Genomic DNA, 57,671 nt, shown 5'->3' with positions numbered 1-57,671 from the left:
TCAAACATCTTTTCGTTGCGGGTATGTCGCGATCATCGGAAAGCCAAACGTTGGCAAGTCGACGTTGCTGAACAGCATCCTACATTTTAAATTGTCGATCGTATCGCCGAAGCCGCAAACGACGCGCCAGCGCGTACTCGGAATTCATAATCAAAACAACGTTCAAATTATTTTTCTCGATACGCCGGGGTTGATTACTCCAAAGTATGAATTGCAGTCGGCTATGATGCGTATTGCCGACGATGCTATCGGATCCGCCGATGCATTACTGGTGATGATCGATGTTACTGAAAATGACGGCGAGGAATTCATCCAAAAACTTTTTTCTGAAACGTTGAAAGATAATAAACTGCCGGTTATACTGGTGCTTAACAAGATCGATCGCATTGCCAAAGATCAATTGCTTCCATTGATTGCCAAGTTTCACTCTACCGGTTTATTTACCGAGATTATTCCGGTTTCAGCTTTGCATTCGGATGGAACCGATCGAGTCGTGCATGCCTTGGTACCGCAATTACCTGAAGGCCCGGCGTTCTATCCTGAAGATGTTTTGACTGAACAGCCGGAAAAATTTTTTGTTGCTGAGATTATCCGTGAAAAGATATTTTATCACTATTCGCAGGAAATTCCTTACTCAACTGATGTAATAATAGAAGAATTTAAAGAACGCGACCGGAAAAAAGATTTTATTCGCGCAACCATTTACGTTGAGCGTTCTTCGCAGAAAGCCATTTTAATAGGTTCCAAAGGAGCGGCGCTTAAAAAAATTGGTGAAGAAGCGCGCACAGCGATTGAGGAATTTCTGGGCCGTAAGGTTTTCCTTGAATTGTGGGTTAAAGTAAAAGAAAAATGGCGCGAAGACCGGCGGACACTCAAAGACCTTGGTTATATGTAATGCGGTTATTTTTTCTCCCTGTTTTCATGCTGCAAGTTGGCTGTTCCTTGTCGGCCGATGCCGAATCCACGGCCAGGAAGTTTGTCGAATTCTATTACTCAGCCGATCACTATGATGATCTCAAGGTAATGACTACCGGCCATGCGATCGATAAAATCGATCAAGAGCGAGACTTCCGAAACCATTCACGAGATTTTAATTCACACATCTTCTTTCAATTATATGATCACGCCATGATCGGCGAGGCGGAATATTTTTATTTCAAAATTCGTTTTTTGGAAACCGAATATGAACGTCAGTTATGCGTAACGGTTGAGCCCGTAGCTTCAAAATTTATGATTACAGATTTTTATTACATGAAAGAGTAAGATGATTTCCGTCGACGAAGCCCGATCCATCATTCTTCAATCGGCTGCAGTTTTAAGCCTGGTTAAACATGCTTCGGCAGAAGCAGCCGGATTCGTACTGGCTGAAGACATCGTATCCACTGAAGCGATTCCACCATTTGATAATTCGGCTATGGATGGTTATGCCGTACGTTCGGAAGATGTGCAAAATGCATCGCATGATCAGCCCGTCATTTTGAAAGTGATCGATGAGGTCCAGGCTGGGACAACATCTCACCATACGGTCGGTTCTAATGAGGCCGTCCAAATCATGACGGGTGCGCCGTTACCGCCAGGCGCCGATGCCGTTGTCATGGTTGAACATACTGAAAAACTTGATAGTGGTTCTGTCAAAGTTTTTTTGTCGGTAGCCAAACATGAACATTGCCGTTTTGCCGGTGACGATATTCAGAAAGGCCAATTAGTTTTTGAAAAAGGACGACGGCTTAAATCGTACGATACCGGAGTATTGGCGTCGATTGGACGGAAGGAAGTAATGGTTTGGCGTAAGCCGCGTGTGGCGATTGTATCAACCGGTAATGAATTGATTGGCGTCGATGAACCTTTAACTTCTGGAAAAATCCGCTCCAGCAATAACGTTGCTTTGCAATCGTTGTTGTTGCACCATGGCGTTATTCCGTTCGATCTTGGAATTGCTCGTGACACGCCGGAAGATACGGAGAGGCAATTGACCCGAGCTATAGAATACGATGTTATTCTCACGTCCGGCGGCGTGTCCATGGGCGAATATGATTTTGTTCGCGAAACGTTTCAACGTCTTGGTATCGAAATCAAATTTTGGAAAGTCAGACAAAAGCCGGGTAAACCGCTTGTTTTTGGAACCAAAGGCAGTCAATTATTTTTTGGTTTACCGGGTAATCCAGTAAGTTCAATAGTTTGTTTTGAATTGTATGTCGTTCCGGCATTGTATAAGATGATGGGGCTGAATTATTCGCCGCTGATCATTCACGCTCGATGCAAGCACGGCATTAACAAAAAACCGGGATTACGCCATTTTTTAAGAGCAAAAATTTCAAAGAGCGAAAAAGGCTTTGAAGTCGAATTGACAGGCAATCAAAGTTCCGGCGTTTTATCATCACTATCCTATGCTGACGGTTTGATTGATTTGGCAGAAAGCCGGGATAATGTCAACGAGGGTGAAACAGTAGAAGTTGTGGTACTGGATAAAGAAAAGTTATTGAAGTTGATGTCGTTGTCAACGGATTGACAAACAGTCCCAATAGATCTCCAATGGAAAAACAATTTAGCATTACTACGCTCGAATTTGAAAAAATCAAAGAGCATCTATCACGATTTGTTCTGACAGCAATGTCGGAGGAAAAAGTAAACAGTCTTTTTCCCAATCCGAAACTTGATTTGATAGAATCTTTGCTTGATACACTTGTCGAGATGCATGATATTTTAAAATACGATGATACTTTCCCGATTGATGAACTCAAAGATGCTCGTCCGTTACTTAAAAAAATTTCTGTTGAAGGCCGATTCTTAAATCCTGCAGAACTGCTGCAGCTCTTACTGACCATTACGTCATCCCGGCGCATAAAAAGTTATATCAAAAACCGGATTGAAAAATATCCGCTTTTATTCAAAATAACGGACGTACTCCACAGTTATCCCGCCGTTGAAGAGCGCATTCAGCGAACAATTGATGAGCAGGGCGCTATCCGCGACACGGCGAGTCCGAAGTTACGGCAAATCCGCCGCGATCTGGATCAAAAAACTTTGCAACTCCGAAAGAAATTAGAAAGCCTTGCGCGCACGTATACCAAAGAAGGTTATGCTCAGGATGAGATCGTCACTGTGCGGGACGGAAGAATGGTGATTCCAGTCAAAGATGAATACAAAAATACTGTGCGAGGTTTTATTCACGATGCTTCAGCCAGCGGTCAGACGGTGTTTATCGAACCTGCGGAAGCGTTAGAATTGAACAACGAATTACGCAAGCTTGGATTGGAAGAGACGCATGAAATCGAGAGGATTCTGACGGAGATCACCAATGAAATCCGAATGTCGCTTTCAGAATTGCAAGCGGACAGTTCGGTATTAGCGGAGATAGAATTTCTGTACGTCAAAGCACGGTTCACCAACCAAATTAACGGTGTCAAACCGCATTTAAATGTCGATGGGAAAATTGTTTTTAAAAATGCTTTGCACCCGCTTTTGTTACTCAAAGAACAATATAAATTGCCTGGCGAACGCCATCCCATCATTCCATTGAATCTTAGTATCGGAGATGATTACCGAACATTGATCATATCGGGACCGAACGCAGGAGGAAAGACGGTCGCGCTCAAAACCGTCGGACTTCTGGTTTTAATGGTACAGGCAGGTCTTTTGATTCCGGTGGAACCGGGAACGCACGTGAGCGTTTTCGATCAAGTGTTTGCCGATATCGGTGATGAACAATCCATTGAAAATGATCTTTCGACTTTCTCGTCGCACGTTCGCAATCTTTCCAATATGGTCGATCGCGTCAACGAACGGACATTGATTTTGATTGACGAAATGGGCAGTGGAACGGATCCCAAGGAAGGCGCGTCGCTGGCCATCGCTATACTTGGACGTTTTAACAGTTGCAAAGCTATTTCAATCATCACGACTCATCATGGCGCCCTTAAAGCGTTTGCGCACAATACGGAAGGCATTCATAACGGATCGATGGAATTTGACCAGGCGACACTGCAGCCGACGTATGTTTTTCGCGCCGGTATTCCGGGAAGCAGTTATGCGTTTGAAATTTCCACACGTATGGGACTTGATAGCAAAGTCATTGAACAAGCCAAAGTAATTTCCGGCAGTGAATCACAGCGTCTTGAAAACCTTATTCAAGATCTGCAACACCAAACCCGTATCTACGATCAAAAACTGTCGGATATTGAGCGTGAAAAAACCCGATTAGAAGGGCTGACAAAATTTTATGACCAACGCGCCGGTGAACTGAAAAAACGTGAAAAAGAACTTAAACAAAAGGCGCTTTTGGAGAAACGCGAACTTATTGATAATCTGAATAAAAAGATTGAAGCTGCAATTCAGTCAATCAAAGCTTCGCAAGCCGGTAAAGAAGAAATCCAAACCGCAAAAAAACTCATTGGAGATGAAAATCAAAAAACATCGGATGAATTGGAAAGATTGAAGGATCTTCCTGACGAATCTGAAGTACCGGCCGAAGGAAAAATGAATGAGCGGGTGTTTCTTAAATCGATGGGTTTGGACGGAACAATCATCGCGGAAGCTGATGAATCGGGACATGTATTGGTTGCTATCGGTAATTTAAAAATTAAAGCGACAGTGAATCAGCTTGTTAAGTCCAAAGAGCAAAAACAGAAAAAAGAGTTATTGAGAGAGCATGTTCGCTGGGATACCGAAGATATTGGCAATGAAATTGATCTGAGAGGAATGACAACAGAAGAAGCTATTTATCAGGCGGATAAATATATTTCCGACGCACATGTAATGGGATTTCGTCAGATTGCGTTGATTCATGGCAAGGGTGGCGGCGTTTTGCGAAAAAAAATAGCCGAATATCTGAAGAAAAACCACCGGGTGCGTAGTTACCGTTTAGGACAATGGGGGGAAGGGGATACAGGGGTCACAATCGTAGAGCTAACGGAAGATTAATCATCCCACAGGCCTTTGTAATAATTTTCATAAAACGATGAGATCGATTCTATAACGGCTTCTATTTTTTTGGAAGCAGAAGCCGCCGATTGCCGCGTCTGATTATGAATGGTTTCAATAAAAAATTTTATTTCAGGTTCCGTGTTGACCTGATCATGAAAATCAACGGCTAGATCAAATAACATTGACAAAAAATATTCATTATCGATTTCATCAAACAACAAACGCTCAATGAGTTTCCTCAATGAGCGTCTGAGAAGAAGTTTACGGTTCTTTGGCGAGACGATTTGTTCTCCGGCAATATTTTCGCGAATACCAAAAATATAATTCCGGGTTAATTCTGCATCGGGCTTTCCCGCTATATCCATCAAATATTTTTCAATATAATTTTTCCGTCCTTTTTTATTGGCAGAAACCATTAGCATTGGAACCGCCGATTTCTTGAGTTCTTGAGCTGAAATGTATCCGCGTAAGAATTGATCGAGTATACGGATCATTTCTTTTTTGAAGCTTTTACTTTTGCTTTCCGTAAGACTTGGCATAAATGCTAAGGCTTCATTCGCCATACGGGATAATACGCCCGTCTATCACTGATCAGACGGGTTTCGCCGCTACCATCAGTATTGATAATATAAATGTAACTTTTTGATAAAGAAGTTCGTTTGGCATAAATAAGTTTCGTGCCGTCCGGCGACCACGCGGGATCGTAATTATTACCGAACGATGTAATGGTATCTAAATTTCCCCCATTAGCATCCATCGTAAAAACTTGTAAACTATCAATACCATTTTTCCACAATGTTGAATAGAACGAAATATGATTGCCGTCCGGCGAAAAGCGGGGACGCCTGTTCAAAGATGAATTATTAAATGTAAGCTGAGTTTTATTGGAACCATCGGCATCCATTTTCCATATTTCTTCGCTGCCATCTTTTCTTGAACTATAAACTATTTTTGAGCCATCAGGGGAATAAGAGGGAAAACAATAAATATCTATTTTATCGTCTTCTATTGTTAATGGAGCAATAGAGCCTGTATCCCCAGTGAGTGAATCCGTGATGTTAATGCTGAAGATATTAAATTTATTGTTAATTCGATCTGAAATGAAAACGATTTTTTGAATTGAGGAATTCCAATCCGGTCTCAAGTTTAAAGTACCATAGGCAATTCCATTGCTATCTATTATGTAGGGATCAGTCGTTACCCGGCGTAAATTTAATGAATCGTAACGCGATGAATCCATATCCAAATTACGGATATAAATATTAGTATGGAAGGGTGTATACGAACTTGTAACAACAACTAGATCGGTGTATGCAAATTTCCGTCCGTCTGTGGACCAAGAGGGATCAAGAATTCCCCATTGACCATAAGCTCTACTGATATTGTAGATAGCATCTAACGCGGTGTCCTGAACGGCATAAATCTGTTGCTTTCCTTCTGATTCGGAAACAAACAGAATGTCCAATTGACTATTTGTCAGATCAATATATTTGATAGTGACTGTATCGCCATCGCAAGCTGAATAAAACATTGCGGCGACAACCAATAATATGACTATCCTGGCTTCAAACCATTTCATCAAGTAACTCCTGTCAATTTGTTAAGGTTTCAATCTATGAATCATCCGCGGGAATGCGATCGCTTCGCGTAAATGCTGAATGCCGCAGATCCAAGTAATAGTTCGTTCAACGCCGAGCCCAAAGCCGGCATGCGGTACTGAACCGTACCGACGAAGGTCTAAATACCAATCAAAAGCTTCAGGTGGGAGATGATGTTCTTTAATACGCTTAAGCAGGGTATCGTAATCATCTTCACGCTGGCTGCCGCCGACAATTTCTCCATAACCTTCCGGAGCCAGAATGTCCATAGCCAAAGCTTTATCGGGCTGGTTCGGATCACGTTTCATATAGAATGCTTTGACGGCTGCGGGATAATGGTGAACAATAACAGGACGGTCAAATTTTGCCGAAATCGCAGCCTCATCCGGTGCGCCAAAATCATTACCTGATTCAAACGTCAGGCCGGAATCATGAATGATCTTGACTGCTTCCTCATAATGCACGCGGGGAAATGGCGCTTTGACATTTACAAGCTTAGACGTATCGCGTTCCAGAATGTTTAACTCTTGCGCACGTTCTCGTAAAACCGTTTGTACGATATATTCAAGAAAGTCTTCAGCCAGTTCCATATTATCATACAAATCATTAAACGCCACTTCCGGTTCAACCATCCAGAATTCCGTCAAATGGCGGCGGGTTTTGGATTTTTCAGCACGAAATGTCGGGCCGAAACAGTAAACTTTCCCTAATGCCATTGCGCCGGCTTCAGCATACAATTGACCGCTTTGAGCCAGATAGGCTTTGCTCTCAAAATACTCGGTCTCAAATAAAGTTGTCGTGCCTTCGCATGCGGCCGGTGTAAAAATCGGCGTATCAATCAACGTAAATCCACGGCCGTCAAAAAAATCACGGATCGCTTTGATGACCGTATGGCGAATGCGCATAATCGCATGTTGATTTTTAGACCGCAGCCACAAATGGCGATTATCCATCAGAAATTCGGGTCCGTGTTCCTTAGGCGTGATGGGATAATCCACAGCCTGATGAATCAATTCGACACGACTGACCTGAATTTCATAACCGCCGGGTGCGCGCTCATCTTTATGGATATTACCTGTAATTGATACAGACGATTCCTGAGCAATTTTATCAGCCGAGCTGAACATATCGTCACCGACGGTAGGTTTGTAAACGGTGCATTGAATAGTGCCCGTACCGTCGCGTAATAACAGGAATACTAATTTGCCACTGGAACGTTTATTGTACAGCCATCCTTTGAGTGTAACTTCCGTCCCATCCGCTATTTCATGATGAAAAATATTTTCAATATAAATCCGGTTACGCATTCCATCCTCTTTTAATATAAAGTTGAATTAAAAATCTTTTCGAATATCTTGCTGCCAATTAGGATTATTATATTCACCGCGCGCATTGGAATGGATCAAATAATTCTGCCCTGTTCCATCACGATCGGCAAAAATAAATATTGTCTGAGTAGGTTGATCTTTGAGTTGTAAATAATACCATACCTGATAAGGCACGCTGTTGGATTCGAATTCGTGTTTTTCGATCTGCGCCGGTACGCCGTACGTAACGTACACCCTTCCCATGTCTGACTTCCAGCCGGGGCGGTTGGGGGAACCAAATCGCTGATTGGCTTCTTCATAACGTTTATAATAATCCATGAGCGTTTCGTTAGTGCGCGTTCCCGGTGACGGATCGCGTTCTTTCCAGAAACGGTCGAGGAAGTTTTTCTTGCCTTCCAGATCCAATTGTTTAAAGGCCTTTACTTCATCTTTGTTGGCGATATACGAAATGATATGTTCTGCTTTTTGGGCTCCTTGCTCATCCAGGTCGCTAAAAAATGAAACTTCACCTGAAAGTTCTGCAAGGGATTCACCTTCGCGGAATACTACGAAGAATTCTTTACTCTGCGTGATCTTCTTCGTTGCGTTATCGGTTGCCCGCACCATCAGATAATACCGGCCTGTTGCAAGCGAAATAATATTCAGCGAATGTAAAATGACCGCCGAACGATCGACCTTATTGTAAGTCTTTGCAGGAAATTCTTTGACGACGCTGCCGGCCTCATCCGTGATAATATATTCGACCGTATACGAATTATTCGGTTCATTCGGTTTATTTTCCAGATTATACAATTCAGCATAAATAAAAAGTCTTGGGAGATTGGTTCCGAAAAATTTTGAAGGATTGGGAAAAATCGTCATGCCGTTTTTGACGAACATTTCCTCGGGATTGCCGCCCTTAATAATCTGGCTGGCCAATTCAATATGACTCAACGTCAGCTCTTTATCATCATAATCCGGAACGCCAATGATATCTGAATAAGTGCCGATTGACGACGTGTCGTTGATGTCGCGGATTTGTATCTGCATGGTATAATTGCCGGGTTTGAGCGTCATATAATATTCAAAAATCAACGGTACTTCTTTCGCCGTATCTTGTACTGTGATTTTATCGTCAATAACGGTATTCCAATTGCGGTCGACGCGGTTGCTGTTATTTTTAATATCCGTAAATAAAACAGTGACGACATAACCGGCTTTTAAAGTACTGTCGTTATCTTTTGGAACAAAGGTCAGGGTATTTCTGTTCATAAAAAAATGAAGCTGGACATACGTCTGATCGCTCTGATTCAATAATTTGAAACAGGAATAATCCACGTAATAGGCTAGCCGGCCTTCACTTTGATTTTTATTGCCGGCGACGACCGTAGCCGTTAATAGTGTGAAAAATAGAATGAATCCTTTGAACATAGAACCTCCCGGTTCAATTAGAGGAATGGTAGTTTTCATAAACAATTGTATATAACCATTGAAGTAATTCTTTTTTTCCGGATTCCGTTTTAGCTGAAAAAGGATAAACGGTCGTGCTGAAAACTTTCTCAAACTTTTGTATCGTTGCCGTCAAATTCTGACGCTTTATCTGATCGATTTTATTGGCAATTACAATAAATGACAGGCGATGGTGATGAAGCCATTCAGCCAATTGTAAATCAGCCGTTTGGGCTTCATGGCGTGCGTCGACGATTTGAATGACCGCCGGGATTTTCTCGCTGTGGGTTAACCAAGCTTCAATGACTCGCCTCCACGATTCACGCAGATTCTGTTTTACTTTCGCATAGCCGAATCCGGGTACGTCGACAAGATAAAAGCGCTCATTGATTTTGTAATAATTCAGACTCTGCGTTTTCCCGGGCGTTTTACTTACTAGCGCAATCTTTCTGGAAGTCAGGCAATTGATCACCGACGATTTTCCAACATTGGATCGCCCGAAAACCGGCAATTCCGGAAAATCGTCAACCGGAATCTGTTCTATTTTGTAGAAACTTCCAATGAACTCAACCGCATCAATCCTCACGTTCGAACCGTTTCATTAGTTTTAAATGTGTACGGCTTCGCCGTAAGCGTCTAGAGCCGCTTCCATCATGGCTTCGGACAATGTCGGGTGCGCATGAATCGTATGGCCGATTTCTTTGTAAGTTGCTTCCATGGATTTGGCCACGCCGAATTCCGCGATCATTTCGGTTGCTTCCGAGCCGAGAATGTGCGCCCCGAGTAATTCGCCGTATTTAGCATCGAAAATCACTTTGACAAATCCGTCGCGTTCCTGGATCGCGCGTGCTTTACCGCTGGCCGTAAATGGAAAACGACCGACTTTAACTTGGTGGCCCATTTCTTTGGCTTTTTTCTCTGTGAGCCCGATACTGGCAACCTGCGGCTGGCAATACGTACAGCCCGGAATGCTGTTGTAATCCATGGGATGAACATCTTTGCCGGCAATTTTTTCGACGCACAAAATTCCTTCGTGCGAAGCCACGTGTGCCAGCCATGGCGGACCGATAATATCTCCAATGGCATAGATGCCATCCACATTGGTCTTATAAAATTTGTCTACTTTGATCCAGCCTTTTTCGGCGGTCACACCGACTTTTTCGAGGCCAATATTTTCGATGTTACCCTGAACGCCAATGGCGACCAGACATTGATCGGCTTCGATGGTTTTCTGTCCATCCTTACCGGAAACGGTTACCTTGACGTTATTGGCTGCGACGTCAACTTTTTCAACCTTGGTTTCGGTGAAAATCTGCATACCTTTTTTGACAAAAATCTTTGATAATGCTTGTGAAACTTCCTCATCTTCGACAGGCAAAATATTGGGCAACATTTCAATAATGGTGACTTTGGAGCCGAAAGCATTAAAGAAGTAGGCGAATTCAATACCGATCGCGCCTGCTCCGATAATAACGATGGATTTCGGGACTTCCTGAGCAACCATGGCTTCGGTGCTGGTTAAAATACGTTTTCCATCGGCTTTTAAATTGGGCAACATGCGCGCCCGAGCACCGGTCGCGATAATAATGTGCTTCGCTTTAGCATGGGTGGTCTCTTTTCCGGAAGCATCGCTTATACTGAGCGTATTTTTATCCAAAAATTTTCCCGCACCTTTGATCACTTCGATTTTATTTTTTTTCATCAGATAATCGCCGCCTTTGGAATTCGCATCGGCAACGTCGCGGCTACGTTTGATGATTTGCTTGAAATCGAATTTCAGATTATCAAACGAATATCCCCAATCTTTAGCGTGATGAAGTGTTTCATAGATTTCGGCGTTTTTGAGAAGCGCTTTGGTAGGAATACATCCCCAGTTGACGCAGATACCTCCGATTTTGTCACGTTCGATGACAGCCGTCTTAAAACCCAATTGCGCTGCCCGAATCGCTGCAACATATCCTCCGGGTCCGCCGCCCAACACAATAACATCAAACTGTTTCGTTTCCATCGATGAATACCTCTTGATTAGGTGATATTTTTATAATAATTTCTCGTGTTCCAATTGAACATAACCGCCATGTCGCTGATGATTGGACAGGTGGTGAAACTATTAAAATAAGCCGTAATAATCAATTGCTTTTTCCTATTGATTGGTAAGGCTTTATCGAGAGGTTGTATGCCCATTTATGAATTTCGTTGCCAGCAATGTGAGGCAGTTTTTCAGGAATTATTTTCGACTTCCCACATTTCGATTACCGATGTTGAATGTCCGCATTGTCATGCCAAAAAGGCTGAAAAATTATTATCTGTTTTTGCGGCTGAAACTAAATCTGGAAACGCATTACCGGTAATGTCAGGCGGCGGATGCGGTCCTTCTTGCGGTTGTCATCACTGATGTTCAATCCGTATAACCCAGTTCTCCGCAATTAGGGATTTTTTATAAAGGATACAATCACCCAATTGTGTATTTGTGGTTTTTTTGAAAAATTTATAATAAATATGCTTGATTTTGCCTGGCACCTTATGTACGTTAGCCTAACATGAAAATCCGATTCAAACATTTTAGCGGCCTGTTTTTAGGTTTTTTTCTTTGGGTTGGCGTGAACCAGGTCTACGCTGCTTCCGAAGCATCGCTGAAACCGACCTCTCCTCTCGCGGACATTAACTATATCAGCTTTGATCATACCTACGATCACTTTTTCATCAGTTCCCAAAAAGAAGATCTGACTACCCAATGGTCGAACCAGAAATTTAAGTTCAATGCTCCTCCGAATTGGCATTGCGGCCAACTATCGTATAAAACTTTCAGGTTCATTTATAAATCCCTCATTATACACACTTTTATTCTTGGCGATACCCCATCCTTACGTGCGCCTCCCTCTTTTCTTCTTTCTTAATCATTTTCTTACATCATTCTAGCTGACATTTTGCACTTATTGTGCAGAGTGATTGTTGCTTTCCATTAATTTTTAATCTGTGGAGGCAATATGTTTTGTCATCGATGTGGAAACATGATCTCGATGGATACCGATGCGTGTAGTTCGTGCGGTATTGCCATCAGTCATCGTTCCAATGTGGATATGTTTGAAAGTCATGATTATGACAGGCCGGTTTTGACGCATCACCTTCGGTATTCTGGAGCCCGTTGGCCTGTTTGGCTGGCTTTGTTGCTTCCGGTAATGGGAATTCCATACGTGCTATTTAAAGCAACGGAACATTATCGTTTGCTGGATTCGGTTATCATAGGAAGCGTTATCGGATGTATCATGTTTTTTGTGATCGTGCTTGTTAAAAAATATTTTAAATGATTTTTTTAAACCCAAAAGAGGTTCTATGGCGAAGTCAACAGATTGGCTGACCTTATTTGTGGTCATTGGTTTAATTGTAGCCGTAGTCGCTACTTTTGTTCAATTGATCATTAAATCATACAAAACTGAAAAACAAAACCCTAAATCATAAACCTTAAGGAGGTATTGGTATGTCCATTATGCAAAATGAAATCAAAAAAAATCTGATTTCTACCAAAGAGCTTTTTGAATCCGATCCGGATTGGTCTGAAAAACGTGATCGGGCTATTAAAAAACTTTTTGGCGGTAATACGAATGAATTCAACCAATTTCTGGCCAAAATCGATCCGATGCCGGAGTGGAAGGATGCGATGGAAGTTATCGATAATGAATTCAACAAACGCAAGATTAAGCCTGACAGCAAAGAAGCGACCGGTCTTACCGATGTACTTTTTAAACGCTATTTTCCTTCTTATTGACCGTTACCTTGGCACTGAATTCCGGCGGAAATGAACCTTTCCGCCGGTTTTTTATAACCCTAATCCTTGTGGAGGAGTATGTTTAAAGTAATAATTGGGGTGATAATGATCGTCCAGATTTGTGGATGTCTATTGGGTCACTCGGAGTCGTTTTCTGAGCATTCCTTAATGGCCGTTTCAGCAGCGAAATCGTACGAAGATCGGTTAGCGCAGATGCATTCTCTGCGGGAACAAGAATACGATCGTTTATTGGAAGAACTTGATTCCAAGCCTTAACCGTTGATTCTTATATGCAAAAGTCGAATATTTATCCGGCACGATCCAGTTTGGTGCTGCGGGGCTAAATTGCTTTGGTTCCGTTCCACTTTTATTCCTTCATTCAAACTTACGGTAAAATTATGGTAACTAAATCGATTCAGGACCTGATGAAACAGGCATCGGATAGCGAACACGGATTGAAACGTACACTGGGCCCGACCAATCTGGCGGCTTTAGGTATTGGCGCTATCATTGGCGCCGGGATTTTTGTTTTAACGGGGCAAGCGGCGGCACAATATGCCGGTCCGGCAATTGTTTTGTCCTTCATCGTTTCGGGTTTGGCCTGCGCTTTTGCAGGTCTTTGTTATGCGGAATTTGCGTCGATGATTCCAGTCGCAGGAAGCGCGTATACGTATGCCTATGCGACGATGGGCGAATTCCTGGCATGGGTGATCGGCTGGGATTTGATTCTTGAATATCTTTTCAGCGCTTCGACAGTGGCTGTAGGATGGTCAGGATATGTCGTGAGCTTTATGAGAGATTTCGGGATTGTGATTCCTGGTTATCTTTCCAACGCTCCTTTCATTCATGATCCGAATACAGGGTGGCAAACGACCGGGGCGTTCATGAATTTACCCGCAATGTTCGTGGTCGCTTTGATGACAACGCTCTTGGTAATAGGCATCCGGGAAACTGCCGGATTTAATAATCTTGTGGTGGCCTTAAAGATCATTGTCATTTTACTGTTTATCATTTTCGGATTTGGATTTGTCGTCGCAGCCAATTGGGATCCCTTCATTCCACCTAATACCGGTGAATTTGGGCAATTTGGATGGAGTGGAATTTTACGAGGAGCCGGGGTAATCTTTTTTGCATACATTGGATTCGACGCGGTATCGACTGCGGCGCAGGAGGCCAAAAACCCCCAAAAAGATATGCCTATTGGAATCTTAGGTTCATTAGGGGTTTCGACAGTACTATACATTTTAGTCGCGTTGGTGTTAACGGGCATCGTCAGTTATAAACAACTGTTAGTGCCGGATCCGATTGCCGTTGGTGTCGATGCGACGGGCGATGGGCTTTTTTGGCTGCGTCCCTTCATCAAACTGGGCGCCATTGCCGGATTAAGTTCGGTCGTACTCGTCATGCTTATGGGACAACCGAGAATTTTCTTTTCGATGTCGCAAGACGGACTTTTGCCTAAGGCTTTTTCGAATGTTCATCCCACATTTCGTACGCCCTATGTCGCAACGATTTTGACCGGCACGGTTGCTATGTTTGTAGCCGGACTTTTTCCTATCGGCATTTTGGGTGAACTCGTATCGATCGGGACTTTGTTGGCTTTTACGATCGTTTGCGTTGGCATTTTAGTATTGAGAAAGACACGTCCGGATCTTGAGCGGCCATTCAGAACGCCTTGGGTTCCATTGGTACCGATTTTAGGTGCACTCATTTCTCTTGCTCAGATGATTGCTTTGCCGGTCGATACATGGCTCCGGCTTATCATCTGGATGCTTATCGGTTTTGCAATTTATTTTTTTTACAGTCGTCATCATAGCCGGATCCGTGCTCAAATGAACTCCGGCGCACAGTAAATGTTGGACAGTTTGGCTCAAATTCTGCTTGACTATTGGAGTGAGATTCAGTAAGTTTTTTTCGATTTGAATGGCTTAGGAATTGGGAAAACACATAGTCCATCATTACTAAAAATTAGGAGCACGTCATGGCCTACGTTATCTGTGAACCTTGTATCGGCGTCAAGGATACGGCTTGTGTTAAAGTCTGCCCGGTCGATTGCATTTATGATTCTGAGGGATGGGATCAATTATATATACACCCGGATGAGTGTATTGATTGCGGCGCCTGCGAACCGGAATGCCCGGTCGAAGCGATTTTTGCGGCTGAAAATGTTCCGGACAAATGGAAACATTTTACTCAGAAAAACGCTGACATGTTCAAGCAATAAATGTCATATCACGTATAAAAAAGGCTCCGATGCTTATCAGAGCCTTTTTTTGTTTATACCCTTTCTGAAATATTTTCATCACATTGTTCTAATCTTTGAAGGTTACAATTATGACCATTGCAGTCGGATGCGATCACGGCGGATTCCCGTTGAAGCAAACGATCATTGAAACGGTGAAAAAAGCCGGTCACCAAGTGGTAGATCTTGGCACGCACAGCACCGAGGCGGCGGATTATCCGGATTATGCCGCTGCGGTAGCACAAGAAGTTTTAAAGGGCAGCGCGCAACGCGGCATAATTATTTGCGGCAGCGGCGTTGGTGCGACGGTGGCGGCCAATAAATTCAAGGGTATTCGGGCAGGATTATGCCACGATACTTTTTCTGCGCATCAAGGCGTGGAGGACGACGATATGAATGTATTGACTTTAGGTGCGCGTATTATCGGGCCGAATATTGCCGTGGAAATTACTGAATCGTTTTTGAGAGCGAAGTTTTCCAATGCCGAGCGCCACGTTCGTCGGCTTAATAAAGTAAAATCATTCGAGGAACATTTTGGAAAATAAGATGCAGAAGCCTTTTCCGCCCGTTTATTATTCCGATTATTTAAAACTCGATCAGTTGCTTTCCGCACAATTGCCGAAAAGCGATGAATACGATATGCACGCGCACGATGAAATGTTATTTATCATTGTCCATCAGGCATATGAGTTGTGGTTTAAACAAATTTTGCACGAGCTTAATTCCGTAGTGGAATGTTTTGAAAAGAAAACGGTTGATGAAAAAAATATCGGTATTGCCGTGGCGCGCCTGCAGCGTGTTACTGAAATTCAAAAATTACTGATCGATCAATTACGTATTCTCGAAACGATGACGCCGCTGGATTTCCTCGATTTCCGCGACATTCTGATGCCGGCGTCGGGATTTCAGAGCGTACAGTTCCGTCTGATTGAAAATTTGTTGGGTTTAAAACCGGCTCAGCGGAAAATGTACAATCAATTTGCTTATCATACTCGTTTATCGAAAGAACACCAGACATTGATCCGGAAATCGGAGGAAGCAGTGTCGTTGTTTGATTTGGTTGAAAAATGGCTTGAACGGACGCCTTTTTTGGAATTTAAAAATTTCAATTTTTGGAATTCGTATAGGGCCGCTGTAGATTCCATGTTGGACAATGATCGTAAAACCATCGAAAATCATCCCGGGCTTTCTGAAAATGAAAAAACCGAACAGATCAAACAACTTGAAAAAACTCGCGAAAATTTCGAAGCCGTGTTCGATGCGACCAAACACGAACAGTTAGTAAAGGATGGATTTCGACGACTGTCTCATCGGGCGACACAGGCTGCATTGCTCATTTGCCTTTACCGTGACCAGCCGATTTTGCATTTGCCGTTCAAATTTTTGACGGCGCTTATCGACATCGACGAATTATTTACCACCTGGCGTTACAGACATACGTTAATGGTTCATCGTATGATCGGAACTAAAATCGGAACGGGCGGTTCGTCCGGGCATGACTATTTGCGCATTACGACGGAACAACATAAAGTATTTACCGACTTATTCAATCTTTCGACATTTTTAATTCCAAGGTCGGCTTTGCCGCAATTACCGGCAGACATTGAAAAAAATCTGGGCTTTTATTACGGACAGAAGTGATTGGCAGGTGTGAATGGAAATTAAACTGGATAATAAAAACGCGTTAGTGGGTGGGAGTACGCAGGGAATCGGTAAAGCGATTGCGGTTCAAATGGCGAAATCAGGAGCCAATGTCACGCTCGTTGCCCGTAACGAAGATTCGCTACGAACGGTTTGCAATGAACTCGATACGAGCCGCGGACAACGTCATGCTTATATTATCGCCGACTTCAGTAAGCCGACTGAGCTCAAAACTTCCATTAGTGGTTTTTTAAAGCAGGCGTCACCGATTCATATTTTAGTAAATAACACAGGAGGCCCGTCAGGCGGAGCGCTTACTGAAGCATCAACGGAAGCCTTTCTTAAGACTTTTGAACAACATTTAATTTGCAATCAAATTTTAGTTCAAGCCGTTCTGACGGGAATGAAAAATGAACGTTACGGACGCATTATCAATATTATTTCGACTTCGGTTAAACAACCTATTCGCGGTTTGGGCGTTTCCAACACGATCCGCGGCGCAGTGGCCAATTGGTCCAAAACCTTATCTGTTGAAGTAGCTCCATTCGGTATTACAGTCAACAATCTCTTACCGGGCGCGACAAAAACACAACGTTTAACCAGTCTTGTTGCAAATAAAGCGAAACAGTCGGGACGCAGTGAAGAAGATATTTTGAAAGAAATGATTGAAGAAATTCCCGCGGCGCGATTAGGTTTAGCCGAAGACCTGGCATACGCCGCCGTATTTCTGGCGTCGCCATTTGCATCCTATATTAACGGAATTAATATCCCCGTCGACGGCGGACGCACCGGATGTTTGTAAGAAAGAATTTTGATTAACAACTTATGATTATAGAACCATCCGAACTGATGCGATTTGTTTTTGATGAACACGTCGCTCATTACGGAGAACCTGACATCCATTTTCGATTTGATTCACACTCAGCTATTAATAAACCTGTTTTGGATTATCTTGATATTTTTGTTTGGCGCCCGACAATAGAAATTCCTATGACGACGTTCTCAACGATGGGTATGGCTGAGAAAGCGATGAACGGGTGTCCGCATCGATGCGAAATTCATTGGACCATTCGCGGGAGTTTGAGTGAACAATCAGAGTCCGATGTGGCGACTTTTTTGGCGAATATTGCCACATGGCCTTTTTTGAAAAACAATTATTTTGATTATTGGCATTTGTTGCCTGACGTTGGTTTAATTCCTCAATTTTCTAATTGCGAGTCCGTTATTTTTCATCCGGCCTTTAAAAAAGGCGGGTGGGACCAGTTGATGTATAATGATTTGACTGTAAAATTGCTAAATCTTATTCCTATTACGACTGCAGAAAAAAAATTATCAATTGAAGCAGGAATTGGAGTTCTGTTGGATCGCATGTATGATCAAGGCGTGGATATATTTAAGGATAGACAAAATTAAATGCTTCCTTCCGATACACATTCAGCGGCTGAACAGATTCAAGTTGAACTCATCAGGAAAGCTTCGATTTCCAGGCGATGTGAAATGGCATGTTCCTTATCAAGTTTAGTCATCCGATTGTCTAAAAGAGCCATTGCGCGTCAACATCCTGAACTAAATGAAGTCGAGCAAAAATTGTTATTTGCCGAATATCATTATGGAAAACACTTAGCGGATAAACTTCGGTCGTATTTTACTAACGAATGAATCAATCTGAAATTGAAATTGCACTCACACCGGTTGTAACAGCCTTAGATGAACTCGGAATTGCATATTATATTGGCGGTTCAATCGCAAGCTCGATCTATGGAATCGCGCGCGCAACTTTAGATGTCGACATCATAGCCGATTTTTCAGAATCGGCTGCAAGTCAGTTTGCAGAACGTTTGCATCAGAAATATTATTTTGACTTAGAGACCATGCTGCAGGCTATCAATACATGTTCTTCTTTCAATTTAGTTCATCTCGAAACTATGGTCAAAATTGATATTTTTATTCCAAAAAATACTTATGATCGATCTGCATTTGAACGAAAAAAAAAGGACACTTTATTTAGTGACTCCAATGCTATTTTTTTTGTAGGATCAGTTGAAGATATCTTGTTGAATAAATTACTTTGGTATAAAATGGGCGGCGAAATTTCGGAAAGGCAATGGAATGATATCATTGGAATTTTAAAAGTCCAACAGAACTCAATGGATGTTGCCTACCTTAAAAAATGGTCCGAAAGTTTAGATGTGAAATCTCTGCTGGACAAAGCTTTTGCAGAGTATGAAAGATAATTATGATTAAAATTCTTAATTACATCGACGGCCAATTCGTTGAACCTGCCAGCAGGCGCTATCTGGATAATTACAATCCGGCTACAGGCGAGGTGTATTCACTAATTCCCGACTCAGATGAACATGATGTAGCTGCGGCTGTATCGTCGGCTGAAAAAGCTTTTTCGGTTTGGTCGGTTATGCCCATAGAACAGCGTTCACGAATTCTTATGCGTATCAGCGAGATGATTGATAAGAATATAGAAAAGCTTGCACAAGCTGAAAGCGTCGATCAGGGAAAACCGGTGAACCTTGCCCGAACGGTAGATATCCCTCGTGCTTCAAGCAATTTTCATTTTTTTGCAACGGGCATCATGCATTTCGCCAGCGAGTCTCACGTCATGGAAAACCGCGCTGTCAATTACACGGTTCGCGCGCCAATTGGAGTGGTAGGATGCATTTCTCCCTGGAATCTTCCGCTCTATTTATTTACCTGGAAAATTGCTCCTGCTTTGGCCGCGGGGAATTGCGTGGTAGCAAAACCTTCCGAAATTACTCCGATGACGGCGTATATGTTGTCTGATATTTGTGGAGAAGCGAGATTGCCTGCCGGTGTATTGAATATCGTGCATGGACTCGGGCCAAAAGTGGGTGACGCAATTTCCAAACATCCGAAAATTACCGCCATTTCGTTTACCGGTGGAACAAAAACCGGAGCTGAAATCGCCAGAATTGCGGCGCCAATGTTCAAGAAGCTGTCGCTTGAACTAGGCGGAAAAAATCCAAACATCATTTTTGCCGATTGTAACTATAATGAGATGTTGGAAACAACTGTACGGTCTTCGTTTTCCAATCAAGGTGAAATTTGTCTCTGCGGATCGCGTATTTTGGTTGAACGTTCCATTTATGACCGATTCCTGCATGATTTTACCGAACGTGCTCGTTCGCTGAAAGTCGGCGATCCGTTATCGGAGGATACACAACAAGGAGCGATCGTTTCAAAACAGCACATGGATAAAATTTTATTTTACATTGATCTCGCAAAAAAAGAAGGTGGAAAAATTCGATGTGGTGGAGAAATGGTCAAATTGAGCGGGCGTTGTCAAAACGGATGGTTTATCGCACCGACTGTGATCGATGGATTATCGTACGAATGCCGAACTAATCAGGAAGAAATATTCGGTCCGGTTGCGACCATCATGCCATTTGATTCGGAAGAACAAGCGGTGACGATGGCTAATGGAACTTCGTACGGGCTGGCTTCAATTATTTGGACAGAAAATCTTACCCGTGCGCATAGGGTGGCCAATTTAGTGAAGACGGGAATTGTTTGGATTAATTGTTGGATGTTACGCGATTTACGCACGCCGTTTGGCGGGATGAAAAATTCCGGTGTTGGCCGCGAAGGCGGCTGGGAAGCCCTGCGATTTTTTACAGAACCTAAAAATATTTGTGTGAAATTATGAAATGGCTGATTGGTAGTCTTATTGCCGGAATGTGTCTATTAGACCAATGCCGGGATTCAGATAATACAGATCTTGTCACCGACGTTACTGAAAATGTGATTGTCGTGATCATTGATGGTCCGAGGTTTTCAGAGACATGGGGCGATTCGGCCGGAAACTTAATGCCATTTATTAAAGACAGTATGTTATCGGCCGGCGTTCTTTTGACAAATTTTTATAACGATGGTGCTACGGAAACGACGGCCGGCCATACGGCAATGTTGACGGGGTTTTATCAAGAGATCAACAATTTTGGTGAAGAACTTCCGGATCATCCGTCGGTATTTCAATATTTTCGTAAATCTAAGAGCGTCGATTCGACAGCGACGTGGGTTATTGCAAGCAAACATAAATTGGAAGTGCTGACTGATTGCAAAGATTCCACGTGGCAACATCAATTTCGTCCGGCACATGATTGCGGTGTTTCAGGACTTGGTTCAAGTAATCGTGCAGATTCGTTGACGTTGGCGCGAGCTTTAGATGTTCTCAATACATATCATCCGAAATTGACTTTAATTCATTTCAAAGAGCCGGACGTCAGCGCTCATGACGGAAATTGGGATGCTTATATTAAAGGGATTCGCGACGGCGATCGTGCAGCATTTACGGTATGGAAGTTTATCAATAATGATCCGATATATGCCAATCATACGGCGCTTTTTGTCACCCACGATCATGGACGGCATTTGGACAGCCTTTCGGATGGGTTTGTATCGCACGGTGATTCCTGTCCTGGTTGCCGTCATATAGCATTGTATGCGTACGGACCTGAATTCGATCAGGATCGCATTGTCATTGATCGTTATTCGCAAATTGATTTAGCAGTAACGATCGCGTCTTTACTCAGATTTACGCTTGAAGGAGCAAATGGAAATAGAATTGATGCATTATTTAAATAATTATTTTAGATTTTAAATTACAGATTGTTCATGCATGAGTTCTAAAATTATTGAATCTTCCAGGGCACCTGAACCTGTCGGTTTGTATCCTCATGCGCGCCGCGTTGGTAATTTATTATTTCTATCAGGTGTGGGACCACGTGAGCGGGGAACGAAAAAAATTCCCGGCATTGAGTTGGACGATCAAGGTAACATCCTTTCGTACGATATTGAAGCGCAGTGTCATTCCGTCTTCAAAAATATTCGTGTAATTCTTGAAGATGCCGGATCAAGTTGGAATCAAATCGTAGATGTGACAGTTTTTTTGACAAATATGAAAAAAGATTTTCAGACTTATAATCGCGTTTATGCCGAATACTTCAAAGACAACCGGCCATGCCGTACGACCGTCGAAGTCAATGCGCTTCCGACGCCCATTGCTATTGAACTCAAAGTAATCGCAACGATTGAGTAAGCCATGTTTGGATTGTTTAACAAAAAGAAATCAGCTAAGATTCAAGATACCAAAGTCTGGCGGACGCAGGACGAAAAAATTTCAGGCATTGTATCGGATGTAATAGTCGATCAAAATTCACAAATACCGATTTTGATCGTAACGCATTTCAAAACGACTTTTGAGGTAATAAAAAAACACCTTGATGCAAAATCCATCACTTATACACCGCTACGTTCTTCCATAGATTTACAACGTTGGATGGAGGGGCATTATCATTTGGCGTTAGCCATGAGCGATGTGTTTGCTTCGATGACCAGCGGTAATGCGGTCCGATCAGCGAAAGTAATTGTTGCGGAATATTATCCTGTTCCTTCAAAAGATCAGATGATCAGCGAGGCGATGGGCAACTGGCCTTCGCCGGTATTGATTTATCATGAAGCTTTGGATTCGGCTTTGATGAAGCGTTTTGGCGCCGAACGCATTTTGGCTTTGGCTGAGAAACTTGGATGGGAACATGGAACGTGCCTAAATCATTCGATGATATCGCGCTCTCTTGAGAATATTCAGGAAAAAATTCAGGCTAAGTCGCGCGGCGACCTTCCGGCCGATTCACCGGAGCAATGGTTTGATTATAATTTTTCAAATATATAAAAATTCTGAAAACCGATTAACATAACGTATGAGGTAAGTTATGGCAAAATTGCAGGCTTTTAATTTTAAGAAATGGATTGACGAGCATCGCGATTTGCTCAAGCCGCCGGTAGGCAACCAGGTTGTTTGGAAAGACACGGAATTTATCATCATGGTGGTGGGCGGACCGAATGCCCGCAAAGATTATCATTATAATGAGGGCGAAGAGTTTTACTATCAGCTTGAAGGTAACATGGTTCTGAAAATCATTGAGGACGGCAAGCAAGTAGATATTCCGATCAATCAGGGTGACATATTTCTTTTGCCGCCGCGTACGCCTCATTCGCCTCAACGTCCGGCCAATACGGTCGGTCTCGTGATCGAACGTAAACGCGACGAAAAAGAACTGGATGGGTTGCAATGGTATTGTGAAAAATGCAGTACCAAAATGTATGATGAATATTTTCATCTGACCGATATTGTCACACAATTGCCGCCGGTTTTCGAACGATTTTATAACAATGAAGCTAACAGCACTTGCAAAAAATGCGGCACACGCATGGAACGACCGATTTTGAAGTCATAGGATCTTTTTTTTGAAAATCGACATACACACACACATTCTTCCCGAACATTGGCCCGATCTCAAAGAACGATACGGCTACGGCGGTTTCGTACAACTCGATCATTACAAACCGTGTTGCGCGCGTATGATGATCGACGGCAAGACGTTCCGTGAAATACAATCCAACAGCTGGGATCCGCAAGAACGAATCCGCGAATGCGATTCGCATCAAGTACACGTGCAGGTTCTATCGACGGTACCGGTGATGTTCAGTTACTGGGCCAGGCCGGAACATGCTTTGGACTTGTCAAAACTGTTGAACGATCATCTTGCAGGTATCGTCGCGCAATTCCCGAAACGTTTCATTGGGCTGGGAACCGTTCCCATGCAAGATGCTGCATTGGCCGTAAAGGAATTGGAAAGATGCGTTACTGAATTAAAATTGGCAGGAATTCAAATTGGCTCTCACGTCAATGACTGGAATTTGAATGACGAACATCTCTTTCCGGTTTTTGAAGCGGCCGTTGAATTAGGTGCAGCGGTATTCGTGCATCCGTGGGACATGATGGGTAAAGAAAAAATGCCCAAATATTGGTTACCGTGGCTTGTGGGCATGCCGGCTGAAACATCACTGGCGATTTGTTCAATGATTTTTGGAGGCATTTTTGAAAAATTGCCAAAGCTTCGAGTAGCTTTTGCCCACGGAGGCGGGTCATTTCCTGCGACATTCGGGCGCATTGAACATGGATTCAAAGTACGTCCCGATTTATGTGCGATTGATAACTCGGTCAATCCGCGACACTATCTTGGAAAATTTTATCTTGATTCGTTAGTTCATGATCCAATGATGCTGCAATACCTGATCGATTTGGTTGGCGCCAACCGTATCGCCTTAGGTTCGGATTATCCTTTCCCGCTGGGCGAACAAACCCCGGGCAAGTTGATCGAATCCATGCATACATTAGAGATATCCGTTAAAGAACAGCTTTTATATAAAACGGCGTTAGAATGGCTTGGCCTGAAAAAAGAACGCTTCATTTAATCAGAAAATTTCTATGGTAATTCGTTCGCTGCTAGGATCGCTTTCGTATGAAATTAATCTGCTCAACCCGATTGATATTTCCATTCCTGTAGAGTTTAATGGTGAGCAACCGAATACTTACAACGTTCCGCCGGCATCTGCAAATGCTTATGAAGACGGACAATTTATCGGTGACGTTCGTCGCGGCGGCAGCTGCAATTTTGAAGAATATAGGATCATTCCACATTGCAATGGGACGCATACGGAATGTATCGGACATATCGCTTACGAACGTATTTCCATTCACAAAATATTGCGGGATGTTTTCTTTCCCGGTACCTTGGTGACCGTTACGCCTGAAAAAGCCAGCGACTCACTCGAAACGTATTCGCCGGAAAAGTCTTCGGATGACCGATTGATCACTTCAAAGTCTCTTTTTTACGTTTTAGAAAATGCAGCGCCGGATTTTCTAAAAGCATTGATCATCCGTACGTTACCTAACGATCTTTCCAAACGATCTCGCCAATATCTTGAGATGCCTCCACCGTTTTTTTCCCTCGAAGCTATGGAATATCTGGTTTCGTTAGGTGTGGAACATTTATTGGTGGATATTCCTTCGGTTGACAGAACTTTTGATGAAGGTCGATTGAGTGTCCACCATATTTTTTGGGCAACGCCTCAAGGCTCACACGACGTCGATCCCAAAGGGCCTTCAGTCAAAACGATTACTGAAATGATTTTTGTTCCGGATGAAATTCCTGACGGGCCATATTTAGCGCACATTCAGATCCCCAATTTTGTCGCTGATGCCGCACCGAGCAGGGTATTCTTGTATGAAGTGAAATCTTAAATTCAAGAGACGGGGATTGTTGCTCTTAGAATTTCAATTCCAAAAAAATAAATTTTATGATCAAATTCGATCTAAGCCGCTCGTTTGCCGAAGATATGGATTCGAAAGATCCTTTAAAAAAATTCAGAGAACGGTTTTATATACCAAAATTGAAAAATGGCGATGATTGTATTTATTTATGCGGGAACTCGCTTGGACTGCAGCCCAAAAATGTTCGGATGCATCTTGAACAGGAGCTTAAAGATTGGGAGAATCTTGCGGTCGAAGGGCATTTTCATGCAAAACGGCCGTGGCTGCCTTATCATGAGTTTTTGGCTGAAAAAACCGCCCGCCTGGTCGGTGCGAAACCGATCGAAGTTGTTAATATGAATTCACTCACGGTTAATCTGCATTTAATGATGGTTTCGTTTTATCGCCCGACAGCTACGCGGTACAAAATATTGATGGAGCACACGGCTTTTCCATCCGATCAATATGCCGTGCAATCGCAGATTGCGTTTCATCATTTTGATCCTAAGGATGCGATTATTGAAATCGCCCCGCGATCCGGAGAAGATATTATCCGAACCGATGATATCGAGGCGCTTATCGAAAAAAAAGGCAAAGATATTGCGCTCATTCTTATCGGCGGTATTAATTACTATTCAGGCCAGGCTTATGACATCGAGCGAATTACAAAAGCTGCACACGCGCAAGGATGCATGGTTGGATTTGATCTTGCTCATGCAGCCGGCAATTTAGTTTTGAAATTACACGATTGGGACGTGGATTTTGCCGTGTGGTGTTCGTACAAATATCTTAATTCAGGGCCTGGGAGTATCGCCGGGTGTTTCGTGCACGAACGGTATGCGCGTAAATCGAGCTTACCGCGTTTTGCTGGGTGGTGGGGTCACGATAAAAAAACCAGATTTATCATGGGTCCCGATTTCGTGCCGATCGAGGGAGCTGAAGGCTGGCAGTTGAGTAATCCGCCGATTCTTTCGATGGCGGCCGTCAATGCATCGCTGGAAATTTTTGATGAAGCAGGCATAGAAAATATTCGAGCTAAAGGCGATTTACTGACCGGTTATCTCGAGTCGATCATTCGCGAGATAGCCGGTAAATTTATCACGATCATCACGCCAACCGATCGTAAACAGAGAGGTAATCAATTGTCGTTGAGAATACATGGCAATGGAAAGAAATTTCATCAAAAGCTGACCGATGGAGGCGTATTCTGTGACTGGAGAGAACCGGATGTTGTTCGCGTTGCCCCAGCGCCTTTATATAATTCATTTATGGATGTCTATCGCTTTTCTGAAATTCTGAGAGAAGCGATTTAATTTCCAGCGCAGAATTTTATTACCGTTAGAGAAAAACACATGAAAGAAAAACACATCATTCTGATCGGAGCCGGGTTGGCGGGATCACTGCTGGCGGTTTATTTGGCTAAGCGTGGTTTTTATGTTGATATCTACGAGCGCAGACCGGACATGCGTACCACGCACATCAGCGCCGGGCGTTCCATTAATCTTGCTCTCTCGTTGCGAGGTTTACATGCCTTGAAAGGCGTCGGGCTCGATCGTGAGATTTTGAAAATCGCAATTCCGATGAAAGGAAGGCTGATCCATGCTCCGGAAGGCGCGTTAAATTTCATTCCATATGGAAAAGATGACACAGAAGTCATTTACTCTGTATCCCGAGGTCAGTTAAACATGGCGATGATGGATCTGGCTGAACGATACGATCGCGTGAAGATTCATTTCAATAAACGATGCACAGGGATGAATTTTGCTACGGGAGAGGCAGAAATTTTTGATGAAATAGCTCAACAAACAGTCTGTGTCAAAGCTGACACGGTTATCGGAACGGATGGTTCTGCTTCGGCGATTCGTTATGATATGATGAAAATCGGGCGCTTCAATTATTCTCAAAGTTATCTTGAACACGGATATAAAGAGTTGTCGATTCCTGCCGGAGGTGACGGTAATTTTTTAATCGAAAAAAATGCGCTTCATATCTGGCCGCGAAAAACATACATGCTGATCGCGCTTCCGAATATGGACGGCAGTTTTACGTGCACGTTATTTTTTCCGATGGAAGGTCACGTCAGTTTCGCCAGTCTTGATACGAAAGAAAAGGTAAACCGATTTTTTAAGGAGCAGTTTTCGGATGCCGTTCCGCTCATGCCGACATTGCTCGAAGATTTTTTTGACAATCCGACTAGTTCACTGATGACAGTCAAATGTTTTCCTTGGCATGCCGGCAATACGGCGTCTTTATTGGGCGACGCAGCGCATGCGATCGTTCCGTTTTTCGGGCAAGGTATGAACTGTTCATTTGAAGATTGCGTTGTGCTGGATGAATGTGTCGGCCGGCATGGGGATGATTGGGAAAAGGTATTTTCAGAATATGAGCAATCGCGGAAGATCAATACGGATGCGATCGCTGATCTGGCCGTAGAAAATTTTTATGAAATGCGCGATCTTGTAGCCGATCCGGTATTTGTTTTGAAGAAGAAAATCGAGCACGTTCTTGAGGAGAAATTTCCCGAACAATTTATTCCAAAATACTCGATGGTCACTTTTCGCCGAATGCCGTATTCTGTAGCGCTTTCAAGAGGGAAGATTCAGGATACGATTTTGAACGAGTTAGCGTTGGGAAAAATAAATGTGGATGAGGTCGATTGGAATAAAGCCCAAAAACTGGTGAATGAAAAGCTTGAGAAATTGCTATAGCACTTATTGGAAGTAAGCTACGAGATAATAAAAAGCCGCCCCGACTAACGCCGATGCCGGAATCGTCAGAATCCATGCGATGACAATATTGCCGGCGAGCCCCCACCGAACAGCCGAGACACGTTTGGTTGCACCGACGCCCATGATGGCGCCAGTAATGGTGTGCGTTGTACTGACTGAAATTCCGCCAAATGCCGTGACGAGTAGCGTGATGGCGCCCGCTGTTTCCGCACAAAATCCACCGGATGGTTTTAACTTTGTAATTTTTTGTCCCATTGTCTTCACAATGCGCCATCCTCCGAAAAGCGTTCCAACGCCAATGGCAAAATGTGAAATGAGAATAACCCAGAACGGAACTTCGAAGGTTTGCAAATAGCCCGCTGTTACAAGTAAGCCAGTGATGATTCCCATTGTTTTTTGAGCGTCGTTGGTTCCGTGACCGAGGCTATAGAATGCGGCGGAAACCAACTGGAGCTTTCTAAATGAATCGTTGACTTTCGACGATGATTTTTTATAAAAAATCCACGACAGAATAACCATTAATGTGAATCCCATGATCATTCCCATTAACGGCGCCACAGCGATAAAAATCAAAGTATTGGTCCATCCGCTGGCGATGATCGATCCCCATCCTGCTTTGGCAATCGCGGCGCCGGCATATCCACCCATCAATGCGTGCGATGAACTCGATGGAATACCGTAATACCATGTTAAAAGATTCCATACGATCGCACCGATAAGCGCACTCATTATAACCCATTCATTGACAACGGCAATATCGATCAGGCCTTTGCCGATAGTTTTCGCGATATGTACGTCGAATAAAAATGCTGCAGCCATATTAAAAAATGCAGCCCACACCACAGCTTTTCGTGGCGTCAGTACGCGCGTCGACACCACGGTGGCAATCGAATTGGCCGAATCGTGAAAGCCGTTAAGAAAATCAAAAATTAAAGCGATAAAGATGATCGTAATAACCAGAGTCAGCATGCAATGTCTGTGTTAATGTTAGGCGTGTTTGATTAGAATGGTTTCGAGAACATTGGCTGCGTCTTCGCATTTATCGGTCGCACGTTCTAAACTGCCGTAAATATCTTTAAGCTTGATGACTTTGATGGAATCTTTTTCATTTTCGAAAAGATGGGCGATCGTTTGTTCGAACACAAGATCGGCTTCATTTTCGTACTCGTGGACTTTTTGAAGAATTTTCCTGAGTTCACTGGTTTTGCGTTTATCTCGGAGCAATGATACGCCATGACGGAGTTCTGCAATCGATTTATTTAAAATATCGATCAATTCCATCATCGACTGGGGAAATTCACTGATTTTGTATAATGTAAAACGGCGAGCAGCTTCGTCCATGAAATCGATAATGTCGTCCAGCGCCGAAGCTAAAAGTTGAATATCTTCGCGGTCAAACGGCGTAACAAATGTTGCATTGAGCTCGGCAAAAACTTTATGCGTAATTTCATCGCAGCGGTGTTCATAGTCGTGGACTTGGTTAAGAATATTTGCCCGATCGTTTTCGGATACACCTGCTATCGTTTTCATGAGTTCGGAGGCTTTGAGAATGGATTCGGCGGTTTCTTCGAAGAAAGCGAAAAATTTGTCGTCTTTCGGCAACAAAATCTGGATGATACTGTCAAATCCCATGGCTTGGTTCCGTTTTAAGGTTGGATAAGAAAATGCACGCCATCATAATTAATTTTCCCGTAACATTCAAGCAATATTTGATTAACACGGATTTAATTTTCTCGATTAAAAAAAGAGAAGTGGTGGAATATAAGGCAATTTATCCGATTTTGGAGACCGGGCCGATGATTTCGTGGGCCGGAGTAGCGGGGAAGGTGAGAATAAAACGCGTACCTTGGCCGAGCTCGCTTTCGACGTCGACACGGCCTTTATGAATATCCATGACGTGCTTGACGATAGAAAGACCCAGACCGCTGCCGCCTTGTTGCCGTGAACGGCCTTTGTCAACGCGATAAAATCGTTCGAAAATGCGTGATAAATCATCAGGATTAATTCCCGGTCCAGTGTCTTCAACTCGCAAAATAAAATTTTTGTCCTGAACGATCATGCGGATACACACTTGGCCTTTTTCAGTGTATTTGATCGCATTTTCTACAAGATTGATCAGAGCTTTTTCGAATTGATACAAATCAGCAAACAATTTGAATTCGCCAGGCAATTCATTTTTGCTGACAAGTTTCAAATCTTTTTTATTGGCTGTTTCTTCAAAATCGCCGACTAAATTATTGACAACCGTCACCGGGTCGAAATAGCGTAAACTAAGGCCTTTATCACGCGATTCGAGTTTCGACAGATCGAGCATATCGTTTACGATATTTTCGAGGCGGATCACGTTGGTCAATGCGCGTTCGAGAAATTTACGGCTGACCGCTTCATCTTCAAGCGCGCCGTCGAGCAGCGTTTCAACATAACCCCGGATTGAACTGATCGGCGTGCGTAATTCGTGTGAAGCATTGGCAACAAAATCTTTGCGTACTTCCTGTAAATGGTTCAGTTTTTGAATATCGCCTTTGAGTTTGGCGGACATTTCGTTGAGAATACGGGCGAGTTCGCCGATTTCATTGGGTTCACGGGCAACGATTTCTTTATCGTAATTCCCGCCTTTAATCTCTTCAGCCGCCGCGATGATATCGGACAGTGGCTGTGTAATGTGTTTTGACACTCTTGGAATAAGTAACAGCACTAATATAACGGAAGCCAGCGCCGCCGACAGAAAAATGAGCCGAACTTTTAAAATAATTTGTTCTTCAAATTTTTGTTTTTGCGACAAGCGAATGAAACGCCCTTTGGGAGATTTGTGAGCGGTGTAGATCAGATCTTCGTCTACGGATTTGCTGTGACGGATGGAGGCTCCGAAACCGTCGATCGCACTGATCGCCTGCTGAACTTCGTCGCGGTTAAGATGATTTTCGCGCGGTTGTTTGAAATTTTTTTCTTCCGAATCGGCGAGGATATCGCCTTTTTCATCGAGAACGGTCAATCGGCCTTTGGTTACTCGGGCAATATCTGAAACGTTGAGATCGATGGAGTCCGTAACAGGGAGAAGATCGTCGATCAGAAGGCATTCGATTTTCATCTGATCGATCAACTGCGATTGCAGATTGTTTTTCAAAGTAAAATCGACGATCAATAGAAGCAGGACAAACCCTACGAAAAAGAGGCCTATTAGCGCGAGAGAAATTTGAGAACTGATCCGTCTCATTCAGCTCCGTTGGGAGAAAATTTGTATCCGACGCCGCGAACCGTTTGAATATAATCGCCGTAAGGACCGAGTTTTTTTCTGATTTTGGTCACGTGCACATCGACAGTCCGGTCAACGAAATAGGCGTCTTCACCCCAGACATGATACAAAAGATTATTGCGGGAGAAAACCATACCCGGGCGATTCATGAGAAAATATAACAATTCAAATTCTTTGTGCAAGAATTTAACTTCTTCATTGTTGATTTTGACGGTATAGTTCAGGCGGTTGATCTCCACGCCTTTAAATGAAATAATGGCTTTTTTGTCTTCGGTAAATTCTTTTCTCAATTCTTCCCGCCGGAAAACAGCTTTGACTTTAGTGATAATTTTTCTCGGGCTGAAAGGTTTGGTGATATAATCGTCCGCACCAAATTCCAATCCGAGAATTTCATCGACTTCATCCGCTTTAGCGGTAATAAAAATAACGTGTACGTCCTTGATCTGAGGATGATTGCGGATTTGCCGGCACACTTCCATGCCATCCATGCCGGGCATCATGATGTCGAGAAGAACCAGATCGGGTTTAATCCGGTCAGCAATCTGAATAGCTTTTTCGCCATTGTCTGACGTGTAAACGTTGTAGCCTTCTTTTTTGAGATTGTAACTCAAAATGTCCAGCAGATCTTGTTCGTCATCCACGCAAAGAATGGTTTTGATTTTTTTACTCATACTTTCCTCAAATTAGTCCGTAGTCCTTTCCGGTTAACCGGAAATATTTTTTTTCAATTCTGCTTGTTCTCGCGCATGCTTGATCGATTTGGCGTTGCGGATAAATACGACGTCTTCGGAAATATTGGTACACAAGTCGGCAACACGTTCAAGATTTTTACTGATACGAATCAATTCCAGCGACATCGGAATCGTATTGGGGTCTTTGATCATGTTGGCGAGAATATCCGCAAAAAGGTGCTTGTTCATCTTATCGATTTCGTCGTCGCGTTTGCATACCGATAAGGCCGTATCCACGTCTTTGTGAATGAAACTGTCTATAGCGTCCTTCAGCATGGCCTGAACGACTTCGGCCATTTTCGGAATGACGCCTAACGTTCCTTGATAATTATTTTTGACGATAAATTTCGACGACTCGGCAATATTTTGTGCATGATCGCTGATTCGTTCGAGATCGCCATTAATTTTTGAAATCCCGATGATATCGCGCAAGTCAAACGCAACCGGTTGATGCAACGCCAGGATATTCAAAACCTCCTCATCGATGGATACTTCCAGCAAATCGACTTTTTTATCATTATCAATAACCGATAAAGCCAAGGCTTCATCACGGTTGATCAATGACACTATGACATCATTAACTTGTTTTTCGACCAAACTGCCCATTTCGATAACCTGTTTCTCGAGGTTGGCCAGTTGTTCGGTAAATTGTGATTTCATATAAAAAAAATTCCTATATGTTAGGTTAAAATATTTCCACGCAAAGAAAATATTTAAAATTAATTATTTTATTATCCGAATCGCCCCGTAATATAATCTTCCGTCATACGTTCCGACGGTGACGTAAAGATCTTTTTAGTTTCATTGAATTCGATCAATTGTCCGAGCCACATGAACGCCGTTTTATCCGAAACGCGAGCGGCTTGTTGCATATTATGGGTTACAATAATGATCGTATAATCGTGCTTCAATTCTTCGATCAGATCTTCGATTTTTTGTGTAGCGATCGGGTCCAGCGCGGAACACGGTTCATCCATCAGCAGAATATCCGGATCCACGGCCAACGCGCGTGCAATACACAAGCGTTGCTGCTGGCCGCCCGAGAGCCCGTAGGCGGAACTTTTCAGCCGGTCTTTTACTTCGTCCCACAAGGCGGCTTTGCGGAGACAGCGTTCGACGATTTCGTCCAAAGAAGCTTTGGAAGTCTGTCCGTTGACTTTCGGACCATACGCAACGTTATCATAAATCGATTTAGGGAATGGATTGGATTTTTGAAAGATCATTCCGACGCGTTTACGTAGAGAGACCACGTCGACATCGCGACCGTAAATGTTATTACCGTCAATGATAATTTCCCCTTCGATGCGAACGTTGTCTACAAGATCGTTCATGCGATTAAAAAGACGCAAGTAGGTCGATTTACCGCAACCGGAAGGACCGATTAACGCCGTCACTTCATTGGCCATGATATCGAGGGAAATGTTTTTCAGTGCGTGGTGATCGCCATAAAACATATTGATCTGCCGCGTACTGATTTTAACGGAGCCGGTGCGCGCACCTTTCTCTCCGTCGTTGTCATTCGATATGGGAGAGGATTCATTCATCGCTTTGCCGTCCAATGCTTGTTTGAAATTGGTGTAGGCGGCCGGTTTTTCACTCATAAGGATTTCTCGGTTCATTGTACGAAATATTTATTTTTATTAGTTAAATAATTTATCAAAAAGCCGAACTCTGATATTTTTTTCTCAGCCGTGCGCGAATGATAATGGCTGTAAGATTCAGCAATAACACAATTGCAATCAAAAGCAACGCTGTCATGAAAACCATTGGTTTTGCCGCTTCGACATTCGGCGATTGAAAGCCAACGTCATAAATGTGAAAACCTAAGTGCATGAATTTCCGGTCGAGATGAACCAATGGCCACATTTGATCGATCGGTAGATTCGGAGCGAGTTTGACGACGCCGGTGATCATCAGCGGAGCGACTTCGCCCGCCCCGCGTGCCATCGATAAAATCACACCGGTCAATATCCCGGGCGTCGATGCCGGTAATACGACTCGCCACGTCGTTTGCCATTTGGTAGCGCCCAGAGCCATCGAGCCGTCGCGCACGCCTTTCGGTACGGCGCTGATCGCTTCTTCTGTTGCAACGATGACTACAGGAATCGTCAAAAGCGACAGCGTCAGCGAAGCCCATAAGATTCCGCCTGTGCCCCACGTCGGCGATGGAAGCCGTTCCGGGTAAAATAATTGATCAATTGTACCGCCACATAAATACACAAAAAAACCTAATCCGAAAATTCCGAATACGATCGAAGGAACGCCGGCCAGGTTATTTACGGCAATGCGGATCAATCGTACCAGAACACCTTGTTTGGCATATTCACGCAAATACACAGCAGCCAGCACTCCAAAAGGCACGACAGCCAGTGTCATGATCAATACCATCATTACGGTTCCGAAAATGGCGGGAAATACGCCGCCTTCCGTATTCGATTCCCTGGGATCGCTGGAAAGAAATTCCCAGATTTTTGCTACGTAATATTGCAATTTATCCGGCCAGTTCATTTGATTCGGCAAATAGAAGCGGATGATTTTAGAAATGGGAATTTCTTTTGTTGATCCGTCGGCTAATTTAAAAATCACATAAGTGGATGCCGTTTTGGCGTTCAATTCATCGATCGACTGCCGCAAAACTTCATATTTTTTTTGCTGATCATCTATGGAAGCCCGAAGCGCCTGAATTTCACTTTCCGAATGACCGCCATCGTATTCCAATTGTTTTATTTTCAGGCGTAATTGTTCAATTCGAAAATTGATTATTCCAACTTCACTTTTTTCCAAGCTGGCTCTTTGATTGAAAACATCGTTGGATTTTTCGAGCAATGAAGCAAACGTGGTCAGCGCTTCATCACCTTGAACGATCAGCCGGTCCGATTCTTTGATGCCTTCGAGAAAACCGTACAGATTGCCGTATTCACGACGCTCGACGGCGATGGCATTTTCCGGGTAACGCAACTCCGCCAATTCGTAGTCGTTGATCCATTTGAAATCGACACCGTACACATCGCGGTTACCGATTTTCATTTGGAAGCGGGCATGATTGCCGTTTTTCAAATTTTCAGGAAGATTGGACGACGGGATCATTTCTTCAGCGCCGATTTCACCCAGCCATTGGCGTCCGTCGCCGTATTGAACCAACGCAAGATTGGAAGGCCAGAATACTCCGACGCCATTCAATCCCACAATAAAGAGCAGTCCGGCAACCAGCAGAATAATCGTTCCAAGGGCCGCTCCGGTGAACCACAAAAATAAATCGCCGCTTTGTAATATTTTCTTCATATAAAAATTAGAATCCGACTATAGAAATCAAAAAATAAGATTTATTACATCGTTGCATATTTTTTCCGTAACCGTTGCCGCACGATTTCAGCGACGGTATTGACGATAAACGTCATAATAAAAAGTAAAGCTCCTGAGAGAAACAAAACCCGGTATAGTGTTCCGCCATGCGGCGCTTCAGGAATTTCCACGGCGATATTGGCGGACAACGTGCGCATGCCGTTGAAAATGCTCCAGTCCATGATCGGCGTGTTGCCGGTCGCCATCAGTACGATCATGGTTTCACCGACGGCACGGCCGAAACCGATCATGACGGCTGAAAAAATCCCTGCGCTTGCGGCCGGGAGTACAACTTTGACGGCGGTTTGCCAGCGGCTTGCACCGAGCGCCAGTGACGCAGAAGTTAAATGAGCGGGAACGCTGCTGAGCGAATCTTCGGTGATCGTAAAAATAATCGGCATGACGGCAAAGGCCATTGCGATACCGACGATAATTGCATTTCTTTGATCGTAACGAATATCGAGCGTTTGGTACAGCCACGTCTGAATATCCCCGCCAAACCAACCGCTTTCAATCGTATATCCAATCTGATAACACAGGAATCCGGCCAAGATCAACACCGGGATCATCATAAAAACTTCATAACCCTGCTTGATGGATGACGTCCATCGCCGGGGCAATTGGCTGTAACCGTAAAAGAAAAAGAAAATCAATAACGGTGTGAGAATCAGCATGACGATAAATTCAACCATCACGTTTTTCATCAGCGGTGCGAGCCACAATCCGGCAATAAATCCGATCACAACGCTGGGTAAAGCAGCCATGATTTCCACGGCGGGTTTGATGATCGTTCGAATTCGCGGATGAGCAAATTGTGAAGTGTAAATGGCGCCAAAAATCGCCAGTGGAATGGCAAAAACCATGGCGTACAACGTTCCTTTGAGCGTTCCGAATATCAACGGGATCATACTGATCTTCGGCTCGAAATCATCGGTGCCTCCGGTCGATTGCCATGTATAGGACGGATCCGGGTAGCTTTCGTACCATACTTTTCCAAATAACGTCTTAAAGGTTGCTTCCGGATGTGCGTTAGTAAGTTGATAATTCGATATTATGCCGGAAGGGTTCAGAATCAGAATACCGTCGGACTTCGGAGAAAAATTTACAAGATGTGCTGCCTGATCGGCAGCTTTCAGATTCAATAAAGTTTGTTCAGTTGTAGAGTGATTCAGATGAATAACGCCGGAAGCGTCGGCAGTTATGAATGATTTATTTCGCCATGAAACGGCAATAGTTTGGATGGGCTGTGCATGCGTTTCAAAGGTACGGAATTTCGTTAAAGTTGGCGCAGTACCGTTGCTTCCAACAACCATCCAGCCGGTGACATTGCCTCGCGCGTCGCCTGCGATCAAAGTAATGTCGCCGATCAGATATTTTAAAGCTGTGACGGCTTGCGATGAAACGTTGATATGTTCGATTAGATTTCCGTCAAAATTACGCCGTTCGATAAAACCGTCGCCGAATCCAAAAATAATTTCAGATGACGACGAGTTAACGGTCAATGCCGTTACCGCGGTTGTAAAATTTTCCAAGTAATTAATTTGAAGAGCCGCCGTGTCTGCAAATGTTCGTGCAACAAAAATTTTCTGGCGGTCAGTGGTTTGCACGCCCGCAAATACCAAACGGTCGTCTTCATGACCGATTTCCAAACGCGTGATGGGGGAATCGTTATGAAGGCGGTACCACCCTTTTTCAACGGCTTCGGGAACAATCGTACGTCCGTTCGATTCAAATAACGTACTGAATTTGATATCGATTTCAGCAATTTCACCGTGATTGGTTCCAAGTGCGATGCGGTGTGTTCCAAAAAGTGCGGCCGCTGACGAAATAGAATGGCCGTTGAGTTTGGTCAGTTCCGTATGACCGATTAATTTGTTCTGTGAAAGGTTAACGAAATAAATACGGCCATTTTGAGTGATGACGTATAAAATTTCTTTTTGTTCTTCTTCGCCGGCGTACACAACGGATTCATCGGAAGGAATCAGTTGCGCAATATTGATGTCTTGCAGTTTATCCGTTTTAGCGCTTTGCCACAACGGCAAAGCCTGATAAAATATAAATAAAATAATACCGACGACAATGATGATCAGACCGATGCCGCCCGTTGTAATAACTCCAGTTGCAAGATTATTCGTAATGTTACGTAAATGCATGAAAGCCGCCGATAATTAAGTTCTCTGTCAGTTCCGCCGAACTTGTTTCAAAGCCTGCAAATACCGATTGGCAAACTCCGAATCAAGTTCGGGGATTAACTGTACAGCGAGGTCAATAGAATTTTATTTACCTTCTAAAATAGTCAATTGCTCTTTGATAATATCCGCCGTTAACGGCATATAACCATCTTTGGCAACTACTTGCTGGCCCTCATACGTTAAAATAAATTTCACAAATTCTTTTACCAATGGATCCATATCCTTGGCGGGATTTTTAGCGAGGTAAACGTATAAGAAACGGCTCATCGGATATTTGCCGGACTTGACATTGTCGTAGCTTTCGCCTACAAATTCGTCGCCTTCTTTCTGAGCGATCGGTACGGCACGGACGTCCGTTGTAATATAGCCGATGCCACTGTATCCGATGGCATATTTATCGGTACCAACGCCTTGTACGACAGAAGCCGAACCCGGTTGTTCTTTGACATTGTCTTTATAATCGCCTTTGAACAGAGCATGTTCTTTGAAGAAACCGTAGGTGCCAGACGCCGAATTACGGCCGTACAGACTGATCGGTTTGTCTTTCCATTCGCCATCGAGACCGAGTTGTCCCCACGTCACGATATCTTCTTTTGCGCCACCTTTACGCGTTTTAGAAAAAATCGCATCGATTTGCTGCATGGTCAGACCTTTGATCGGATTATCTTTGTGAACATATACTGCAAGTCCGTCGAATGCCGTCGCAATACCGGTGGGTTTGAAACCGTATTTTTTCTCAAATTTATCAACTTCTTCTTTCTTCATCGGGCGCGACATCGGGCCGAGTTGAGCCGTGCCTTCGATCAATGCAGGAGGAGCAGTGCTGGAACCTTTGCCTTCGACCTGTACATTGACGCTGGGATAGAGTTTTTTGAATTCTTCCGCCCACAATGTCATTAAGTTATTCATCGTGTCTGAGCCGATACTATTGAGATTTCCGGACACGCCGCTGGTTTTTTCATATTTCGGAAGGTTTTCGTCCACTTTGACAGCCGTCGAAGCAGCGGCAGCCGTAGACGCTTTCATTTCCGTACCTTCTTCTTTTTTAAATTCTTTCTTTTTGTCGCCGCAACTTACCATGACAGCCAATCCGGCCAACATGATCGCGAATACAAACCATTTCGTTAAACGCATGAGATGTTTCTCCTTTTATTGAGTGTTAGGAATAAGTCACACAAGCTTAAAAAACAGTTAAATCTAACGCGTTTGTACTAATGATTTATTAGATAAATGTTACCGTATTGTTAAATAGGCGAGAATCGGGCAGGGTTAAAATGTGGCTGAACTATTGATATTTAAGGAAATAAGGCAGTAGCTATGAAATTAAATGTGAATAATAATTTGTTAACAATAATTTTGAGAAATTAATCCTTTTGGCAGAGAAGAAATTATTTTTATATTCACCCCTTCTGAAAAAATAATGAAAAGAGGAATATGATTCGGGCCGTGGTTTTTGATTTAGGAAAAGTGTTGGTTCATTTTGACTGGAAACGTAACGTGACGGCGATGACGCAACGTTCGGCTAAGTCGTACGAAGAGATTTTGAAACTTGTCACGCAAAGTTCGTTAGCGCTGGATTTCGAGCTTGGGAAAATTTCAATTGAAATTTTTTTTAAACAATTGCATCGATTGGTGGCCTATGAAGGAACCGTCGATGAACTGCAGCATTTGTGGAACGATATCTTCGAGCCAATGCAAAAACACATCGATCTCATTGAGATTTTAAAGCCAAAATATTCCGTCGGATTGATTTCCAATACGAATGCCTCTCACGTCAAATGGATCGAAGAACGCTACGGATTTTTACATCGATTTGATGTACGAGTATATTCCCATGAGGTTGGGTTGATGAAACCGGATCGGGTGATTTACGAATTGGCATGTTCGAAGCTGGATGTGGCTATGCCGGAGGCTTTGTTTATTGACGATCTTTTGGTCAATGTGGAAGGCGCGAAAAAAGCGGGCATGCGGGCGATTCATCTGACGCCCGAAACTGTATTGATTGATGAATTACGGCGCGAGAAAATTTTATCGTAGATAATAATTCATCCGTACATTGATTCCCGAATGAGGATCGGTCGCATTGCCGAATTCTTCATATACAACGCACGTGATGTTCCATGCAGTATTCAAACGATAATTCATATCAAATGAAACAGTTGATAAATTTTTAGTGCCGGCCCCGGCATTACTCCACTTATAAGCGTTAAATGCCGCTGAAATTCCACCGTCTAATTTTCCATCAAGAAAATTTTTGTTCCAGTATACGCTTGCTTTGACATTGTCGAGCCACTGATTGCTGGTATAACTGCCGGCAATTCCGCAATTAAATCGCGACCAGAAATAATTTCGATAATTTAATTGCACAGCGCCATATGTCAAGCCGTCGTTACCGATCCGCTTTTTGAAAGCCGGGACAATTTCTATCGCGCCGATATTTTTGCGGTTAAAAAGCTGGTAGCGAACCGTGCCGCCGAACAGAGTTTCTTTTTTTGTTTCGAAAAAGCGGTCCCATCCGATGCTGTCCGTTGGCGCCGGCGCATACGCCCGTCGATCATGATATTCGGCAAACAGACGTACGCTGAAATTTCTATTGATTCGATACAACAGCGCATTTTGAGAATAGCCGATCAACGAACGATTAGTGATATACTGATTACGTGAACTAAAACGCCATTGCAATGACGGGCGATATTCTCCGAAGAGATACGCTTTGCTTAATTTAGTCTCACGCAATTGTTCGGAAGTAAATCCTGTTCCGAGTATCCACGTTTTGCGATCGTAAGTCACGCTTCCTCCGGCGTTGTAGCCTAATCCTTCGAAACGATTGGCATATTCATCGTGAATTTTTCCACCGAAAGCCGATACGCGCCATACGTTGTTTACTATCATATTTTCTACAACAGCTCCGTTGATCGGATACGCGTCGACATTCGTACCCAGCGGAACAACACGTCCCAGTTTAATTTCACCGTGAAAAATTGAATAGGAACCGTACAATTGTCTGACAATATAACGGTTTTTAAATTGAGCGCTGCGATCAAGAGTGGGTGTTGTCGTCAGACCTGTTTTCTGGTAAAAATCTCCACGAAATTGATATCGGATCGTCTGTCCGTCATTGGAGAATGAACGATAGTTAAGCATTCCGTAATTGGTAAAACTGTTGAGTTGCGGCGACAACGACGCGCCTTCAGAATAGTAATTCCATCCAACTGAAAAACGTCCGACGAGATTATTGTTCGATCCGGCAATTTGGCTGAATGCCGAAGTTGTTGCGGCAAACAAATAAAGTATGATCAATTTTTTCATAATAATTCAAATGACGTTAATCGTCATGCCCTTCGCCTTTATGATCGAAATCGTGACATTCACGACAAGTATAGGTTGAATAGTTTGGCGCCTGGCGATGACAGGTTTCACAACTGCGGCGATGATGGCCGGTGAGCGAAAACCATTCGTCTAAATGAGGATAGTTGTCCCACGCGTTTAAATTGTGGCATGAGAGACAGTCGCCGAAAATTTTGTACTGGTTATGATCCGTGGTCGCACCGATCGGAACGTGGCAATCGCCGCATTCCTGGATAGCCGGCATTTTAAAAGTGATCAGATTTTTGTGGCAACTGGCGCAATCGAGTCCTTTGTGCGCGCCCGTCATAAAAAATGTTTGATCGTCGTGAGTGAAAATCGAGGGCGCCCAGGCATTTTCATTATGACAGCGTTCACAGTCGACGCCGAGCTGAGCCTGATGCGGGTCTTCATGGCACATATAACATTCACGAACCGTTGCGTTGAACTTGCCTCCCGCGTGACAAGCATTGCAGGCAATCTGCTCGTGGGCGCCAATTAGAGGAAATCCCGTACGCGCATGATCAAAATCGATCCTGGGTTTCAAAATTTTCCACGATTCGGTTGTGTGACATGCTTCGCATGGGACATCAAACGTTTTGTGCGGAATTTTGACGAACGGCGTGTCCGGCAACAAACTAGTGTCCAATGAAATTGTATTATCGGGCTTGGCCGGTAAATTGTTCCATTCAAACGCCATTACCAAAAATGCTGTAAAAAAAATCATTTTCATTTGATTTCAAACACTCCTTCATGTTGATCGGGATGGCAGGCGGCACATTCCGTGCTGATCGGCTTGTACAGAGTATTCAACGTATCCGCTTTGATCGTAGTTTGTAGGTGGCATTTATTGCATGCGACTTTTTGATGTGCGCCGGTCAGTGCGTAGCGCGATTGTTTATTGTGATCAAAAATCGTCGGCTTGAACGCATCGTTGGTGTGGCAATTTTCGCAATAAGTTTTCGGATGAGCGGTAGTAGCGTCGGGATGTTGAGTAAGTTGTCCTTCATGAATATCAGTGTGGCAGTGTTCGCAGAATTTCGAAACAGGTTTGTATAAAACGCGTTTGAATTCCGTCGTCGCATCGACCATCGGATGACATTGGTCGCAGGTAACGTTTTGATGTTTGCCTAACAATGGAAATCCTGAATCTTTGGCGTGATCAAAAATCAGATCTTTCCATGCCGATGTTTTATGGCAGATGTTGCAATCATTATTTTTTAATTTTTCCGCAAATTGGCCGCGATGGATGTCTTTGTGACAGGCGCTGCAACGCTGATCGAAAAACTTGAGTGCGATGAAATTTGAATCGGCCGTCGCCTTGAAACCCGTTCGATCTTTAAATTCCTTTGGAGATAATTTTACGTGGCATTTGATACATTCGGTTTTTTCGTGAGCGCCGGTCAACGGGTAACGGCTCTCCGTTGTATGCCTGGCGAGGGTAAAGAGCGATGGATGGAATCCGAAGACGTCATGACACGATTCGCATTTGCCCTTATCCGCTCTCGCGGCCAGTTGTCCAGCGTGTGCGTCGGCGTGACAGTCCGTGCACTCTGCAAATTTCATATTTTTGTAAACGGACGGCTTTTTAGGATCAGGCTGATGGCAACGTTCGCAGGCCACTGTCGTATGTTTTCCTACTAATGGATAACGTGTCAGAGAGTGGTCGAAGGATTGATTGCGAATATTTCGCCAGTCTGAAGTCACGTGACACGACGTGCAGTTTTGGCCAAATTTGTTTTCATGCGGATCGGCATGGCAAGGAGTACAGTTTGAAAAATTAAGCGGTTTGTATTTAAAATAATCGAGGTCAGTTTTTCCATCCGGTTTTTTCTTCGAATCGTTTACGGGAGCGTGGCATTTTACACATTCTACAGACAAATGTCTACCGGTTAACGCATACCGTGCTTTTTGATGATCAAATTTAGCGGAAGACGATTGTTTCCAATCCTGGAAATCATGACACTTTGAACAATCATCGAATTGACCGCGATGTTCATCAAAATGGCATGAACGGCAATCTTGAAAAAGTCCGAGAAAAGTTTGTTTTAAATTTAACCCATCTTTTACCCGTTGGATCACACCCTGATCTTTGATAAAATCGGGTTGATGGCAGGCTTCGCACTTATCGGTTTTATGTTTTCCCTCGAGTTTGTAACCGGTTAGATCATGATTGAATTTTTCTTTCGACGGTTTCCATTCAACCATGATGAATTTCCGTCCATTGTGATCGCGGTGGCATTCGTAACACAGTTTTCCCTGCACTTCTGTAGAAGCATGATAGCCGGTCTTTTTTTCAATACGGTTTTTTATCAACGAATGGCAATCGATACATTTGGAATTTTCAATTTTCTTTCCAAGATCGTGGCATTGCGTACAGTTGTCAATGCCTTCGAGATGTGCATGCGATTGGGCCAATTCACCGGGAGAAAATTGAGCGTAGACACAGACTGGAATTATAAGAACATTGAGAATAAATGTAATGAGGAGTTTCATTTTTTATTTCAGATTAGCCAAAGCTTGCCGGGCTTTTTGTGCGATGTCGGAATTCGGCGCCGCCTCAATCGCCCGATTCCAGAATGTTCTAGCTTGATCGTTGCGGCCACTATGCGAATGGATGACACCTATATTATATAAAGCCGTGCTATGGTTCGGATTACTTTTGATGACCGTATTCAACTCAGCAATTGCTTCATCGGATCGATTGGTATTGAACAAGCAAACGGCATAATCGGTTCGTACGTCGTTATCTGTCGGGCGTAATTGGAGTGCTGTACGGTACGGTTCGACAGCATCTGCAAAATTTCCTGCATCAAAAAGCAAATTACCCAATTGAACCCAATGATCGGTGTCGGTTGGATTCGATTTCAAATGTTCTCTGAGTTGATCGGCTTGAACTAATTGATCATGGTTGGCCGGCATGGTTTTACCGTCAATGGAAGAAATGCTGGTCTGTAAAGAAGCCGTGTCTTCATTGGAAACCGGCTTAGATTTAGGCAACTGGAAATAATTGTATCCTGCAAAAACTAACAACGTTATTCCGAGGGCGACAAGTCCCAGAGTTTTTTTGTCTTTCATGAATTTCCTTGGATTGTTAAATGGTGAATAAAGGTCAATCTATTCTGTAAATATCCAACCGTAACCAAACAAAAACGCTGCCACAATATGAGCGATCATAATTATGAACATGACTACTGCAAACGGTAAATGAAACATATGCCAATAGCGAAATAGTTTCTGCGTGACCGTGAGATTAGCCAATTGTCTTTGTAAGTGAGATTTTTCAGCAATGGCATTGACCACTTCGGCGGATGCCGATCCGTTTTGGTGCGACAGCGACGCAATCAGAGACCGAACGCGAACATCGTGACGTAAGTTTTGTATGACGAGTTTTGGGAAAGTTGTAATTAGCGATGCTTTCGATGATTCGATCAGTTCACTGGAAATGGCGTCGATGTGAGCTATAAACTCTATGGGTATTTTAAATTCATCCAATAATTTTTTTCGAAGTGCGTCAATCTGTTTTTCAAGTTCGTAAGAAGTAATCTCGCGGCCGGTTACGGTTTTTGGAATTTGCAAGTATAGATATCGCCCAATCACTCCGCTTGCAACAACGATCATCATGCACCAAAAACTCACACCCACAATGCCTCCAAACTTAAATGCTGTGTGATAGACGATCAATGCGGGGCCAATCAGGCACAAAAAAATATGCAGTTCCAGTACATGCTTGATCATTCCGACCTTGGCTAGCAATTTCCAACGTTTTCTGAGCGAGTACATGACTACGCCGAATGTCATCAGGAAAGCGCCGATGAATCCCATTCCATGTCCCCAAAATCCGGTGGGGCTAAGGGTAGAATGCAACGCATGTTCATGCCGGTCCGGCACATCGGTAGCATAATAACTCCATCCGTAAATTCCGATCCATGCGACAATCAGAATTCCAATGACCGTCAATGAGAGGATGTAAATGCTGTGCAATGTTCGGTTCATGCGGCGATCATCCGGTCTTTGTGAGTAAATTCTATTCCGATTTTTTTAAGGAACGGCGTCGGCATTTCGCCGCCCGCGAAAATGAAAATGAAATCGTTGGTTATTTCAAGTGAGCCTTCCGGTGATTGAATGGTTATGCTGTGATCACGAATGTCTGAAACCGAAGATTGGTAATAAATTTTGATCAGGTTTTGTGTTTCAGCTTCACGGACACGGTCCTGATTTTTGGATTTGGCGCGCTGGAAGTCCGTGCCGCGATTGATCAACGTAACGGTCGTTCCATGTTGCTTGGAAAGTGCGATCGCAGCTTCGATACCGCTGTCGCCGGCGCCGACGACCATACAATGCATGTGTTTATACCGTACGGCTTCAAGAAGTTGGTAAGCGACTTTAGACGATTGTTCTCCGGGTACATTCAGTTTTCGCGGAGTTCCGCGACGACCCAGCGCTAACACAACATGTTCGGCATCGTAACGATTTCCACCTGAAGTGACAACCGTCAGCGCTCCTTCATGGTGAATCACATCTTCAAGGCGTTCATTGCAAGTAACTTTAAGAGAAGTTTTCTGAATAATGTCCGACCAGAGCGTTAATAAATCTTCTTTGGATAATTCGCGTTTTTTGAGCACGCCATATTGCGGAATTTCGACGGGCATGGTCATCACGAGTTTCTGACGCGGGTAACTTAAAATGGCGCCGCCCGGTGTTTCTTCTTTCTCAAGCAGGAGATAATTTAATCCGTTTTTCTGAGCCATGAGCGCGGCGCTGAGACCGGCCGGACCGGCACCGATAATAATAACGTCATGCCGTGAAGGATTGTTTGTTTGACGGGGCGAACTTTTAATTTTTTCGGAAATATGTTCAATAACCGATTTGCCTTGATAGATTGCATTACGCAGCAGTGCCATCCCGCCGAGTTCCCCGATAAGATACACATTCGGAACATTCGATTGGAAAAATTCATCCAGTAGAGGTAATTCAGCAGTTGATTTGGCGGGATCGAGCACAATGCGAATGCCCGAGACAGGGCAGGCTTCCGCGCAAACACCATGGCCAACGCATTTACCGGGATAAACCAATTCGGCCATTCCGTCGATCATGCCGAGCGCATGTTCCGGGCATGCAATAACACATGCCGCACAACCAATACATCGGGATTGATCGATCAGCGGATGTTGGGCAACAGGTTTATCATGCCCCAGTGCAATGGCCTCCTGCTTTTTGGCCTCAAATGTTTTTCTTTTCTTTTGGGTAAACCAAAGATAGGGAATAAACACTAACGCAAATAATAATAGTGAGAGCGACAGAGTAAGCAACGATTCGTTCATTGTTTTCCATAGTTGCAGTCCAAAGTTGCCAGAATATTATACTAAAATAGTTGCGGAGTAAAAATTAAAAATCTTTAATGTGGGTTTCAAAATGAGATGAGTTCTCAATTGCTTTAAAGGAGATTTAAATGGGGAATTGGCATGATCTACAAATAATTTTTAGTGAGTTGCTTTTTGAGAAATTCGAAAGCTGATTCGGGTGTGTCGGCAAAATGGAAGAGATCGAGATCTTCCGAACTGATCATATGATGCCGAACCATGGTATCGAAGTTAATGACTTCCTTCCAATATTCTGATCCGTAGATCACAATCGTCAGCGGTTTTTCGATTTTTTTGGTTTGCACAAGCGTCAGAATTTCAAAAAGTTCATCCAGAGTTCCAAATCCTCCTGGAAAAACTACCAATGCTTTAGCCAAATAAGCGAACCAAAATTTGCGCATGAAAAAATAATGGAATTCAAAATTGAGTTCCGGTGTGATGTAACTATTAGGTATCTGTTCGAATGGCAATTCGATATTCAACCCAATCGAAGGACCGCCTGCTTTTTTTGCTCCGCGGTTGGCTGCCTCCATCATCCCGGGGCCGCCGCCGGAACATACAATAAATCTTTTCTCACCGGACAATGAGCGGGACCATTTGGTTAATAAATGAGCTAATTGCATGGCGTCGCCGTAATACTGAGACATATCCAGATCGATTTTAGCATATTCCAATGTTTGTAAAAGTTTCCGGGAGGGATTTTTTTCCCTGGAAACTTTTTTACGTAATTCACTATAGCGTTTTTTCGCTGTTTCCGGATCGGGAGTTCGGGCCGAACCGTAAAACACGACAGTGTCGCGCACACCGATTTTGCGAAAACGCCGAAGCGGTTCATGCAGTTCGCTTAACATCCTGATTGTTCGGGCCTCCGGGCTGTGAAGAAATTCAAGATTTTCGAATGCTTTGACCGGAATGTTTTTGTGATTGAGATGGGCGTGTTTTTTCTTAGCAGCCATAGGGCCTTTCAAGGTACTTGAAAAAGTGTTGAGGAATGTCTAATGTGTCTGGAAAATCTATAGAAACATCGCCTGTTTGTCAATTCCTTTTCATGGATCTTCCTAAATTATCTTTGCAAATTCCGCGCTATCACCGGGTCATCGTGCGATGGTTCGGACAGATTATCTTGAGTATATTACGATGGAACGTTTCGGGCCCGATACCGGACATTCCGAAATTTGTGGCCATTGCCGCACCGCATACCAGTAATTGGGATTTTGTTGTCGGCATGGCTGCGCTGATGGCGCTGGACATTAAAGTATGCTGGCTTGGCAAAGACACGATTTTTCGCTGGCCGTTCGGAACATTATGGGAAAAACTCGGTGGAACGCCCGTCGACCGCTTTCATCCGAATGGCGTGGTTGGGCAATGCATTGATCTGTTTGGACGACATGAACAATTTATTCTCGGTCTTTCACCGGAGGGAACACGAAAAAAAACAGAACGATGGCGAACTGGATTTTATTATATCGCGATTGGAGCCAACGTGCCAATTCTTTTGGTTGCATTCGACTATCCAACGCGCATCCTGCATATCGGCGAACTTTTTTACCCAACGGGTAATGCGGATAACGATATTCATTTTATGCACGATTATTTTTTAAATTTCAAAGGTAAATATCCGGATCAGTATTAAACTGCAAAACTCAAAGGAAAATTTTTTTAAATGAATCCATGGAAAAGCTTACGGGAGTTACCTAAGGAACTGTGGGTAATTTTTACAACCACATTGGTCAATCGGACGGGGACTATGGCTTTGCCCTTTTTGGTGTTATACCTGACACGTAATTTGAATTTTTCATCGGATCAGGCTGCATGGGTATTTATTGGATACGGCATTGGGGCACTGGTATCCGCTCCGTTTTCAGGAAGGTTATCCGATTTTCTCGGCCACAGAAAAGTTATGCTTTTATCGCTTTTTTTGTCATCGATAGTCATGATGGCGTATCCTTTAGCCCAAAGTTTCGCAGTTGTATTTGGAGCCACTGTCACATGGGCGATGATGAGTGAAGCTTTTCGTCCCGCCAGCCTTGCCGTCATTACGGATATGACTCAGCCCGGGCAGCGAAAATCAGCATACGCTCTTCAACGGCTCGCTATTAATATCGGTATGAGCATCGGTCCGGCGGTCGGGGGTTTTTTAGTATTAGTGTCGTATCCAACGCTTTTTATAGTAAATGGGGGATTCGCTTTAATGGCCGGATTTGTCCTGATGTTTGCACCGTGGCGAATTATTTCTCACGATATGACGATCCAGACCCAACACCACGAAGGAATAGCCTATAAAGATAAACGGCTCATGTATTTCTTGATGGCTGTTGTGCCGGTAGTGATGGTTTTTTTTCAGCACGAATCGTCGATGCCTTTGTATTTGGTCAACGATCTCCATTTGCATGAATCGGCCTACGGGATTTTGTTTACGATCAATACGGCGTTGATTATTGTTGCGGAAGTATGGCTCAATATGAAAATGAGCCATTGGAAACATAGCCATACTCTTGCGTTGGGTGCCGTATTGGTCGGTTTAGGTTTCGGTGCTATGATTTTGACAGTCGACATGTGGACGGTAGCCGGGTCGGTTGTGATATGGACTTTTGGCGAAATGATTTTGTTTCCAGGATTGGCGGCATATATGGGAGAAATAGCGCCGCCTAACCGCAGAGGCGAATATATGGGTTATTATCAGATGACCTTCAGCCTCGCCTTTATTCTCGGGCCATGGATCGGCATTCAGATTTATGAACATTGGGGACCGGACGTTCTTTGGATCGGTATGCTGGGCTTAGGCGCAGTATCCGCAGGTATGTTGGGGCGAATTCGTTCAAATCACGTTAATTCATAACGCAAAAAAACTCTAAGTTTTTTTGTAACTTATCTAACTACGCAACGTAGTAGACTTATATGAAAAAGTATTATTTTACATTTGATCCGCGCCAAACCGGATTGCGAAAAATCTTTGGTGATCTTGAAGCCGATATTATGGAAGTGCTTTGGAATAGCGGCCGTTTGACTGTCAGAGACGTTTTTGAAAAATTGAAACTTAAACGCCGTATTGCGTATACCACGGTTATGACCGTCATGACGCGGCTTGCGCAGAAGGGCGTATTGAAAAAAATTAAAGATGGGAATGCATTTATTTATGAGCCTATTCTGACGCGGGAAATATTTACTCAAACAACCTCCCAAACTATTCTCAAAGGATTGCTTTCCGACTTTTCGTTGCCCTTATTAAGTCAGTTTGTGGATTCGCTGGAAAAAGAAGATCCTCAGAAAATTCATGAACTATCTAAGTTAATTGACGCCAAATTAAAAAAACAAAAAAAATAGTATGTTGAGCCAGTATTACGTCGATATTCTGACTTTCTTAAGTTTTTTTATTGTGAATCCAATCGGGTGTGGTTATGTACTTTTCCTGCAGAGTTTACTGTGTTTGCTGCTATTGGTATTTGTGATTCGATTATGGACGCACGGATATTCAATGAAAAAATTAATTCAACAATCGGTCAAGGCCGATAGTGTATTGCACGATAGCATGTTGTCAGTTGCATCGGCTATGAAATTTCACATTAATCCGGATCTTCGAATCATTACCAATGAGATACCGGTATTTACCGCCGGGCTTTTGAAGCCGGTAATATTTATAACACCATTGGTATTAAGAAATTTGAATGAATGGGAATTAAGGCAGGTATTGGCCCATGAACTTGTGCATGTTAAGCGCCGGGATAATTTAAGGAAATTTTTGCAAAAAGTAATGGCCACAACTTTTTTGACATGGATATCTTACGCTATCAGTCTGGCGATATTTTACCGGGCGCTTGATGAACGTTTTGATTTTGCCGGCCTCATGCTCTCTGTATTGTTGGCACAAATAATGATTTTATTTTTTAATCGTTATGTGGAACCGGCGTTTGTTCTGTTTTATGAACAAACATGCGACGAAATCGTTTCGAAAGTTTTTAATCGGCCGTTGGAACTGGCGTCGGCCCTTGTTAAAGTGTGGAATTTATCACTCGGAAATGAAATGGCGGTTCCGGTGATTGCAAGCTCAGCTACGGCGTCGCTTGAAAAACGCTTAGATCGCCTCATACATCAAGGAAAAGGTAATCGTTTTGTTCGTTATCGACGCATGATTATCGGATTAGTCGTTATTGCGATTGGAATTTGGATCATCAAATTTCATTCGGAGAATCAATTGGAATGGTCGACAGGGCACGGTAAGCGAACACATTTGTGTTATTCAGGCTGTTCACAATAAATTTTTTTAAAGTAATTTACTACACAGTGTAGTAATTTTTTTAAAGGAGTGACATATGAGATATGTACTATGGATTAGTGTACTGATTACAGTCGCCTGCAATAATCCTGATATTGAAAAGGAGAGAAGAGAGCTTTTAAAACTGCATGAGCGGCAACGGACGGCGCATCTTGAAGAAAATATCGATCTATTGGCATCGGAACAGGCGGATACGCTGCTCTTTATCCGAAATGGCGAATTGGGGTTTCGCACAAACCGGCAAATGCGCGAAAATTTCAAACGCTATTTTGATCGTGTTGAATTTATAAAGTGGGATGATATCGCCGAGCCCATCATCGAAATTTCTGATGATGCAAGTATGGCCAGTACCTTTGTCCAGAAAATCGTAATCCTAAGCTACCAGAATGAGCAAGGACAGTCTGTAATCGATACGACGGTTTTTGCCTGGACAACGCTGTATCGAAAACGTGCGGATGAATGGAAACTAATTGCAATGACATCCACTCAAAAATGAAGGTTTTATCAATGAAACTTTTTTTAATCTTTTTCTATCCCTGCTTGTTATTTGCCCAAGAACAAGACGCGCTTAAGCTGTATTATGAAGTGCTTGATGCGTACCAAAACCGAAACTATTCACTAGCTGAAACAAAATTGTACCGGCTTGAGCAATTAATTCCCAGCGATACTGAAATTTATTATTTGATGGCTCAAGTACACGGCTGGCAAAATCAAAAAGACAAAGCACTTCTTAAATTGAAACAAGGTATTGCTATGGGAAGCGATTTTGTTCTGAATGCGCCCACCGATAGCGCCTTTTATTCATTTCGAAATGATAAAGAATTTATAAGGCTTTTGAAGGAAATCGACGCGTTGCGCAAACCGGTTAATAACAGTATCGTTGCGTTCACTATTAAAGAGCGCGACCTCATTCCGGAAGGAACGGCGTTTGACGATTCGACAGGGCAATTGTTCATCAGTTCATCCTACAAACGCAAGGTCAAACGGATTTATCCCGATGGAAGCAGCGATGACTTTGTGGCTGAAAAACAAGACGGATTACTCGGCGTGGTAGGAATGGAAGTCGATGCCCGGCATCGCGTGATCTGGGTTAACAGTTGCCGGAATCCTAATATGCCGATTGCCGAAGGCATCGGCGAAGAACAGTTAACGACGATTGTTCATCAATTCGATTTACGTACCGGCCAATTGATCCGTAAATATCCCGGACCAAAAGGCGATCATTTTTTTAACGATCTGACAGTCGATCAAGAAGGCAATGTGTACATAACCGATTCACAATCCGGAGAAATTTTTTGGATCAATCATGCACGGGATTCATTAGAAATATTCCTTAAACCGGAAAGGGCGGTTTTTTTGAACGGAATCACCAAATCTTCAGATGGAAAATATTTATTCGTTGCAGACGCTTTAGGAATCATGATCATTGATAGAGTGACACGTGATTATCGTTTTCTAAAACATCCTGAATTAATTCCGCTCGGCGGAGTCGACGGTCTTGCGTTCTATGATCGAATTCTGATCGCCCATCAATCCGGTGTTGTTGGAAGGATTAAAAAATTTCATTTGAGTCCGGATATGAAGAACGTGACCGGTGTAACGATCATTGAAGCCAATAATCCGCACTTCGATCAGGCGACGACGGGTGAAATTGGAGGCGATTGGTATTACTATATTGCCAATGCGCAGTTAAGGAGCGGTTTTGATAACAGAAAAATTAAACCATACGATCAGCTCAAAGATGTTGTCATTCTGAAAACAAAATTAAAATAAACGGGAACCATTTTTCTAAAAAGGCGTAGGTTACTACGCCTTTTTTTATTTTCCTTAGTTTTATAAACTAAAAAAATCCGAATCGAACAAAAAAATGGATGTTGGCAGATTTCTTTTTTACATTGCTGCCTAAATTAATGTCAACTGCTGATGGAAAATTTACTATTCATAGCTAATACCGTCCTTCCGGTTTTTTTAATCGTATTTCTCGGAATTTTCTTACGAAAAATCGGGTTGGTCAATGACAATTTCGTTAATCTTTCTTCACGAATTGTATTTAATGTTTCTCTTCCGGTGTTGGTGTTTTTAGAATTATCGCGGTTGGATATCCATGCAACCTTTGAATTGAATCAAGTAATCTTTGTTTATGTAGGTACATTAATCTCTTTCATAATGAGTTGGCTGTTGTCAAGACCGTTCATTCAGGATGGGCGAGACAGGAGCGTCTTTATCCAGGGAAGTTTTCGGGGAAATTATGCTGTTATCGGACTGGCATTGGTTGCTAATTTATTTGGAGAAGAACACCTCGGCAAAGCATCGATTGTATTGGCATTTATTCTTCCGTTGTACAACGTTTTGGCTGTGATTGCGTTGACAGTGCCGATGCGGCATGAACGCAGCTTGAATATTTCAGATGCGCTTTGGGAGGTTGCTAAAAATCCTTTGATCATTGCAGTATTGATATCGCTCCCTTTTATATATTTTAAAATCAGTATTCATCCGATTCTTTCCAAAACCGCCGGGTATCTTTCGGCTCTCACGCTTCCGATGGCTTTAATCGGCATTGGCGGGGCGCTCAATTTTGAAGAAGTTAAACGCGCTTCTAAAATAGCTTTTTCCGCATCAGTACTCAAAATTATAATTACACCTCTCCTGTTGACGTATTTTGCTTATCTCTTCAATTATTCCGGAGTAGATATCGGTATTATGTTTATTTTGTTTGCGTGTCCGACGGCTATTGTGAGTTTTGTCATGGCTGAAGCTATGGGCGGCAATTCAAAGCTTGCCGGTAATATTATTCTAATTTCTACATTAGGCTCAATTCTTACGATTTCAACCGGTTTATACATTTTGAAATCCGGTCGCCTTATTTGAATGACCTGTTTAGGGTATTCTGATTTCCTTGATTGATTAATTGAGTTTCAATAATTAGTTTGTTAACCACAAATTCATGACCTATGAAAACAACATTGCTTCTTTTACTGTTTGGGATTGGAGCATTGTTCTCACAAAACCCCACAGTTGTTATACACACAGAACTGGGTGATATTCGCGTAGAAGTTTTTGTGAAACAAGCGCCGATTTCTGCAGAAAATTTTCTCATGTACGTCGACGAAGAGTTGTATGTCAATTCCGTTTTTTATCGTGTTGTAACGATGAAAAACCAACCGAACAATCCTGTTAAAATCGAAGTCATTCAAGGCGGATTGTTTTCAGATGACAAAACCCGTTACTTTCCTATCGAACATGAAACAACAGAAAAAACGGGTATTCATCATCTTGACGGCGTTATTTCCTATGCACGAGCAGAGCCTGGTACGGCCGGATCAGAATTTTTTATTTGTGTTGGCGATCAGCCGGAACTCGATTACGGAGGCAAACGCAATCCTGACGGACAAGGTTTTGCGGCTTTTGGCCGCGTCATCGAAGGCATGGAAGTAGTGAAGAAAATCCATCAACAGCCTGAAGAAGGCCAATATTTAAAACCTCAGATTAAAATTTTAAACATTGTGCGTGAAAAATGACTATGCTAATTTCGGTCAAACTTAATGAGACATAAGGACGATGATCGTCATTAACTGAAATTGTTATTTACAACCATCAAAGGAAAATCATGTTATGAGAGTATTAGCGATTGTATGGATAGTAATGACCATGTGGTGTTCTCTTTATGCACAACAAACGGAATATCCAACTGAAAAGTTTTATACCGATCCCGATGTCAAAACTCGCGACCATGTTCTGGATATTGAACGATTAAAACTTGACGTATCGTTCGATCCTCCCAAAGGCATAGTTAAAGGTAAAATTACTCATTATTTCAAACCGATTCGTAAACAAGTGGACAGTATTGCGTTTGATGGAATCAAACTTACAATCATCAAAGCGACATTAGGCGGTAAAGACGTTAAATTTAAAAACACCGGTTCACAGATTATAATTTATCCACAACCGGCGTTGACATGGAACAGCAAGGACAGCATCAGTTTCGTGTATGAAGCGCACCCGCGCTCTGGAATTTATTTTGTTGGCTGGAATGATCAGCGTAATATCAGTCAAAAACAGATCTGGACGCAAGGCGAGGACATTGATCACCGTAATTGGATGCCTTTATATGACGATCCCAGCGATAAAATGATCACGGAAATGATCGTCACATTTGACAAAGATTATCAGGTTTTATCCAACGGGAAAAAAATTTCAGAGAAAATTAATAAAGACGGAACCAAGACGTGGCATTATGCTATGTCCAAACCGCATGCCAGTTACCTCATGATGCTCAGCATTGGCCGGTATGATATTAAAACCGTTTATTCCAAACGCGGTGTTCCCATTCATCTTTATTATTATCCCGGCGAAGTTGAAAAAATGGAATGGACGTACAAATATTCTGCCGCAACGATGGATTTTTTGGAAGAAGCGATTGGCATTCCTTATCCTTGGGAATCGATGGCCAATATTCCCGTCCAGGATTTTGTAACGGGTGCAATGGAAAATACGACGGCCGTTTTATACGGCGAATTCTGGTACGTCGACAAACGGGCGTATCTTGATGATTTCTACGTTGACACGGACGTTCATGAACAAGCGCATCAATGGTTCGGCGACCTGATCACTATGCACAATTGGAAGCATCTCTGGTTGCAAGAAAGTTTTGCCACGTACTATGCCAAACTTGGGGTACGTAAATTTTTCGGAGAAGATTATTATCAGTGGGAAAGACGCAGCGAGCAAACAAAATCATTGAACGCAGGAAAATCGGATCGTCTGCCGATCATGCACACTCAAGGCGGCGTTCCACGCGTGTATGACAAAGGTTCAGCCGTTCTCGATATGATGGCATATGCGTTTGGAAACGAGGAACTCAGCCGCGTTGTATATCATTTTCTGAGCCATCATCGTTATGATAATGTCGACACGCACGATTTTTATAATTCGTTCCTTGATACGCTCGGCGTCACGCCTGATTGGTTTTTTGATCAATGGATTTATCGCGGCGGCGAACCGCATTATGAAGTAAGCTACCGTGACGTTGTATGGCAGGGAAATCGCCAGACTGAAATTACGGTCAATCAAATTCATCCCACCGACGATTTGGTGAAACTTTTTAAGATGCCGATTGTATTCGAAGTTTATTACGAAGATGGCTCGTCCGATCACGTCAAAGAATGGATCGACAAAGCGTCGACGAAAGTGACCATTCCAAATGCAAAAGGCAAAACCGTCAGTTTTGTTTTATTTGATCCAGGAAGCATTATTCTGAAAGATGTTACTTTCGATAAATCGTTAAACGAATTGAAAGCACAGGCGCGCCGTGCTCCTAATATGATTGATCGTTACGATGCATTGGTGGCGCTGCGTAATTTTGATTTTGATGAAAAAAGAGATTTACTGGTCGAATTGTTTGGTAAAGAAACTTTTCAGGCAACAAAGAGCGAGATTGTATTACAATTGATCAATGATCCTGACCCGAAGAGTATGAAACTGATTGGCCGTGCTCTGGCTGATCCGGACGCGGAAGTTCGCCGTACTGTTATTCAAAACGTTCAAATGATTCCCAACGAAATGCTGACTGAATACGAAGCGCTGCTCAAAGATCCGTCATATGACAATATATGGTACAGCCTGATTAAGCTGACGTCACTGTATCCGGCCAATACGTCCCGCTATCTCGATTTGACGAAAGACGTCAAAGGCATGGCCTACGCTGTACGTCTCAAATGGCTTGAAATCAGTTTAGCCTCCGGCAATGCCGATGCGATGAAAGAACTGATCGATTACACGAGCAATGCGTATGATTTCCGTACGCGTATGAGTACTTTTTATATTATGAAAAAATTGAATTATCTTGACGACACCGTCATTGGTAATTTACTGGATGCTGCCGTAAACGCCAATTCGCAATTGAGCAATGTTGCCACCAGTACGATCGGTTTTTTTACGCAACAGGAAACGATGCGTCTGAAAATCCGCAACTATTATTATGCTCATGATTGGGAAGATTGGCAACGTGAAATTATCGAAACGGTAATATTTTAAATAGGAACGCTGTATGGAAATCACGGACAGCAAACGTTTTCTTGAATTTTACGAGCGCGTACACGAACGCACGTTACGGGTGATTCGCTGTATCCCGCCGGATAAAATTGAATGGACGTACCAGGAAGGCAAGTTTACACTCGGCGATCTTGTCCGGCATCTCGGCGCGATCAATCGTTACATGTTTGCCGAAAACATTCAGTTGAAGCCGAGTCGTTACCCGGGACATGGTAAAGGATTGGCTGAAGGTTATGTGGACGTGCTTGCATTCTTTGAACAAATGCATCTGGAGTGTGTGGAGATCATTAAGGCGCTGACGCCGGAAGATTTACAAAAAAAATGCGTCACTCCCGGCGGCGTATCCATTACCGTATGGAAATGGCTGCGGTCGATGGTGGAACATGAAATTCATCATCGCGGACAAATTTATATTTACCTGGGCATGCTTAATGTGCCGACAACACCGCTGTACGGACATACTTCTGAAGAAGTGTACGAAAGAAGTCTTCATGGCTGACGCATCAAACATACGTCATCTGGTTCGTTTGCTGGACGATGAATCCGAGTCTATTAAAGAAACGGTCTGGAAAGAACTGTCCATTTTTGGCCCGTCGTTAATGGATGAAATCGTTACCCAAAACGTTCAGCTCGACCAACATCAGGAAGAGACTGTCAGAGCAATCATGGCTTATGAAAACCGCCAGTGGTTAAAATTACGCTGGCGGACGTGGTTTGATCTGGATGACGATAAAATAAAATTGGAGCGAGGTTTACTGCTGATCGCCATGTTTCAGTTGGGACGTTCCAATGAAAAAAAACTGAAAGTCTTGCTCGATGAATTGGCTGAAGAATATGCATCGAATCACTTTGAATACGACGTATTAACGCTGACCCATTTTCTTTTTAAATTAAAAGAATTTCGTGGCGAGAAAGACGATTATTACAATCCTCTGAATAGTAATCTTATCCGCGTTATTGAGACGCGACGCGGAATTCCGATCAGTCTTGCCTGTTTATATATTTTGATTGGTCACAGATTGAAATTGAAAGTGGAAGGATGCAATTTTCCCGGTCATTTTCTTGCGCGAATTCTGGTGGGCGATCAGCGCGTCGTTGTCGACTGCTTCAACGGCGGTAAACTCTTTTATGAAAAAGATTTGATCAATCCCGACAACCCGATTTTTTTCACGGACAACGATTTCAAAAGATTTGAATGTACCGCTGAAATTATTTTGATCAGAGTTTTACGTAATCTGATCTATGCTTATCAGCAAGCTGGCGACGAGGAAAATATGAAGCTGATGATTGAATTGGTCGATATGATGGATATAAATTTGGGAGAATAAAAAAAGCCGG

The 57,671-nt window shown here is 43.2% G+C and carries 59 protein-coding genes (1 of these 59 running past the window's edge); 37 read left to right on the top strand and 22 right to left on the bottom strand.

Annotated features, from left to right (window positions below):
* The 4 genes in view from era to K1X84_05200 are tightly spaced (at most 23 nt apart) and all read left to right on the top strand, a layout consistent with a single transcriptional unit that may run on beyond the window.
* Positions 1–895, top strand: the 3' portion of a protein-coding gene (gene era / locus K1X84_05215) for a GTPase Era (GenBank protein MBX7151017.1). It extends 11 nt beyond the left edge of the window; only the last 895 of its 906 coding nucleotides appear in the window; the start codon falls outside the window, past its left edge; the stop codon is at positions 893–895.
* A complete protein-coding gene (locus K1X84_05210; GenBank protein ID MBX7151016.1) occupies positions 895–1,263 on the top strand; it encodes a hypothetical protein in 369 nt (122 codons plus the stop codon). The genes era and K1X84_05210 overlap by 1 nt, the downstream gene beginning before the upstream one ends.
* Before the next feature lies 1 nt (position 1,264).
* The gene (locus tag K1X84_05205; protein ID MBX7151015.1) at positions 1,265–2,509 is read left to right on the top strand and encodes a molybdopterin molybdotransferase MoeA; all 1,245 of its coding nucleotides are present in this window, start codon (positions 1,265–1,267) and stop codon (positions 2,507–2,509) included.
* Between the two features lie 23 nt (positions 2,510–2,532).
* Entirely contained in the window at positions 2,533–4,920 is a 2,388-nt protein-coding gene (locus K1X84_05200; protein MBX7151014.1) for an endonuclease MutS2, read from the top strand.
* Here the strand turns inward: K1X84_05200 and K1X84_05195 are convergent.
* The 6 genes from K1X84_05195 to lpdA are packed head-to-tail and all read right to left on the bottom strand — an operon-like array spanning position 4,917 to position 11,285.
* Complete coding sequence (locus tag K1X84_05195; GenBank protein ID MBX7151013.1) at positions 4,917–5,486, bottom strand: hypothetical protein; 570 nt, start codon at positions 5,484–5,486, stop codon at positions 4,917–4,919. The two genes, K1X84_05200 and K1X84_05195, sit on opposite strands and share 4 nt — an antisense overlap.
* Positions 5,468–6,502, bottom strand: a complete 1,035-nt coding sequence (locus K1X84_05190; protein MBX7151012.1) for a hypothetical protein — start codon at positions 6,500–6,502, stop codon at positions 5,468–5,470. The genes K1X84_05195 and K1X84_05190 overlap by 19 nt, the downstream gene beginning before the upstream one ends.
* A gap of 21 nt (positions 6,503–6,523) precedes the next feature.
* The gene (gene asnS, locus K1X84_05185) at positions 6,524–7,828 is read right to left on the bottom strand and encodes an asparagine--tRNA ligase (GenBank protein MBX7151011.1); all 1,305 of its coding nucleotides are present in this window, start codon (positions 7,826–7,828) and stop codon (positions 6,524–6,526) included.
* A gap of 27 nt (positions 7,829–7,855) precedes the next feature.
* Positions 7,856–9,259, bottom strand: a complete 1,404-nt coding sequence (locus tag K1X84_05180) for a GWxTD domain-containing protein (GenBank protein MBX7151010.1) — start codon at positions 9,257–9,259, stop codon at positions 7,856–7,858.
* A 13-nt stretch (positions 9,260–9,272) separates the two neighbouring features.
* Entirely contained in the window at positions 9,273–9,863 is a 591-nt protein-coding gene (gene yihA, locus K1X84_05175; GenBank protein ID MBX7151009.1) for a ribosome biogenesis GTP-binding protein YihA/YsxC, read from the bottom strand.
* A gap of 21 nt (positions 9,864–9,884) precedes the next feature.
* Positions 9,885–11,285, bottom strand: coding sequence for a dihydrolipoyl dehydrogenase (lpdA, locus tag K1X84_05170; GenBank protein ID MBX7151008.1), 1,401 nt, complete (start codon positions 11,283–11,285; stop codon positions 9,885–9,887).
* A 168-nt stretch (positions 11,286–11,453) separates the two neighbouring features.
* Here lpdA and K1X84_05165 point away from each other — a divergent pair, with 168 nt between their 5' ends.
* The 21 genes from K1X84_05165 (at position 11,454) to K1X84_05065 (ending at position 27,762) form a co-directional block, all read left to right on the top strand.
* Positions 11,454–11,672 carry a zinc ribbon domain-containing protein gene (locus tag K1X84_05165; protein ID MBX7151007.1) on the top strand — a complete coding sequence of 73 codons (219 nt, stop codon included), beginning with the start codon at positions 11,454–11,456 and terminating at the stop codon, positions 11,670–11,672.
* A gap of 145 nt (positions 11,673–11,817) precedes the next feature.
* Positions 11,818–12,174 carry a hypothetical protein gene (locus tag K1X84_05160; protein ID MBX7151006.1) on the top strand — a complete coding sequence of 119 codons (357 nt, stop codon included), beginning with the start codon at positions 11,818–11,820 and terminating at the stop codon, positions 12,172–12,174.
* 114 nt (positions 12,175–12,288) lie between these two features.
* Positions 12,289–12,585, top strand: a complete 297-nt coding sequence (locus K1X84_05155; GenBank protein ID MBX7151005.1) for a hypothetical protein — start codon at positions 12,289–12,291, stop codon at positions 12,583–12,585.
* 170 nt (positions 12,586–12,755) lie between these two features.
* On the top strand, positions 12,756–13,043 hold the full coding sequence (locus K1X84_05150) for a hypothetical protein (GenBank protein ID MBX7151004.1): 288 nt from the start codon (positions 12,756–12,758) through the stop codon (positions 13,041–13,043).
* Between the two features lie 398 nt (positions 13,044–13,441).
* The gene (locus K1X84_05145) at positions 13,442–14,896 is read left to right on the top strand and encodes an amino acid permease (GenBank protein MBX7151003.1); all 1,455 of its coding nucleotides are present in this window, start codon (positions 13,442–13,444) and stop codon (positions 14,894–14,896) included.
* Positions 14,897–15,024: 128 nt separating this feature from the next.
* Positions 15,025–15,267 (top strand): ferredoxin family protein, encoded by a 243-nt coding sequence (locus tag K1X84_05140; GenBank protein MBX7151002.1) that lies wholly within the window; start codon positions 15,025–15,027, stop codon positions 15,265–15,267.
* Between the two features lie 110 nt (positions 15,268–15,377).
* Positions 15,378–15,830, top strand: a complete 453-nt coding sequence (gene rpiB, locus K1X84_05135; GenBank protein ID MBX7151001.1) for a ribose 5-phosphate isomerase B — start codon at positions 15,378–15,380, stop codon at positions 15,828–15,830.
* Position 15,831: 1 nt separating this feature from the next.
* Entirely contained in the window at positions 15,832–16,926 is a 1,095-nt protein-coding gene (locus K1X84_05130) for a tryptophan 2,3-dioxygenase (GenBank protein ID MBX7151000.1), read from the top strand.
* 13 nt (positions 16,927–16,939) lie between these two features.
* Entirely contained in the window at positions 16,940–17,728 is a 789-nt protein-coding gene (locus K1X84_05125; GenBank protein MBX7150999.1) for an SDR family oxidoreductase, read from the top strand.
* A 23-nt stretch (positions 17,729–17,751) separates the two neighbouring features.
* Positions 17,752–18,339 (top strand): suppressor of fused domain protein, encoded by a 588-nt coding sequence (locus K1X84_05120; protein MBX7150998.1) that lies wholly within the window; start codon positions 17,752–17,754, stop codon positions 18,337–18,339.
* On the top strand, positions 18,340–18,585 hold the full coding sequence (locus K1X84_05115) for a hypothetical protein (GenBank protein ID MBX7150997.1): 246 nt from the start codon (positions 18,340–18,342) through the stop codon (positions 18,583–18,585).
* A complete protein-coding gene (locus tag K1X84_05110; GenBank protein MBX7150996.1) occupies positions 18,582–19,160 on the top strand; it encodes a hypothetical protein in 579 nt (192 codons plus the stop codon). The genes K1X84_05115 and K1X84_05110 overlap by 4 nt, the downstream gene beginning before the upstream one ends.
* Before the next feature lie 2 nt (positions 19,161–19,162).
* On the top strand, positions 19,163–20,605 hold the full coding sequence (locus K1X84_05105; GenBank protein MBX7150995.1) for an aldehyde dehydrogenase: 1,443 nt from the start codon (positions 19,163–19,165) through the stop codon (positions 20,603–20,605).
* On the top strand, positions 20,602–21,543 hold the full coding sequence (locus tag K1X84_05100; GenBank protein MBX7150994.1) for a sulfatase: 942 nt from the start codon (positions 20,602–20,604) through the stop codon (positions 21,541–21,543). The genes K1X84_05105 and K1X84_05100 overlap by 4 nt, the downstream gene beginning before the upstream one ends.
* Before the next feature lie 34 nt (positions 21,544–21,577).
* Positions 21,578–21,997, top strand: coding sequence for a RidA family protein (locus K1X84_05095; protein MBX7150993.1), 420 nt, complete (start codon positions 21,578–21,580; stop codon positions 21,995–21,997).
* A 3-nt stretch (positions 21,998–22,000) separates the two neighbouring features.
* Positions 22,001–22,630 carry a hypothetical protein gene (locus K1X84_05090; protein MBX7150992.1) on the top strand — a complete coding sequence of 210 codons (630 nt, stop codon included), beginning with the start codon at positions 22,001–22,003 and terminating at the stop codon, positions 22,628–22,630.
* A 40-nt stretch (positions 22,631–22,670) separates the two neighbouring features.
* Positions 22,671–23,195 (top strand): 3-hydroxyanthranilate 3,4-dioxygenase, encoded by a 525-nt coding sequence (nbaC, locus tag K1X84_05085; protein MBX7150991.1) that lies wholly within the window; start codon positions 22,671–22,673, stop codon positions 23,193–23,195.
* Positions 23,196–23,205: 10 nt separating this feature from the next.
* Positions 23,206–24,216: an amidohydrolase gene (locus tag K1X84_05080; protein MBX7150990.1), complete on the top strand. Its 1,011-nt coding sequence runs from the start codon at positions 23,206–23,208 to the stop codon at positions 24,214–24,216.
* 13 nt (positions 24,217–24,229) lie between these two features.
* Positions 24,230–25,045, top strand: a complete 816-nt coding sequence (locus K1X84_05075; GenBank protein ID MBX7150989.1) for a cyclase family protein — start codon at positions 24,230–24,232, stop codon at positions 25,043–25,045.
* Between the two features lie 56 nt (positions 25,046–25,101).
* Positions 25,102–26,367, top strand: a complete 1,266-nt coding sequence (gene kynU / locus K1X84_05070) for a kynureninase (protein MBX7150988.1) — start codon at positions 25,102–25,104, stop codon at positions 26,365–26,367.
* 39 nt (positions 26,368–26,406) lie between these two features.
* Positions 26,407–27,762 carry an FAD-dependent monooxygenase gene (locus K1X84_05065; GenBank protein MBX7150987.1) on the top strand — a complete coding sequence of 452 codons (1,356 nt, stop codon included), beginning with the start codon at positions 26,407–26,409 and terminating at the stop codon, positions 27,760–27,762.
* 3 nt (positions 27,763–27,765) lie between these two features.
* On the opposite strand, the gene K1X84_05060 is transcribed toward K1X84_05065, so the two are convergent.
* The 9 genes from K1X84_05060 to K1X84_05020 form a co-directional block, all read right to left on the bottom strand.
* Positions 27,766–28,752 carry an inorganic phosphate transporter gene (locus tag K1X84_05060; protein ID MBX7150986.1) on the bottom strand — a complete coding sequence of 329 codons (987 nt, stop codon included), beginning with the start codon at positions 28,750–28,752 and terminating at the stop codon, positions 27,766–27,768.
* 18 nt (positions 28,753–28,770) lie between these two features.
* On the bottom strand, positions 28,771–29,415 hold the full coding sequence (locus K1X84_05055) for a DUF47 family protein (protein ID MBX7150985.1): 645 nt from the start codon (positions 29,413–29,415) through the stop codon (positions 28,771–28,773).
* 139 nt (positions 29,416–29,554) lie between these two features.
* Positions 29,555–30,997, bottom strand: a complete 1,443-nt coding sequence (locus tag K1X84_05050) for a HAMP domain-containing protein (GenBank protein MBX7150984.1) — start codon at positions 30,995–30,997, stop codon at positions 29,555–29,557.
* Positions 30,994–31,707 carry a response regulator transcription factor gene (locus K1X84_05045; protein ID MBX7150983.1) on the bottom strand — a complete coding sequence of 238 codons (714 nt, stop codon included), beginning with the start codon at positions 31,705–31,707 and terminating at the stop codon, positions 30,994–30,996. The genes K1X84_05050 and K1X84_05045 overlap by 4 nt, the downstream gene beginning before the upstream one ends.
* Positions 31,708–31,740: 33 nt before the next feature.
* A complete protein-coding gene (gene phoU / locus K1X84_05040) occupies positions 31,741–32,427 on the bottom strand; it encodes a phosphate signaling complex protein PhoU (GenBank protein ID MBX7150982.1) in 687 nt (228 codons plus the stop codon).
* 71 nt (positions 32,428–32,498) lie between these two features.
* On the bottom strand, positions 32,499–33,311 hold the full coding sequence (pstB, locus tag K1X84_05035) for a phosphate ABC transporter ATP-binding protein PstB (protein ID MBX7150981.1): 813 nt from the start codon (positions 33,309–33,311) through the stop codon (positions 32,499–32,501).
* Between the two features lie 112 nt (positions 33,312–33,423).
* The gene (pstA, locus tag K1X84_05030; GenBank protein MBX7150980.1) at positions 33,424–35,049 is read right to left on the bottom strand and encodes a phosphate ABC transporter permease PstA; all 1,626 of its coding nucleotides are present in this window, start codon (positions 35,047–35,049) and stop codon (positions 33,424–33,426) included.
* Between the two features lie 44 nt (positions 35,050–35,093).
* Positions 35,094–37,262, bottom strand: coding sequence for an ABC transporter permease subunit (locus K1X84_05025; GenBank protein MBX7150979.1), 2,169 nt, complete (start codon positions 37,260–37,262; stop codon positions 35,094–35,096).
* A gap of 123 nt (positions 37,263–37,385) precedes the next feature.
* A complete protein-coding gene (locus tag K1X84_05020) occupies positions 37,386–38,435 on the bottom strand; it encodes a phosphate ABC transporter substrate-binding protein (GenBank protein MBX7150978.1) in 1,050 nt (349 codons plus the stop codon).
* Positions 38,436–38,735: 300 nt separating this feature from the next.
* On the opposite strand from K1X84_05020, the gene K1X84_05015 reads away from it, so the two are divergent.
* Positions 38,736–39,338: an HAD family phosphatase gene (locus tag K1X84_05015; GenBank protein ID MBX7150977.1), complete on the top strand. Its 603-nt coding sequence runs from the start codon at positions 38,736–38,738 to the stop codon at positions 39,336–39,338.
* Here K1X84_05015 and K1X84_05010 read toward each other — a convergent pair.
* From K1X84_05010 to K1X84_04980, 7 genes are all read right to left on the bottom strand, one after another.
* On the bottom strand, positions 39,330–40,610 hold the full coding sequence (locus K1X84_05010) for a hypothetical protein (protein ID MBX7150976.1): 1,281 nt from the start codon (positions 40,608–40,610) through the stop codon (positions 39,330–39,332). The two genes, K1X84_05015 and K1X84_05010, sit on opposite strands and share 9 nt — an antisense overlap.
* 16 nt (positions 40,611–40,626) lie before the next feature.
* Complete coding sequence (locus tag K1X84_05005; protein ID MBX7150975.1) at positions 40,627–41,379, bottom strand: hypothetical protein; 753 nt, start codon at positions 41,377–41,379, stop codon at positions 40,627–40,629.
* On the bottom strand, positions 41,376–43,142 hold the full coding sequence (locus K1X84_05000) for a hypothetical protein (GenBank protein MBX7150974.1): 1,767 nt from the start codon (positions 43,140–43,142) through the stop codon (positions 41,376–41,378). The genes K1X84_05005 and K1X84_05000 overlap by 4 nt, the downstream gene beginning before the upstream one ends.
* Before the next feature lie 3 nt (positions 43,143–43,145).
* A complete protein-coding gene (locus K1X84_04995; GenBank protein MBX7150973.1) occupies positions 43,146–43,724 on the bottom strand; it encodes a tetratricopeptide repeat protein in 579 nt (192 codons plus the stop codon).
* 39 nt (positions 43,725–43,763) lie between these two features.
* A complete protein-coding gene (locus tag K1X84_04990) occupies positions 43,764–44,642 on the bottom strand; it encodes a hypothetical protein (protein MBX7150972.1) in 879 nt (292 codons plus the stop codon).
* The gene (locus K1X84_04985) at positions 44,639–45,970 is read right to left on the bottom strand and encodes an NAD(P)-binding domain-containing protein (GenBank protein MBX7150971.1); all 1,332 of its coding nucleotides are present in this window, start codon (positions 45,968–45,970) and stop codon (positions 44,639–44,641) included. The genes K1X84_04990 and K1X84_04985 overlap by 4 nt, the downstream gene beginning before the upstream one ends.
* Positions 45,971–46,116: 146 nt before the next feature.
* Entirely contained in the window at positions 46,117–46,965 is an 849-nt protein-coding gene (locus K1X84_04980) for a TIGR00730 family Rossman fold protein (GenBank protein ID MBX7150970.1), read from the bottom strand.
* A 44-nt stretch (positions 46,966–47,009) separates the two neighbouring features.
* On the opposite strand from K1X84_04980, the gene K1X84_04975 reads away from it, so the two are divergent.
* The 11 genes from K1X84_04975 (at position 47,010) to K1X84_04925 (ending at position 57,661) form a co-directional block, all read left to right on the top strand.
* Positions 47,010–47,642 (top strand): lysophospholipid acyltransferase family protein, encoded by a 633-nt coding sequence (locus K1X84_04975; protein MBX7150969.1) that lies wholly within the window; start codon positions 47,010–47,012, stop codon positions 47,640–47,642.
* A gap of 30 nt (positions 47,643–47,672) precedes the next feature.
* On the top strand, positions 47,673–48,848 hold the full coding sequence (locus K1X84_04970) for an MFS transporter (protein MBX7150968.1): 1,176 nt from the start codon (positions 47,673–47,675) through the stop codon (positions 48,846–48,848).
* Positions 48,849–48,907: 59 nt separating this feature from the next.
* Complete coding sequence (locus K1X84_04965) at positions 48,908–49,333, top strand: BlaI/MecI/CopY family transcriptional regulator (GenBank protein ID MBX7150967.1); 426 nt, start codon at positions 48,908–48,910, stop codon at positions 49,331–49,333.
* A gap of 151 nt (positions 49,334–49,484) precedes the next feature.
* The gene (locus tag K1X84_04960; GenBank protein ID MBX7150966.1) at positions 49,485–50,264 is read left to right on the top strand and encodes a M48 family metalloprotease; all 780 of its coding nucleotides are present in this window, start codon (positions 49,485–49,487) and stop codon (positions 50,262–50,264) included.
* A gap of 55 nt (positions 50,265–50,319) precedes the next feature.
* Entirely contained in the window at positions 50,320–50,778 is a 459-nt protein-coding gene (locus K1X84_04955) for a hypothetical protein (protein ID MBX7150965.1), read from the top strand.
* A gap of 11 nt (positions 50,779–50,789) precedes the next feature.
* The gene (locus K1X84_04950) at positions 50,790–52,055 is read left to right on the top strand and encodes a hypothetical protein (protein MBX7150964.1); all 1,266 of its coding nucleotides are present in this window, start codon (positions 50,790–50,792) and stop codon (positions 52,053–52,055) included.
* A 147-nt stretch (positions 52,056–52,202) separates the two neighbouring features.
* Positions 52,203–53,150: an AEC family transporter gene (locus K1X84_04945; GenBank protein MBX7150963.1), complete on the top strand. Its 948-nt coding sequence runs from the start codon at positions 52,203–52,205 to the stop codon at positions 53,148–53,150.
* Between the two features lie 83 nt (positions 53,151–53,233).
* Positions 53,234–53,800 (top strand): peptidylprolyl isomerase, encoded by a 567-nt coding sequence (locus K1X84_04940; protein MBX7150962.1) that lies wholly within the window; start codon positions 53,234–53,236, stop codon positions 53,798–53,800.
* A gap of 94 nt (positions 53,801–53,894) precedes the next feature.
* Entirely contained in the window at positions 53,895–56,315 is a 2,421-nt protein-coding gene (locus K1X84_04935; GenBank protein ID MBX7150961.1) for a M1 family metallopeptidase, read from the top strand.
* A gap of 13 nt (positions 56,316–56,328) precedes the next feature.
* Positions 56,329–56,832, top strand: a complete 504-nt coding sequence (locus tag K1X84_04930) for a DinB family protein (GenBank protein MBX7150960.1) — start codon at positions 56,329–56,331, stop codon at positions 56,830–56,832.
* Positions 56,825–57,661 carry a transglutaminase-like domain-containing protein gene (locus K1X84_04925; GenBank protein MBX7150959.1) on the top strand — a complete coding sequence of 279 codons (837 nt, stop codon included), beginning with the start codon at positions 56,825–56,827 and terminating at the stop codon, positions 57,659–57,661. The genes K1X84_04930 and K1X84_04925 overlap by 8 nt, the downstream gene beginning before the upstream one ends.
* Positions 57,662–57,671: the final 10 nt, after the last annotated feature.

It is taken from the genome of bacterium (genome assembly GCA_019695335.1).
Lineage (GTDB): Bacteria > CLD3 > CLD3 > SB21 > SB21 > JABWBZ01.
The sequence above is the reverse complement of the archived record's forward strand: the minus strand, read 5'-3'. Positions and strand labels throughout refer to the sequence as shown.

Bases quoted from the DNA above. Each gene is read 5' to 3' on its own strand.
- K1X84_05095 (MBX7150993.1), top strand. From the start codon at position 21,578: ATGAGTTCTAAAATTATTGAATCTTCCAGGGCACCTGAACCTGTCGGT.
- K1X84_04985 (MBX7150971.1), bottom strand. From the start codon at position 45,970: ATGAACGAATCGTTGCTTACTCTGTCGCTCTCACTATTATTATTTGCG.
- K1X84_05060 (MBX7150986.1), bottom strand. From the start codon at position 28,752: ATGCTGACTCTGGTTATTACGATCATCTTTATCGCTTTAATTTTTGAT.
- K1X84_05140 (MBX7151002.1), top strand. From the start codon at position 15,025: ATGGCCTACGTTATCTGTGAACCTTGTATCGGCGTCAAGGATACGGCT.
- K1X84_05010 (MBX7150976.1), bottom strand. From the start codon at position 40,610: ATGAAAAAATTGATCATACTTTATTTGTTTGCCGCAACAACTTCGGCA.
- K1X84_05150 (MBX7151004.1), top strand. From the start codon at position 12,756: ATGTCCATTATGCAAAATGAAATCAAAAAAAATCTGATTTCTACCAAA.
- K1X84_05020 (MBX7150978.1), bottom strand. From the start codon at position 38,435: ATGCGTTTAACGAAATGGTTTGTATTCGCGATCATGTTGGCCGGATTG.
- nbaC (MBX7150991.1), top strand. From the start codon at position 22,671: ATGGCAAAATTGCAGGCTTTTAATTTTAAGAAATGGATTGACGAGCAT.
- rpiB (MBX7151001.1), top strand. From the start codon at position 15,378: ATGACCATTGCAGTCGGATGCGATCACGGCGGATTCCCGTTGAAGCAA.
- K1X84_05130 (MBX7151000.1), top strand. From the start codon at position 15,832: ATGCAGAAGCCTTTTCCGCCCGTTTATTATTCCGATTATTTAAAACTC.
- K1X84_05025 (MBX7150979.1), bottom strand. From the start codon at position 37,262: ATGCATTTACGTAACATTACGAATAATCTTGCAACTGGAGTTATTACA.
- K1X84_05210 (MBX7151016.1), top strand. From the start codon at position 895: ATGCGGTTATTTTTTCTCCCTGTTTTCATGCTGCAAGTTGGCTGTTCC.
- K1X84_05190 (MBX7151012.1), bottom strand. From the start codon at position 6,502: ATGAAATGGTTTGAAGCCAGGATAGTCATATTATTGGTTGTCGCCGCA.
- K1X84_05205 (MBX7151015.1), top strand. From the start codon at position 1,265: ATGATTTCCGTCGACGAAGCCCGATCCATCATTCTTCAATCGGCTGCA.
- K1X84_04930 (MBX7150960.1), top strand. From the start codon at position 56,329: ATGGAAATCACGGACAGCAAACGTTTTCTTGAATTTTACGAGCGCGTA.
- K1X84_05120 (MBX7150998.1), top strand. From the start codon at position 17,752: ATGATTATAGAACCATCCGAACTGATGCGATTTGTTTTTGATGAACAC.
- phoU (MBX7150982.1), bottom strand. From the start codon at position 32,427: ATGAAATCACAATTTACCGAACAACTGGCCAACCTCGAGAAACAGGTT.
- K1X84_05065 (MBX7150987.1), top strand. From the start codon at position 26,407: ATGAAAGAAAAACACATCATTCTGATCGGAGCCGGGTTGGCGGGATCA.
- K1X84_05165 (MBX7151007.1), top strand. From the start codon at position 11,454: ATGCCCATTTATGAATTTCGTTGCCAGCAATGTGAGGCAGTTTTTCAG.
- K1X84_05195 (MBX7151013.1), bottom strand. From the start codon at position 5,486: ATGGCGAATGAAGCCTTAGCATTTATGCCAAGTCTTACGGAAAGCAAA.
- K1X84_05180 (MBX7151010.1), bottom strand. From the start codon at position 9,259: ATGTTCAAAGGATTCATTCTATTTTTCACACTATTAACGGCTACGGTC.
- K1X84_05105 (MBX7150995.1), top strand. From the start codon at position 19,163: ATGATTAAAATTCTTAATTACATCGACGGCCAATTCGTTGAACCTGCC.
- K1X84_05090 (MBX7150992.1), top strand. From the start codon at position 22,001: ATGTTTGGATTGTTTAACAAAAAGAAATCAGCTAAGATTCAAGATACC.
- K1X84_05160 (MBX7151006.1), top strand. From the start codon at position 11,818: ATGAAAATCCGATTCAAACATTTTAGCGGCCTGTTTTTAGGTTTTTTT.
- K1X84_05100 (MBX7150994.1), top strand. From the start codon at position 20,602: ATGAAATGGCTGATTGGTAGTCTTATTGCCGGAATGTGTCTATTAGAC.
- lpdA (MBX7151008.1), bottom strand. From the start codon at position 11,285: ATGGAAACGAAACAGTTTGATGTTATTGTGTTGGGCGGCGGACCCGGA.
- K1X84_05015 (MBX7150977.1), top strand. From the start codon at position 38,736: ATGATTCGGGCCGTGGTTTTTGATTTAGGAAAAGTGTTGGTTCATTTT.
- K1X84_05075 (MBX7150989.1), top strand. From the start codon at position 24,230: ATGGTAATTCGTTCGCTGCTAGGATCGCTTTCGTATGAAATTAATCTG.
- K1X84_04940 (MBX7150962.1), top strand. From the start codon at position 53,234: ATGAAAACAACATTGCTTCTTTTACTGTTTGGGATTGGAGCATTGTTC.
- K1X84_05145 (MBX7151003.1), top strand. From the start codon at position 13,442: ATGGTAACTAAATCGATTCAGGACCTGATGAAACAGGCATCGGATAGC.
- K1X84_05200 (MBX7151014.1), top strand. From the start codon at position 2,533: ATGGAAAAACAATTTAGCATTACTACGCTCGAATTTGAAAAAATCAAA.
- K1X84_04955 (MBX7150965.1), top strand. From the start codon at position 50,320: ATGAGATATGTACTATGGATTAGTGTACTGATTACAGTCGCCTGCAAT.
- K1X84_05155 (MBX7151005.1), top strand. From the start codon at position 12,289: ATGATCTCGATGGATACCGATGCGTGTAGTTCGTGCGGTATTGCCATC.
- K1X84_05005 (MBX7150975.1), bottom strand. From the start codon at position 41,379: ATGAAAATGATTTTTTTTACAGCATTTTTGGTAATGGCGTTTGAATGG.
- K1X84_04935 (MBX7150961.1), top strand. From the start codon at position 53,895: ATGAGAGTATTAGCGATTGTATGGATAGTAATGACCATGTGGTGTTCT.
- K1X84_05045 (MBX7150983.1), bottom strand. From the start codon at position 31,707: ATGAGTAAAAAAATCAAAACCATTCTTTGCGTGGATGACGAACAAGAT.
- K1X84_04990 (MBX7150972.1), bottom strand. From the start codon at position 44,642: ATGAACCGAACATTGCACAGCATTTACATCCTCTCATTGACGGTCATT.
- K1X84_05000 (MBX7150974.1), bottom strand. From the start codon at position 43,142: ATGAAACTCCTCATTACATTTATTCTCAATGTTCTTATAATTCCAGTC.
- K1X84_05055 (MBX7150985.1), bottom strand. From the start codon at position 29,415: ATGGGATTTGACAGTATCATCCAGATTTTGTTGCCGAAAGACGACAAA.
- K1X84_04960 (MBX7150966.1), top strand. From the start codon at position 49,485: ATGAAAAAATTAATTCAACAATCGGTCAAGGCCGATAGTGTATTGCAC.
- pstB (MBX7150981.1), bottom strand. From the start codon at position 33,311: ATGAATGAATCCTCTCCCATATCGAATGACAACGACGGAGAGAAAGGT.
- K1X84_04965 (MBX7150967.1), top strand. From the start codon at position 48,908: ATGAAAAAGTATTATTTTACATTTGATCCGCGCCAAACCGGATTGCGA.
- K1X84_04980 (MBX7150970.1), bottom strand. From the start codon at position 46,965: ATGGCTGCTAAGAAAAAACACGCCCATCTCAATCACAAAAACATTCCG.
- asnS (MBX7151011.1), bottom strand. From the start codon at position 7,828: ATGCGTAACCGGATTTATATTGAAAATATTTTTCATCATGAAATAGCG.
- K1X84_05050 (MBX7150984.1), bottom strand. From the start codon at position 30,997: ATGAGACGGATCAGTTCTCAAATTTCTCTCGCGCTAATAGGCCTCTTT.
- K1X84_04925 (MBX7150959.1), top strand. From the start codon at position 56,825: ATGGCTGACGCATCAAACATACGTCATCTGGTTCGTTTGCTGGACGAT.
- K1X84_05125 (MBX7150999.1), top strand. From the start codon at position 16,940: ATGGAAATTAAACTGGATAATAAAAACGCGTTAGTGGGTGGGAGTACG.
- kynU (MBX7150988.1), top strand. From the start codon at position 25,102: ATGATCAAATTCGATCTAAGCCGCTCGTTTGCCGAAGATATGGATTCG.
- K1X84_05115 (MBX7150997.1), top strand. From the start codon at position 18,340: ATGCTTCCTTCCGATACACATTCAGCGGCTGAACAGATTCAAGTTGAA.
- K1X84_04950 (MBX7150964.1), top strand. From the start codon at position 50,790: ATGAAACTTTTTTTAATCTTTTTCTATCCCTGCTTGTTATTTGCCCAA.
- K1X84_04970 (MBX7150968.1), top strand. From the start codon at position 47,673: ATGAATCCATGGAAAAGCTTACGGGAGTTACCTAAGGAACTGTGGGTA.
- pstA (MBX7150980.1), bottom strand. From the start codon at position 35,049: ATGAAGAAAATATTACAAAGCGGCGATTTATTTTTGTGGTTCACCGGA.
- K1X84_05110 (MBX7150996.1), top strand. From the start codon at position 18,582: ATGAATCAATCTGAAATTGAAATTGCACTCACACCGGTTGTAACAGCC.
- K1X84_04995 (MBX7150973.1), bottom strand. From the start codon at position 43,724: ATGAAAGACAAAAAAACTCTGGGACTTGTCGCCCTCGGAATAACGTTG.